Raw genomic sequence first — 55,192 nt, 5'->3', positions numbered from 1 at the left:
GTTGGCCCCACCCTAATTTAGTGATCGAAAAAGATTTGTAATTTTACCTGTTGATAACCAAGATCGCCAGTAAATGATCGACGTTCCGGTGAATAAGATCTAACTTATTCACAATTTTTTCACTATCATTAGTTAGATCAACACAAGTAATCCTATTCTTACTCACATAAAGATCCACATTTGGGCAATTTCTCACAGATCTTCAGTCTGGTGATAAGTCTGTGGAATAAGTTTTCTTAAGTTGTGACTATTCCCTCTATTTACTTACCTTATTCCTCCACCATCTAGGTTATTGCTCTTGGTTATTTTCATTAGTAACCAAACTAACAGTAGTATCTGATTTTATAAAACTATGGAGATGTACTATGAATAACTGGATTAAAGCGACAATAACGGCGTTTACACTTTCTGTCGCAGTAGCCCAAGCCGCAACCGAAGTTAAAGTTGGAATGTCTGGCCGTTACTACCCTTTTACTTTTGTTGAGCAAGATAAACTGCAAGGCTTTGAAGTTGACTTGTGGGATGAAATAGGCAAACGCAATGACTATAAGGTTGAATACGTTACCGCCAATTTCTCTGGATTGTTTGGCCTGCTTGAAACAGGGCGTATTGATACTATTTCGAACCAAATTACCATGACAGATGCACGCAAAAACAAATACCTTTTTGCCAACCCTTATGTTGTTGATGGTGCACAAATCACAGTTAGGAAAGGCAATACAGACATTAAAAGTATAAAAGATCTAGAGGGTAAAACTGTTGCTGTTAACTTAGGATCCAACTTTGAGCAACTGCTAAAAAGCCATGACAAAGATGGTAAGATCATCATTAAAACATACGACACTGGTATTGAGCACGATGTGGCATTGGGCAGAGTCGATGCCTTTGTCATGGACCGTCTTTCTGCACTTGAACTAATCAAAAAAACAGGCCTTCCCCTAGAGCTGGCGGGTAAACCTTTTGCAACCATCGAAAATGCATGGCCATTTGTCGATAACGAAAAAGGTAACAGACTTCAAGGTGAAGTTAACCAAACTCTAGCCGCTATGCGTACTGATGGGACATTAAACACCATATCTCAAAAATGGTTTGGTGCTGATATCACTCAATAGCCAATTTTATATCCATCTAAACATCTGATGGACAGTCCAGCTACCCACAGTTTCTCTTTCTTGCTGTGGGTTTTTAAGCTTTATATAGAACTAATTTTACCGGGATGGGTTATGGGATTTGATTTCAACTACATGCTAAATCTGATGCCAATACTTCTAAAGTATCTTGGCACAACTATGGAAATGGCAACGTGGGGCTTAATATTTGCTCTAACACTGGCAGTCATATTGGCCAACATCCGAGTTTTTCGTGTACCTATACTTGACCAGTTAAGCCAAGTTTATATTAGTTTTTTTCGTGGCACGCCGCTGTTGGTTCAACTGTTTCTTCTTTATTACGGGTTACCACAGGTCTTTCCTTTATTGGTGGGGCTCAACGCCTTTAGTGCTGCCGTTATAGGTTTAACTCTCCATTTTGCCGCTTACATGGCAGAAAGTATTCGTGCAGCGATAATAGGTGTAGATCGCAGCCAAATGGAAGCCAGTATGTCAGTAGGTATGACGACCACACAAGCGATGCGCCGCATTATAATGCCTCAAGCTACTCGAATTGCCCTGCCATCACTGATGAATTATTTCATCGATATGATTAAGTCAACGTCACTCGCTTTCACGCTTGGCGTAGCAGAAATTATGGCCAAGGCACAAATGGAAGCATCATCAAGCTTCCGTTTTTTTGAAGCTTTTTTAGCTGTAGCACTAATTTACTGGGCAGTCGTCGTAGTCCTAACTCGGATACAAACTTGGGCTGAGATCCAGCTCAATAAGGCGTACGTTAGATGATAAAATTAACCAACATCCATAAACGTTTTGGCGATTCTCAAGTGCTGAATGGTATTGATCTTGAAATAAAACAAGGTGAAATCATTGTTATCATTGGCTCCAGCGGTACTGGAAAATCGACATTACTACGAACTGTCAATTTCTTAGAAAATGCCGACCAAGGTAAAATCACCATTGGCGACATCAGCGTTGATACAGAAAAGCACTCCAAATCGGAAGTGCTCGCCCTACGCAGGAAAACAGGCTTTGTCTTTCAGAATTACGCACTCTTTGCTCATATGACAGCTAAACAAAATATAGCCGAAGGATTAATTACAGTACATAGCTGGAAGAAAGACCAAGCTCTCAAACACGCCCAGAAAATTCTTGATGATATTGGGCTGGGAGATAAAGGAGACAGTTACCCAGCAGCTCTTTCCGGTGGCCAGCAGCAACGTGTAGGGATCGGCCGAGCTATGGCACTACAACCCGAACTGTTGTTATTTGATGAACCTACTTCTGCTCTTGATCCAGAGTGGGTTGGTGAAGTACTTCAACTTATGAAAGAACTCGCCAACAAGGCTCAGACAATGCTAGTGGTTACTCATGAAATGCAATTTGCTCGAGAGGTCGCAGATAGAGTGATCTTCATGGCAGAAGGTCATATTGTAGAACAAGGTAATCCACAGGATATTTTTAATCATCCACAGGATCCTAGGTTAAAGAAATTTCTAAGGCAAGTTGGTGGGAAATAAAGATCACCAAAGAACATCGCTTGATCCTTGAGATTTCGTTCACACTCCGTATAATCGCTCGACCGGAATTTATCAGTTGCTCAATGATTGACACTTTGTGTGACTGTGATTACAATTCCGCCTCTTTGTTTAAAGGTGTTAGTCTGTCTTCTTGCAATAGCAAAAGATAAAAATGACCAACACAAGGATAACATTGACCTAAAACTACTGATCAGTAAAGGTAATTATCATGAAACGCACTTTTCAACCTTCAGTTCTAAAGCGCAAGCGTACTCACGGTTTCCGTGCTCGCATGGCAACTAAGAACGGTCGCAAAGTAATTAATGCACGTCGTGCAAAAGGCCGTGCGCGCCTATCAAAGTAATCATTAGTTTATTTTGAATACGTACGCGTTCGATCGGGAGTTACGTTTGTTAACTCCCGAGCATTATAAAAATGTCTTCCAGCAAGCTCACAGAGCTGGCTCACCTCATTTCACCATCATTGCTCGCAATAATTCTCTTTCTCACCCAAGATTAGGATTAGCAGTTCCTAAAAAGCAGATTAAGACAGCCGTTGCACGTAATCGTTTTAAACGCCTAGCACGTGAAAGCTTTCGTAATCAGCAGCATCAACTTCCACATAAGGATTTTGTTGTTATAGCTAAAAAAAGCGCACAAGATCTCAGCAATGATGAAGTTTTTAAAATATTTGATAAGTTATGGCAGCGCCTGTCTCGCCCTTCACGCGGGTAGCGATCGGCTTGGTCCGTCTATATCAAGGCTTAATAAGTCCTCTGATCGGACCACGTTGTCGTTTTACTCCAACCTGCTCAACTTATACTGTTGAAGCACTAAAATCTCATGGATTTGTAAAAGGTTGTTGGTTATCGAGCAAACGTCTATTAAAATGCCACCCTTTGAATGCGGGTGGTTTTGACCCAGTACCACCACTCCAGAAACAAGACAGAGATAAATAACGATGGATTCTCAACGTAATATCCTGTTGATCGCGCTAGCACTGGTTTCTTTCTTGTTATTTCAACAATGGCAAGTTGCAAAGAACCCAGCTCCACAGCCGGTTGAACAGGCACAATCTAGCAGTACCGCACCTGCACCATCTCTTGCGGATGATTTAGATCCCGCTCCAACACAGAAAGCGTCAGCTAAAACGATTACCGTGGCAACTGACGTCTTGACTCTGTCGATTGATACGGTGGGTGGTGACGTGATCACCGCAGACCTTAACCAATACTCCGCTGAACTCAATTCGGCAGACTCATTCGTTTTACTGAAAAATGAGCCCGGTCATCAGTTCATCGCCCAAAGTGGTTTAGTCGGGCCTCAAGGTATTGACTTAAGCGGCGGTAATCGTCCTGCATATCAAGTCAGCTCTGACCGCTATATCCTAGCGGATGGTCAAGATGAATTACGTATTCCAATGACTTATCAAGCAAACGGACTTGAATATACTAAAACGTTCGTATTAAAACGCGGCAGCTACGCTGTTGATGTCGAGTATGACGTGATAAATAACTCAGGTAACAACGCTACCTTTGGTATGTACGCTCATCTTCGCCAAAACTTGATGGATGATGGCGGTAGTATAACTATGCCAACCTATCGTGGCGGTGCATATTCAACCGAAGATACACGTTACAAGAAGTACAGCTTCGACGATATGCAAGATCGTAACTTGTCTATTAACCTGTCAAATGGTCAGGGTTGGGCAGCGATGATCCAACACTATTTTGCTTCTGCGTGGATTCCTCGTAACGAACCTGGCACTAACTTATATACACGTGTTATTGGTAATTTAGGTGATATTGGCATTCGTATGCCAAATAAAACTGTTGCAAATGGTGACTCAGCTAAATTTCAAGCCACGCTTTGGGTTGGACCAAAACTTCAAGACCAGATGGCTGAAGTTGCACCTAACTTAGAGTTAGTTGTTGACTATGGTTGGTTGTGGTTTATTGCTAAGCCTTTACATACATTCCTATCCTTTATCCAGTCAGGTGGACAGTTATTTGGATTTATTGATTTCCCATTCGGTGTTGGAAATTGGGGTCTATCAATAATGCTACTAACTTTCTGCATTCGTGGGGCTATGTACCCCTTGACTAAAGCTCAGTACACCTCAATGGCAAAAATGCGTATGCTGCAACCTAAGTTGCAAGCAATGCGTGAACGTATTGGTGATGACCGCCAGCGTATGAGCCAAGAAATGATGGAGTTGTATAAAAAAGAGAAAGTGAATCCACTTGGTGGCTGTCTACCTCTTATATTACAAATGCCTATATTCATCGCTCTTTATTGGGCGCTTATGGAGTCGGTTGAACTGCGTCACTCACCATTCTTTGGCTGGATTACCGATTTATCAGCGCAAGACCCATATTATATCTTGCCACTGCTGATGGGTGTTTCTATGTTCATGATTCAAAAAATGAGCCCAACTACAGTCACTGACCCGATGCAACAGAAGATAATGACCTTTATGCCGGTTATGTTTACTTTCTTCTTCTTATTCTTCCCATCTGGGTTGGTTCTTTACTGGCTAGTATCAAACGTTGTGACTCTTATCCAGCAAACTTTGATATACAAGTCACTGGAAAAGAAAGGCTTGCATAGCAAATAACCCTTAAGTAGAAATAACATCAAAAGGCGGCCAAAAGGTCGCCTTTTAGTTTTGAGCTGATTACAATTCAGCTAAGATATATTTGCCTTTATTTAGGCACCTAGACACAACAAAGGCACATTTATGACAACTGATACCATTGTTGCTCAAGCCACAGCTCCTGGTCGTGGGGGCGTTGGCATTATTCGAGTATCCGGCCCTCTTGCAGGTCAAGTTGCATTGGAAGTGACAGGTAAGGAACTACGCCATCGTTACGCTGAGTATCTGCCGTTTATAGACCAAAATGGTATCCAAATTGATCAAGGTATTGCTCTTTATTTCCCCAATCCAAACTCCTTCACTGGCGAAGATGTACTTGAACTACAAGGACATGGGGGGCCTGTCGTGATGGATATGTTAATCAAACGTCTCTTAAAAATTGAGGGGATAAGAACCGCACGTCCTGGTGAATTTTCTGAACGAGCATTTCTTAATGACAAGTTAGATCTTGCTCAAGCAGAAGCAATTGCCGATTTAATTGATGCCAGCTCTGAGCAAGCAGCTAAGTCAGCTTTAAAGTCTCTTCAAGGTGCTTTTTCACAACGTATTCACACATTAGTCGAGTCGCTCATTCACCTTAGGATCTATGTCGAAGCAGCGATTGATTTCCCAGAAGAAGAAATCGACTTTCTCGCCGATGGTAAAGTATCAGCGGATCTTCAGGCTATTATGGATAACCTCAATTCTGTGCGTAAAGAAGCCAATCAAGGTGCAATTATGCGTGAGGGTATGAAAGTCGTTATCGCAGGACGACCCAATGCAGGTAAATCTAGTCTTCTTAATGCTTTATCTGGCAAAGACTCAGCCATAGTAACCGATATTGCTGGTACAACTCGTGACGTTCTTCGTGAACACATACATATAGATGGAATGCCGCTCCATATCATTGATACTGCGGGACTACGTGATGCATCTGATGAAGTGGAAAAAATAGGTATAGAAAGAGCTTGGGAAGAGATTGAACAAGCAGATCGGGTGCTTTTCATGGTTGATGGAACGACAACTGATGATACAGATCCAAAAGAGATTTGGCCTGACTTTGTTGACCGCTTGCCAAGTAATATGGGAATAACCGTAATCCGTAATAAAGCTGATCAAACCAGTGAAGGTATCGGTATTTGCCACGTTAATGTACCAACCCTGATTCGCTTATCTGCAAGAACGGGCCAGGGCATTGAATCATTACGTCAACATCTAAAAGAATGCATGGGCTTTTCAGGGAACAGCGAGGGTGGTTTTATGGCTCGACGACGTCACCTTGAAGCACTTGAAATGGCCGCAGAACACCTTAACATTGGTCAGCAACAACTAGAAGGTTATATGGCAGGAGAAATTCTTGCAGAAGAACTGAGAATTGCTCAGCAGCACCTAAATGAAATTACCGGAGAATTTAGCTCTGACGATTTACTCGGCCGTATTTTCTCTTCCTTCTGTATTGGAAAATAACTCATTCGCTCGACTGTTATTTCGAGCGATCATTAGATAAAGGAAACCACATGATCCAAATCATCACAGGCAGTACTTTAGGTGGGGCTGAATATGTTGGCGATCACCTCAGCGATCTTCTGAATCAAAAAGGGATTGATACCTGCATTCACAATCAACCTGAGCTCAATGAAATCCCAACAGAAGGAACCTGGCTAATCATCACTTCTACCCACGGAGCAGGAGATTACCCAGATAATATTCAGCCTTTCATTCAAGCATTACAAACAACACCTCCAAAAATGTCAGATGTTAAATACGCAGTGATCGCCATTGGCGACTCAAGTTATGACACCTTCTGCGGCGCAGGTAAACATGCCCATACTTTGTTGGAAGATATTGGAGCCACACCAGTGACAGACTGCCTAACCATTGACGTTCTTAGTCATATAGTGGCGGAAGATATTGCAGAAGCTTGGCTAACAGAGCATATCCACCAACTATAACCTCTTTTTGGAAGTGGGTTTAGTCACCACTTCCTCCCCAAAGCTTACCTTATCCTACCAATTAGCTCCTTTTCCCCTGTGTATAAAATAGCAGTTATCCGGTGATTAACCTTTAGTTATCCAAATAATAAAGTGAGAGCAGATCGTCCCTTGTGGATAACTAGCCATTTTGATCCCAGGAAATCCTCATCTAGATCAAAGCAAGATCACAGAATAAGATCCGGGGAAAACATATGATCTTGTTGATCATTTATCGCTTATCCACAGAGATCGGCGATCCTAATAATAGATCCAATAAAAGATCATATATAAGATCATATAACATTAAGCTTTGTCAGTAACTTATATGAAAAGTATGAAAAGCGATTCTCTATCACACTGAAAGCAGGTAGAATAGCCTCCTTCAATTTGTCCATAGCTCTCTTAAATATCAGAGGTCAGTGCATGCTGTATCATGAAAAATTTGATGTCATTGTTGTTGGTGGGGGACATGCTGGAACGGAAGCAGCCCTAGCATCAGCCCGCACGGGACAAAAAACACTCTTACTTACACATAACATTGATACTCTAGGTCAAATGTCATGTAATCCAGCAATAGGCGGAATAGGCAAAGGGCATTTAGTCAAAGAAGTCGATGCTATGGGTGGTCTGATGGGTCAAGCCATTGATCATGCCGGTATTCAGTTTAGAACTTTAAATGCATCTAAAGGCCCAGCGGTCAGAGCAACACGAGCTCAGGCTGATCGTGCCTTGTATAAATCCTATGTACGAGAGGCATTAGAAAATACGCCAAACCTAACTTTGTTTCAGCAATCTGTAGATGATTTGATTGTCGAACAGCAACAAGCCACGGGTGTAATAACCCAAATGGGCTTAAAATTCCACGCTAAGGCTATTGTACTTACAGTTGGTACCTTTCTTGGTGGTAAGATCCATATTGGTATGGAGAATGCGTCTGGTGGACGAGCAGGCGATCCACCATCAATTGCTTTAGCCAATAGACTGAGAGAATTACCATTTCGTGTTGATCGTCTCAAAACAGGTACACCACCTAGAGTGGATGCCAGAAGTGTAGATTTTTCGGATCTTAGTGTTCAGCATGGTGATGATCCAACACCTGTATTTTCATTTATGGGTGATCGAATGCAACATCCGAAGCAGATCCCATGTTTTATTACTCATACTAATGATCGTACGCATGAGGTTATTAGAAATAATCTCGATCGTAGTCCTATGTATTCTGGCGTTATTGAAGGTATTGGTCCACGCTATTGCCCATCCATTGAAGACAAGGTAATGCGTTTCGCTGATAAAAATAGCCATCAAATATTTATCGAGCCGGAAGGATTAAATACACATGAGTTGTACCCTAACGGTATTTCTACTAGTTTGCCATTCGATGTGCAGGTAAAAATTGTACAGTCAATGAAAGGGTTTGAAAGAGCTCATATAGTTCGTCCTGGGTATGCAATTGAATATGATTTTTTCGATCCTAGAGATCTGAAACAAACTTACGAAACTAAGTTTATTAATGGATTATTCTTTGCAGGACAAATTAACGGCACAACAGGTTATGAAGAAGCAGCAGCGCAAGGCCTAATGGCTGGACTAAACGCAAGTCTATACAGCCAAGAAAAAGAAGGGTGGAGTCCAAGACGTGATCAAGCTTACATGGGCGTTTTGATTGATGACCTATCCACAATGGGAACTAAAGAACCATATCGTATGTTTACTTCCCGTGCTGAGTATCGCTTGCTTTTGAGAGAAGATAATGCTGACCTGCGTTTAACTGAGAAAGCACGTGAGTTAGGCTTGATAGATGACATACGCTGGGCACGTTTTAACCAAAAAATTGAGAACATCATCAAAGAAAGGCAAAGATTGCAAGATATCTGGATGAATCCTAAATCAACAGGAGTGGATCAACTTAATTCATTGCTTAAAACACCATTGATCCGTGAAGCTAGTGGTGAGGATTTATTACGTCGCCCTGAAATGACTTATCAAAAACTAACTCAGTTAGAAGAATTTGCCCCCACGCTAGATGATACTCAAGCGTCTGAACAAGTAGAAATCCAAGTTAAGTATGAAGGTTATATAAAACGTCAGCAGGATGAAATTGAGAAATCTCTACGCCATGAACATACCTTATTGCCAGCCGATTTGGATTACGCTAGCATTAAAGGTTTGTCTAATGAAGTAGCAGTTAAACTCAATGATTCAAGACCAGAGTCTATTGGTATCGCGTCGCGTATATCCGGAATTACTCCTGCTGCGATATCAATCCTGCTAGTTTATTTAAAAAAACAGGGCATGCTGAGAAAAGGTGGTGAAGCATAATGAGTCAATTACGTGTTCAGCTGGACTCTTTGATCGCTCAAACTACACTTGAAGTATCTGACAAACAACGATTGCAGTTAGTTGGATATGTAGAAATGCTGCATAAATGGAATAAAGCTTATAATCTCACTTCTGTACGCGAGCCTAGTGATATGGTGGTGAAACATATCCTCGATAGCATAATTGTTAGTGAATATTTACAAGGGGAGCGTTTTATTGATGTTGGAACTGGTCCTGGATTGCCTGGTATTCCTTTAGCAATAATGCAACCAGACAAGGAATTTTATTTATTAGATAGTTTGGGAAAAAGAATCCGTTTTATTAAGCAAGTGTTACATGAACTGCGCATTGATAATGTAGTTCCCGTTCAGAGTCGGGTTGAGCAGTTCCAGCCAGAACATAAGTTTGATGGTGTGTTGAGTCGAGCCTTCGCGTCCATGACGGATATGGTTGAATGGTGTCATCATCTTCCTAAAGAGTGTTCAGGCCGCTTTTTAGCGTTAAAAGGACAATTACCACAAGATGAGATTACACAGTTGCCAAATTGGTGTTCTGTGACGGACGTCAAAGCTTTGCATGTTCCTCAACTAGAAGGTGAGCGTCATCTAGTAATCTTATCCCGCAAGGAATAAAAGCGAGGTTAGTCGTGGGAAAAATCGTAGCAATCGCAAACCAGAAAGGTGGTGTTGGTAAAACAACCACATGTATCAACTTAGCAGCGTCTATGGCTGCTACGAAACGTAAAGTATTGGTTATCGATCTTGACCCCCAAGGCAACGCAACGATGGCAAGCGGTGTGGATAAATACCAAGTTGATGCCACGGCCTATGAGTTATTGGTTGAAGAAGTTGCATTTGACGATGTCGTCTGCCGTAAGACCTCTGGTAATTATGATCTTATCGCTGCAAATGGCGATGTGACAGCTGCTGAAATTAAACTAATGGAAGTATTTGCCCGTGAAGTGCGATTAAAGCAGGCTATTGCCCCAGTACGCGATAACTATGATTTCATCTTTATTGACTGCCCTCCATCGCTAAATCTTTTAACTATTAATGCAATGGCCGCTGCTGATTCAGTCTTAGTTCCTATGCAGTGTGAATACTTTGCGCTTGAAGGATTAACAGCACTGATGGATACTATTAGTAAGTTGGCTGCGGTGGTAAATGAAAAACTTAAGATCGAAGGTTTGTTACGTACTATGTACGATCCTCGCAACCGTTTATCTAATGAAGTTTCTGATCAGCTAAAGAAGCACTTTGGTAACAAAGTATACCGTACAGTTATTCCTCGTAATGTCCGTCTCGCTGAAGCGCCAAGTCATGGAAAGCCAGCAATGTACTACGATAAATACTCCGCAGGAGCAAAAGCCTATCTAGCACTGGCTGGAGAGATGCTTCGTCGCGATGAAATCCTAGCATAAATCAATCAAAGGAATTTTGTTTCATGTCTAAACGTGGTTTAGGTAAAGGGTTAGATGCTCTGCTTTCTACGAGCTCAATTGCACGTAATAAGCAGCAAAGTGCGATGCACAGTCAGGAACTTTCTTCTGAAGGAGAGTTGACAGATATCAATATAAACTCTCTTAAACCAGGTATGTATCAACCACGTACAGACATGGAACCTGAAGCACTTGAAGAGTTGGCTGCGTCGATTGAATCCCAGGGAATTATCCAACCTATAGTCGTACGTCAAGTCGATAATGATAAATTTGAGATTATTGCCGGTGAAAGACGTTGGCGTGCTGCACGTAAGGCGGGTCTAAAAGAAGTACCTTGCGTGATCAAAAATGTTGATGATCGTGCAGCAATAGCGATGGCGTTGATCGAAAATATTCAGCGTGAAGATCTTAATGTGATCGAAGAGGCCGTGGCGCTGGATCGTCTCCAAGAGGAATTCTCACTGACACATCAACAAGTTGCTGAGGTTATAGGTAAATCTAGAACCACTGTGACTAACTTGCTTAGACTAAATCAGCTTGAGATGGACGTTAAGTATCTTTTGTCAGAAAAGCTACTTGAAATGGGACATGCGCGTGCATTATTAGCTCTTGATGGTGAGCAGCAAGTGGATGTGGCTGAATTGGTCGCTAAGAAGCGCATGACAGTACGTCAGACTGAGCAGTTAGTGAAAAAGTGTCTTCATCCGCAGTCTGAGGATAAAAACCAGTCACAAGATACTGAGGCGCAGAAAATATCACAGAAATTAAGTGAAATGTTGGACGCTAAGGTAGCAATAGTAAAAGCCAAAAATGGAACCTCTAAAGTAACAATTAGTCTAGATGAGCCTCATAAATTAGAGCATCTTATTGCCAAGCTGGCAGGCTAGATGAGATAATCACTTCCAGTCAATTATGTAAAAAGCGATTTTTTGTGCGAAAGTTGTCGGTTTGTAAACAAAATTGTAACTTTTTGCGGTGTTTTAATTGCATTCAATAAGACTCACCGTATAATTTTCGCCAATTTCCCAGCATCGAGGTACTAACGCTGTGGATTTTACTCGAGGTACGAATACATGGTAGCGGCGTTAGCTAGGCCTGGGCGAGAGCTTGCAAAGCGATTGTTAATGATCCAGTTTAGCGCGGTTACATTAATGGCAGTGGTAATGGCACTAGCTGTAAATGCTAAATGGGGACTTTCTGCACTGATTGGCGGCGGCATTTTTGTTGTTGCTAATGCGGTGTTTGCTTGGTTTGCGTTTATGTACGGAGGAGCTCGTGCTGCAAAGCGCATTGCGAATTCCTTCTACGCAGGCGAAGCATTGAAGATCTTCATTACGGTTGCGCTTTTCTCCGTTGCCTACATGTATATACAGGTGGAACTTGTTCCCCTTAAGCTAACCTATTTGCTGGCTCTAGGTATTAATATCTGTGCGCCAGTGCTATTCATTAACAACAAAAAAATAGGATGAGTTATGGCTGCGCCAGGTGAAGCGCTAACTTCGTCCGGATACATTTCCCACCACCTTACAAACCTTTCTACTTATAAGTTAGGTCTTGTAGCGGAGGAGGCAAGTTTCTGGAACGTACATATCGATAGCCTGTTTTTTTCTTGGTTTACTGGTTTAATTTTCCTTGGAATCTTTTACAAAGTAGCAAAGAGAACAACAGCGGGTGTGCCAGGTAAGCTTCAGTGTGCTGTAGAAATGATCGTTGAATTTGTCGCAGAAAACGTCAAAGACACGTTCCATGGACGCAACCCACTGATCGCACCTTTAGCACTGACTATCTTTTGTTGGGTATTTATAATGAACTTGATGGACTTGGTTCCTATCGATTTCCTACCTTACCCAGCAGAGCATTGGCTTGGTATTCCTTATCTTAAGGTTGTACCGTCTGCTGATGTAAATATCACCATGGCTATGGCTCTAGGCGTGTTCGCTCTGATGATTTATTACAGCATCAAAGTGAAAGGTCTAGGTGGATTCGCTAAAGAATTAGCATTACATCCATTTAATCACCCACTGATGATTCCGTTTAACCTACTTATTGAAGTGGTTTCGCTATTAGCAAAACCTCTATCACTTGGTATGCGTTTATTCGGTAATATGTTCGCGGGTGAGGTTGTATTCATTCTTTGTGCGGCTATGCTGCCATGGTATTTACAATGGATGGGTTCACTTCCGTGGGCAATATTCCATGTATTGGTTATTACGATTCAAGCCTTCGTATTTATGATGTTGACAGTTGTTTACCTGTCAATGGCACACGAAGACAGTGATCATTAATTTTTTTAAAGCTTTTATTTGGGCAACTAGCCAACAACTATAAATTGGAGATAGTAATGGAAACTTTACTGAGCTTTTCTGCAATCGCCGTAGGTCTTATCGTCGGTCTTGCTTCTCTTGGTACAGCGATTGGTTTCGCACTTTTAGGTGGTAAATTCCTTGAAGGTGCAGCGCGTCAACCAGAAATGGCTCCTATGTTACAAGTTAAGATGTTCATCATCGCGGGTCTACTTGATGCGGTTCCAATGATTGGTATCGTAATCGCACTTCTATTCACGTTCGCGAACCCGTTCGTTGGTCAACTAGGTTAATCACAGTTAAGCGTCGACAAGCTTAGCTTGTTATTGATTAACTCTTAGTCCGAATAGAAGGGGTAGCTGTTGTGAACATAAATGCAACTCTGCTAGGTCAAGCAATCTCGTTTGCACTATTTGTCTGGTTCTGCATGAAGTATGTATGGCCACCATTAATGCAAGCGATCGAAGAGCGTCAGAAGAAAATCGCTGACGGCCTGCAAGCAGCCGAACGTGCTGCTAAGGACTTGGATCTAGCACAAGCAAACGCTTCTGATCAGTTGAAAGAAGCGAAGCGCACAGCAACTGAGGTCATCGAGCAAGCGAATAAACGCAAAGCTCAAATTCTAGATGAAGCGCGTGAAGAAGCTCAGACTGAACGTCAGAAAATTCTATCACAAGCGGAAGCTGAACTTGAAGCTGAACGTAATCGTGCACGCGATGAGCTGCGCAAACAAGTTGCAACTCTGGCTGTAGCTGGTGCTGAGAAAATCATTGAGCGTTCTATTGATAAAGAAGCGCACAGAGATATTCTTGACAACATTACTGCAAAACTTTAGATGGAGGAGTGCAGATGTCTGATATGACTACTATCGCACGCCCCTATGCTAAAGCAGCATTTGACTTTGCTGTGGAAAAGGATGCGTTGGACCAATGGGGTCAGATGCTATCTTTTGCTGCAGAAGTTGCTAAAAACGAGCAAATACACGAACTCCTAACAGGGTATATGTCAGCAGATAAACTGGCAGAAGTATTTGTAGCTGTTTGTGGTGACCAGGTTGATGTTCATGGCCAAAACCTTTTAAAGGTAATGGCAGAGAATGGTCGTTTGTCGACCCTTCCTGATGTTTGTAAGCAGTTCCTAGCGCTTAAAAAAGAGCGTGAGAAAGAGGTTGATGTTGAAGTTATTTCGGCTTCAGAACTTTCACAAGAACAAGCTACAAATATCAGCAGCAAACTTGAGCAGCGTTTAGAGCGCAAAGTTAAGCTGAATTGCAGTATAGATGAGGCCCTACTTGGTGGGGTGATTATTCGAGCCGGAGACTTAGTCATCGATGATTCAGCGCGTGGTCGCCTGAATCGCTTAAGCGATGCATTGCAGTCTTAATGGGGATTGGAGCATGCAACTTAATTCCACTGAAATTAGCGATCTAATTAAACAACGTATCGAATCTTTCGATGTTGTTAGTGAAGCTCGCAACGAAGGTACTATCGTATCGGTAAGTGATGGTATCATTCGCATTCACGGTCTAGCAGACGTGATGCAAGGTGAAATGATTGAATTACCGGGTAGCCGTTATGCGCTAGCACTTAACCTTGAGCGTGACTCGGTTGGTGCGGTGGTAATGGGTCCATATGCTGACCTAAAGGAAGGCATGAAAGTTACAGGTACAGGTCGAATTCTCGAAGTACCAGTTGGTCCTGAGCTGCTAGGGCGCGTAGTGAATACACTAGGTGAACCTATTGATGGTAAAGGTCCAATTGAAGCGAAATTGTCTTCGCCTGTAGAAGTGATTGCACCAGGTGTAATCGACCGTCAATCGGTTGATCAACCTGTTCAAACTGGTTACAAGTCGGTTGACTCAATGATCCCAATTGGTCGTGGTCAGCGTGAACTTGTGATTGGTGACCGTCAAACGGGTAAAACTGCTTTAGCGATTGATGCAATCATTAACCAGAAAAATTCTGGTATTTACTCAATCTACGTGGCAATTGGTCAGAAAGCTTCGACTATCGCTAACGTTGTTCGTAAACTAGAAGAACATGGTGCTCTAGCAAACACAATTGTGGTTGTTGCGTCAGCTTCTGAATCTGCAGCGCTGCAATATCTTGCGCCTTACGCAGGTTGTACGATGGGAGAGTATTTCCGTGATCGCGGTGAAGATGCATTGATTGTTTATGATGATCTATCTAAACAAGCTGTTGCTTATCGTCAGATTTCCCTACTACTTAAGCGTCCACCAGGCCGTGAAGCATTCCCAGGTGATGTATTCTACCTTCACTCTCGTCTACTAGAGCGTGCTGCTCGTGTTAACGCGGATTATGTAGAAAAGTTCACTAATGGTGAAGTGAAAGGTAAGACGGGTTCTTTGACTGCTCTACCTATCATTGAAACTCAAGCTGGTGACGTTTCAGCATTCGTACCTACTAACGTAATCTCGATTACAGATGGTCAGATCTTCCTGCAAACTGAGCTATTCAATTCGGGTGTTCGCCCTGCTGTTGACCCTGGTATATCAGTATCTCGTGTAGGTGGTTCAGCTCAAACTAAAATCATCAAGAAACTATCAGGTGGTATACGTACAGCACTTGCTGCATACCGTGAACTTGCAGCTTTTGCTCAGTTTTCTTCTGATCTTGATGATGCTACGAAGAAACAGTTGGATCATGGTCAGAAAGTAACAGAGCTAATGAAGCAAAAGCAGTACGCTCCTATGTCTGTTTTTGACCAAGCTTTAACTATCTTTGCAGCAGAGCGTGGCTACCTTGATGATGTAGAACTGAATAAAGTTCTAGATTTCGAGGCGGCTTTACTATCGTATGCTCGCGGTCAATACGCAGAACTTGCGTCTGAGATCGACAAGACGGGTGCTTACAACAAGGATATCGAAGCTCAGCTTAAGAAGCTGGTCGACGATTTCAAAGCAACCCAAACTTGGTAATAGGTCGGTGGCATTAATTGCCACCAACTAATGGAGAGTAACGATGGCCGGCGCAAAAGAGATACGTAATAAAATCGGTAGTGTTAAAAGCACGCAGAAAATTACGAAAGCGATGGAAATGGTAGCAGCTTCAAAAATGCGTCGCTCTCAAGACGCTATGGAAGCTTCTCGTCCATATGCTGAAACAATGCGTAAAGTGATCGGTCATGTGGCAAACGCGAATCTAGAGTACCGTCATCCGTACCTAGAAGAGCGTGAGGCGAAACGAGTTGGTTACATCATAGTTTCTACAGACCGAGGCTTGTGTGGTGGTTTGAACATTAACGTGTTCAAGAAAGCCATTACAGATATGAAAGCTTGGAAAGACAAAGGTGCTGAAGTTGAACTGGCTGTCGTTGGTTCAAAAGCAACTGCGTTTTTTAATAACAGTGGCGCTAAAGTTGCTGCACAGGTATCAGGCCTGGGTGATAGCCCAAGTTTGGAAGACCTGATTGGTTCTGTGAGCGTAATGCTGAAGAGATATGATGAAGGTGAACTGGACCGTCTGTATGTAGTGTTCAATAAGTTTGTCAACACTATGGTTCAGCAACCAACGATCGATCAATTGCTACCTTTGCCTAAATCAGATAGCGAAGAGATGCAGCGTGATCATTCATGGGACTACATTTATGAGCCTGAGCCACAGCCTTTACTAGACGCACTATTAGTTCGTTACGTAGAGTCACAGGTGTATCAGGGAGTAATTGAGAACCTTGCTTGTGAGCAAGCGGCTCGAATGGTTGCGATGAAAGCTGCAACTGATAACGCGTCCAATTTGATTGATGATCTAGAACTTGTGTATAACAAAGCCCGTCAGGCTGCGATTACACAAGAACTGTCGGAAATTGTTAGTGGTGCGGCTGCGGTTTAAGCGTAGGTAAAACTAAATAGTTTAGAGGATTAACGATGGCTACAGGTAAGATCGTACAGATCATCGGTGCGGTAGTCGACGTAGAGTTCCCACAGAGTGACGTACCTAGTGTATATGACGCTCTAAACGTAACGGACTCAAAAGAGCGTTTAGTTCTTGAAGTTCAGCAACAGCTAGGCGGTGGCGTAGTTCGTTGTATCGTAATGGGTAGCTCTGATGGTTTACGTCGTGGAGTGGAAGTTGTAAATACTGGCGCTCCAATTTCAGTACCCGTTGGTACTAAGACCCTAGGTCGTATCATGAACGTTCTAGGTGACGCAATTGACGAGCGTGGTGACATCGGTGCAGAAGAGAAATACTCTATTCACCGTGAAGCGCCAAGCTACGAAGAGCAGTCAAACGAAACATCCCTGCTAGAGACGGGTGTTAAAGTAATCGACTTGATTTGTCCATTCGCTAAGGGTGGTAAAATTGGTCTATTTGGTGGTGCAGGTGTAGGTAAGACCGTTAACATGATGGAGCTTATCAACAACATTGCATTACAGCACTCAGGTCTATCAGTGTTTGCTGGTGTTGGTGAGCGAACTCGTGAAGGTAACGATTTCTACTTTGAGATGCAGGAAGCTGGCGTTGTAAACGTTGAAAATCCTGAAGAGTCAAAAGTTGCGATGGTTTACGGTCAGATGAACGAGCCACCAGGTAACCGTTTACGTGTTGCTTTGACTGGTTTGACAATGGCTGAGCGTTTCCGTGATGAAGGACGTGATGTTCTTCTGTTTGTTGATAACATTTACCGTTATACATTGGCAGGTACTGAAGTGTCAGCACTTCTTGGTCGTATGCCTTCAGCGGTAGGTTATCAGCCTACTCTAGCGGAAGAAATGGGTGTGCTTCAAGAGCGTATCACTTCAACTAAAGCAGGTTCTATCACGTCTGTACAGGCGGTATATGTTCCTGCGGATGACTTGACTGACCCATCTCCAGCAACAACGTTCGCGCACTTAGATGCAACGGTTGTACTTAACCGTAACATCGCAGCTATGGGCTTATATCCAGCGATCGATCCACTAGATTCGACTTCTCGTCAGCTAGATCCTCTAGTAGTAGGTCAAGAGCATTACGATATTGCGCGTGGTGTTCAATCTACTCTGCAGCGTTATAAAGAGCTGAAAGATATCATTGCGATTCTTGGTATGGATGAGCTATCTGAAGGTGATAAGCAAATTGTATCTCGTGCACGTAAGATAGAGCGTTTCCTTACTCAGCCTTACCATGTAGCGGAAGTATTTACTGGTGACCCAGGTGTTTACGTGTCTCTTAAAGAGACTTTACGTGGCTTCAAAGGTCTTCTAGCTGGTGATTACGATGACGTTCCAGAGCAAGCGTTTATGTACTGTGGTGCAATTGACGATGCTATCGAGAATGCGAAGAAGCTATAAGGCTAACTAGGAGGCGATATGGCACCAATAACCTTTCACCTAGACGTAGTAAGCGCTGAAAAGAAAATCTTTTCTGGTCGTGTTGAAACGTTTCAGGTGACCGGTAGCGAGGGTGAGCTAGGTATTTTTCATGGCCACACTCCGCTACTGACCGCTATCAAGCCTGGTATGGTGCGTATTGTGAAACAGCACGGCCACGAGGAAATTATTTATGTTTCCGGTGGTATGATAGAAGTGCAGCCTGGTACAGCGACTGTATTGGCAGACACAGCTATCCGTGGTGAAGAGCTAGACGCAGCGAAGGCAGAAGAAGCCAAGCGCCGCGCTGAGGAGAATATTCAGAATCAGCATGGCGATATGGACTTTGCTCAAGCGGCCAGTGAGCTGGCAAAAGCCATTGCTCAGCTACGTGTTATCGAGCTGACAAAAAAACGCCGTTAAAGCAACTTTCGGTGTTTTAAAGTGATAAAGGCGGTCATTTGACCGCCTTTTTTCTATTTTTTAAGGGAAATACTTCCAGAATAGTTAACTAATTTTTAGTTAAAGTCTAAAATACTTCTCAGCTTAACAACTTCATCTAAAGGTTTTGAATGAAATTTAGTGCGGTGATTCTCGCAGCGGGTAAAGGGACTCGCATGTACTCTAGTAAGCCTAAGGTGTTACATACCTTGGCTGGAAAGCCTATGGTTCAACATGTTGTTGATACATGTAAAAATTTGGGAGCACAAAATGTGCACCTAGTATTTGGTCATGGCGGTGATCAGATGCAGAGAGAACTTTGTGGCGAGCCTGTTAACTGGGTCCTTCAGGCCGAACAATTGGGTACAGGGCATGCGGTTGACCAAGCATCTGCTCAATTTGAAAATGATGAAAAGATTTTAGTTCTCTACGGTGACGTGCCTTTAATATCTGAGGAAACATTAGAGAGTTTACTTGATGCTCAACCTAATGGTGGTATCGCGTTACTAACTGTCGTATTGGATAATCCAACGGGTTACGGTCGTATTGTTCGTAATAATGGGCCAGTTGTAGCTATTGCTGAGCAAAAAGACGCGACAGAAGAGCAAAAACTGATTAAAGAGATCAACACTGGTGTTATGGTTACCACTGGTGGTGATTTGAAACGCTGGCTTTCTGGCCTTAGCAATAACAATGTTCAAGGTGAATATTACCTTACTGATATTATTGCTGCAGCTTATAATGAAGGGCGTGCTGTGGAAGCCGTTCACCCTGTAAATGCTATAGAAGTAGAGGGAGTGAATGATAGAGCACAGCTTGCTCGTTTAGAGCGTGCTTTTCAAAAAATGCAGGCACAAAAGTTACTCGAACAGGGGGTAATGTTACGCGATCCGGCGCGCTTTGATCTTCGTGGGGAATTACAGTGTGGGCTGGATTGTGAAATCGACACCAATGTCATTATTGAAGGTAAAGTAACACTAGGTGATAAGGTGACAATTGGCACTGGTTGCGTACTTAAGGATTGCGAAATTGATGATAACACAGTTATTCGTCCATATAGTGTAATTGAAGGTGCCACGGTGGGAGAGGATTGTACCGTTGGACCATTTACACGCCTTCGTCCTGGTGCTGAGATGCGCAATGACTCTCACGTAGGCAACTTCGTTGAAGTAAAAAACACTCTCCTGGGAGAGGGTTCTAAAGCTAACCATCTAACATACCTGGGTGATGCTCAGATTGGTGAGCGAACCAATATTGGTGCTGGGACTATTACTTGTAATTATGATGGTGTTAATAAATTTAAGACCATCATAGGTAATGATGTCTTCATTGGTTCGGATAGCCAATTAGTTGCACCAGTAGTAGTGGCTGATGGTGTGACTCTTGGCGCAGGTACTACATTAACTAAAGATGTTGGGGAAGATGAGTTAGTCATCACACGCGTTAAAGAGCGTATGATCAAGAACTGGCAAAGGCCGACTAAAAAATAATCTTCCTCAGACGCCGCAAAATTGAAGTGACCCCCAGTAATTGGAATGTTCAACTATTGGGAGTCACTTCAAATTGTGGCGTTTCATTTTACAGTTTATTTATCAGTTATAATTGTTTGTTGTCCAACCACCTCGGTTTCTGGTTGGTGGCGTCTTGATACCCAATAGCCAATCCATAGCCCCATCGTACAGATAATGATTGCTATTCCTGTCACAGCTTGTGCTTGGCTTGCCATCGCCGCCACTAATGCGCTAGCTAAACCACTAAAACATATTTGTAAGCTGTTTTGTAAACCAGCTGCCGTTGCTGGGCTTTGTTTGGCGCTTGCTAGCGCTCGATTGACAACAATAGGGTAAAGGGCACCATTTGCGACAGCTATTAGGCAGAATGGAGCCAAAATGGGCCAGATAGAAGAAAGCTGAAATTGCGATACTATAAAAATAATAATCGCAGCAAGGCTGAATAACCCAATAAGCTGGCGAAGGATTTGTTCATCACCATGTTTAGAAACGCACTTTTTACCTAGGTATCCACCAGCCATAAAAGCAATGGTTTGAGGTATAAAGCTTAGACCGATATCCTTAGCATCATATCCTAGTTGAGCCATTATTTCTGGCATGCCAGTTAGGTAGGCAAAGAATGCTGCAGATGCTGTGGCAAACATAGCCACATTACCCAAGTAGGTTTTAGAGGTGATCAAGGTTTTGATATCAGAACCAATAGTGGACTTTTTGGTTTGCTGTTTGGGGTTTTCCTGCGCCATAGTTGCAGCAATCAATACCAATCCAACAATAGTTAAAGTAATAAATATACTACGCCATCCCCAGAGATCAGAGAGTACTACGCCCAGTTGAGGTGCTAATGCAGGGGAGAGTGCCACTAGAGGCATAATGGTAGCAAAAATCTGTTGGCTTTGATTTGCATGGTGCTTAATGACCATAGCTTGCCAGATAACTGCTGGGGCACAAACACCAATAGCTTGAATGAAGCGCAGAGTTAGAAGTTGCCATACTTGATCGCTAAATGTTAAACCAAAAGAGGCAAATGTAAACAGGCTCAAGCCAGCAGCTAGCGTGTTTCGGTAACCAAATTTATCGGATGCGAGTCCCCAGGAAAGTTGCCCAACGGCCATTCCGATAAGAAAAACGGTGAGAGATAGTGCTATTTGTTCTGGACCAGTGGCAAAGTCATTTTGTATCGCTTTAAAAGCCGGGAGGTACATGTCGGTGGCGACAAATCCTAGCATAGATAGACAGGCTAAATAGAAAAATTGCAGTTTAGATATATTCATTTTAATTCCATTCAAAATAATTCACTGATTATTTTCTTTCTTTATCAATGTTAATATTGGTTTTTATATTTTATTCATGATGTTTTTAGCTTTTAAGCGCTATTTTTTATGGTTATCAATCAAAAAAGTTGAAGGGTAATAATGGGTATATTTTCTCAGGCGTCTTTAGAGCTGGTGGATACGGTTGCTCGGCTTGGAAGTTTTACTTCTGCTGCGCAAGTTCTGCATAAAGTACCGTCTGCAATTAGTTATGGTGTTCGTCAGATTGAGCAGGATCTGGATGTTGTTTTGTTTCGGCGTCTACCCAGAAAGGTGGAGTTGACTGTCGCTGGAGAGGTGTTTATCGAGCAAGCAAGAGTTATGTTGCGACAGATGGAAGAAGTTAAGTATCAGACTAAGCGTGCGGCGCATGGTTGGCAAAAAACACTGAAGTTGACTCTCGATAATGTTGTAAAGCTGGAATGCTTAAAACCCTTGGTTGAAGATTTTTATCAAACATTTCCTTATGCAGAACTACAAATCAACATGGAAGTATTTAATGGTTCCTGGGAAGCAATATCACAAGAGAGAGCGGATATTGTTGTTGGTGCGACCTCAGCTATTCCAGTTGGGGGTGAGTTTGAAGTGAAAGATATGGGGGGGCTGGATTGGACATTTGTAGTTGCTCCAAATCATCCATGTGCAAAGCATCAGGTTCTGACAGAAGAACTTGTCAGCCAGTTTCCAGCAATTTGTTTGGATGATACATCTAATGTATTACCTAAACGTCATTCTGGTCATTATCCACATCAACGCCGGTTACTTTTACCAAATTGGCATACTGCAATCGAGTGTTTAAAAAATGGTGTGGGGGTTGGCTACATGCCAAGTCATATTGCCGTGCCTTTAGTTGATCAAGGTGTTTTGTTAGAAAAATCATTGCCAGATGAAAAGCCAGTTAGTCGATGCTGCTTGGTATGGCGTAAAGATGCCAATCATAAATTGATTCAATGGATGGTGGATTATTTAGGTGATGGTGAGAAACTACACAAGGATTGGCTTAAATATGATGAATAATATGTGGATATAAATAAGGCCAGCTTAAGCTGGCCTTATTTGGTAAAGTTACGGGCGCTCGAACACGGTAGCAATACCTTGACCTAAACCAATACACATAGTAGCTAGGCCATATTTAGCGTTTTTATCTTCCATGAGATTGATCAGAGTGGTTGAAATGCGAGAACCTGAGCAGCCTAATGGATGGCCAAGAGCGATTGCACCACCATTGAGGTTTACCTTCTCTTCCATTACCTCGAGTAGGCCCAAGTCTTTTGCGCAGGGTAGAGATTGTGCTGCAAATGCTTCATTTAGCTCCACTATGTCTATATCTTTGATGGATAAACCTGCACGTTTTAATGCTTTTTGAGTAGCGGGTACTGGGCCGTAACCCATAATCGATGGATCACAACCAGCAATAGCCATGCCCTTAATGCGTGCACGTATGGTTAGACCTAGTTGGTTTGCTTTCTCTTCACTCATAATTAGCATGGCTGATGCGCCATCAGATAGAGCTGATGAGCTACCGGCGGTGACAGTACCATTCGCTGGATCAAAGGCTGGGCGAAGTTGAGAAAGCCCTTCAATTGATGTTTCAGGTCGAATTACCTCATCATGCTCAAGTGTGAAGAGCGTACCATCTTTTGAGTGTCCCTCTGTAGGTAATATTTCGTTTTTAAATCGTCCCTCAACCGTTGCCGCATGGGCACGTGCATGAGAGCGGGCTGCAAACTCATCTTGTTGTTCACGAGTAATACCATGGATTTTACCTAACATTTCAGCTGTTAGGCCCATCATACCCGCTGCTTTGGCAACGTTTTTTGACATGCCAGGGTGGAAATCTACACCATGATTCATGGGAACGTGTCCCATATGCTCAACTCCGCCTATCAAGCAAATGTCAGCATCTCCTGTCATTATGGCTCGTGTTGCATCGTGTAATGCTTGCATCGATGAGCCACATAAGCGGTTTACCGTGACGGCACCAATTTCAATTGGCAGTCCGGCCAGTAGTGCAGCATTACGTGCTACATTGAAGCCCTGCTCAAGAGTTTGCTGAACACAACCCCAATAGATATCTTCAATTTCTTTTGGGTTGACCTGTGGATTACGTGCCAATATACCTTTCATTAAATGAGCGGAAAGGTCTTCTGCGCGAGTATGACGGAAAGCTCCACCTTTAGAGCGACCCATTGGTGTACGTAGACAATCTACGACAACAACGCTTTTAGTTTGATTTGTCATTTGGGTATCTCCTTAGATAGAACCTTGTTGCTGATTGCCATAGAAGGTTTCACCATTTGCGGCCATGTCAATAAGCATTTGTGGTACTTGGTACATGGCCCCTAAATCTGAGTGTTGTTTTGCCATAGCTACGAACTCTGCGATACCAAAACTATCAAGGTAGCGGAATATACCACCACGAAATGGAGGAAAACCTAGCCCATATACTAGAGCCATATCACCCTCTTGAGGAGACGCTATAATTTTTTCTTGTAGACATAATACTACTTCATTGATCATAGGAATCATCATACGTTGGATGATAGCTTGGTCATCAAAATCTTGTTTTTTAGAGCAAACATTAGAGAGAATAGGCAATACATCTTCGTTAAAGGCTTTTTTCGGTTTGCCACGCTTGTCGATATTGTAGCTGTAAAAGCCATGACCATTTTTCTGACCATATTTCTTAGCGTCAAATAGTGCATCAATCGCGTCACGAGCAGATTTGCCCATTCGTTCAGGAAAGCCCTGGGCCATAACGGCCTGTGCGTGGTGAGCGGTATCAATACCAACCACATCTAACAGATAAGCAGGTCCCATTGGCCAGCCAAATTTACTTTCCATGACTTGATCAACTTTAGAAAAATCTGCGCCATCGCGTAGTAGCATGCTAAAACCACCAAAATAGGGAAATAACACACGGTTGACGAAAAATCCTGGGCAGTCATTGACTACAATCGGTGATTTTCCCATTTTGGCTGCGTATGCCACAACACGATTGATGGTTTCATCTGATGTCTTTTCACCACGGATTATTTCAACCAATGGCATTCTGTGTACTGGATTGAAGAAGTGCATACCACAGAAATTTTCAGGTCTTTGAAGTGACTTTGCTAACTGATTAATTGGTATCGTTGAGGTATTAGAAGCAATGACGGTATCTGCACTAACTTGTTGCTCTACTTCGCTAAGAACCGCTGCTTTGATTTTTGGGTTTTCGACAACCGCTTCGACAATTACATCTGAATTGTCGATACCAGCGTAATGTAAGCTAGGAGTTATGGATGCCAGAATGCCAGCCATCTTAAATCCATCAATACGGCCGTGAGATAGTCGTTTGTTGAGTAACTTAGATGCCTCTGCCATACCGAGATCAAGTGATGCTTGTTCAATGTCTTTCATTAAAACAGGCACGCCTTTCAAGGCCGATTGGTAGGCGATACCACCGCCCATTATGCCAGCGCCTAAAACAGTAGCGCGCTGAGTATCTTTGTTTGCTGCTTTGGCGGCGTTTTTGGCTACTCCCTTAATGTACTGATCGTTGAGAAACAGTCCAACGAGAGATTTGGCTTCTTCTGATTTAGCGAGTTGTACAAAATACTTACGTTCAATATCTAGCGCTTCATTTCTAGCGCTCTGTACACCTTCTTCGATCGTTATAACTGCTTTCATAGGTGCCGGATAGTGCGGACCTGCTTTTTGAGCGACTAAACCTTTAGCCATTGTAAAGCTCATCATGGCTTCTAGTTTACTTAAAGTGAGTGCCGATATTTTTTGGCTGCGTCGTTGTTGCCAATCTACTTTTTCGTTTATCGCCTGTGATAGTGTTACCAGCGCGGACTCGCGTAAAGACTCGCTCTCTACAATAGCATCTAGTAACCCGATTTTAAGCGCTTCATCAGCACGGCATGCCTTGCCTTGAGTGATAATTTCCATTGCACTATCAGCCCCAACAAGGCGCGGGAGGCGAACGCAACCTCCAAAACCAGGCATTATGCCTAGTTTAGTTTCAGGTAAACCAATGCTAGTTGTTTTGTCACCAATTCTTATATCAGTAGCAAGTACACACTCACAGCCACCGCCAAGAGTATGGCCTTTCAAAACTGATAGTGTTGGGACCGGTAGATCTTCTAATTTGTTAAAAACACTGTTGGCAAACTGAAGCCATTTATCTAACTCTGCCTCTGGTTTAGAAAATAGCCCGAGAAACTCAGTGATATCAGCACCGACAATGAAGGTATCTTTATCTGATGTGAGTAGTAATCCTTTGAGTCCATTATGGTTTTTTAAAGCATCAAGAGCTTTATCTAGCGATTCGAGTGTCGCAAGGTCGAGTTTGTTAACGGATTTCGGAGAGCAAAAGCTGAGCTCAGCGATACCGTCATGCAATTCCTTTACCTGTAGGGTTTCGGCTTGGTAAATCATTATCTATCTCCATGACATACAATCTTGGGATTGCGCGTATGCCGGTCTTAAGCCGACATTTAGAAATGTCGTCATATCCCACTCTGGTTTGACCAGTTATTTTAGTTTGGCCTCAGAAGAAATGAAATACAATACATTTTTTAAACAACTGTTTAACATTGTGCGCTGCGACTGATCTTTTAGGCGCTCTTGTTTGTCTCACGTGGTAGACTCAACAAATAGAAAAATATGATTATAGCGCAATGAATGACAAGCCATTTCTTATTCCTAAAGAGCTAATCCTCTATCAAGAGGAAATAAAAAAAAGCTTATTCATCACTCAATTGGAACATACTCCGTCCATTGCTGAGGCTAAGGCATTCATCGCTCAGGTTAAAAACCAGCATGCTGCGGCTAGACATAATTGTTGGGGGTTTGTCGCTGGTCGGTCTGAAGATTCAATGAAGTGGGGCTTTAGTGATGACGGAGAGCCCTCAGGGACGGCAGGTAAGCCTATTTTGGCTCAGCTTACTGGATCTGGAGTTGGTGAGATAACCGCTGTGGTGACAAGGTATTCCGGGGGGATAAAACTGGGTACAGGAGGTCTTGTTAGGGCCTATGGTGGTGGAGTGCAAAAGGTGCTCAAGTTGCTTCAAACAATTGAGAAAAAAATAACCACAAAACTATTACTAGAGTTAGACTATGGTTTTGTCGCTATTGTGCAAGGCTTACTCAGCCAATTTGATGCAAAAGAAGTTGAAGCTGACTATAGTCAACAAGTTAAAATGGTTGTGAACATCGAGCTGCGCTATGCCAATGATTTCACCCAAAGTGTAATAAATAAGAGTGGTGCCAGAATTTTGGTAACCCCATTAGATGGCAAACAATGATAATCAGGAAGTCTGAAGCTTTGCTTCGGTAATCATCAATTCATGCAATTTCGTTCAATTATCCGAATTGTCGGGCTTTTGCTCGCTCTTTTTAGTGTATCCATGTTGGCCCCAGCTCTTGTTGCTTTGATTTATCGTGACGGTGCCGGTGTTTCCTTTGTGACGACTTTCTTTTTCCTGTTTATTTGCGGGGCAATATGCTGGTGGCCAAATCGGCGACATAAACATGAACTTAAAGCGCGAGATGGTTTTTTAATCGTAGTGCTATTTTGGACTGTTATCGGTAGTGCTGGTTCGATTCCTTTTTTGTTGTCCGATAACCCAAGCGTGTCTGTAACGGATGCTTTTTTTGAGTCTTTTTCTGCTTTAACAACTACTGGAGCGACAGTTATTGTTGGCCTTGATGATTTACCAAAAGCTATTTTGTTTTATCGCCAGTTTTTGCAATGGTTTGGTGGAATGGGGATCATTGTTTTGGCTGTTGCGATTCTGCCTGTGCTGGGAATTGGTGGTATGCAGCTTTATCGTGCTGAGATACCAGGGCCAGTGAAAGATAGTAAAATGACTCCACGGATAGCAGAGACGGCTAAAGCGTTATGGTATATATACCTAAGTCTGACAATTGCTTGTGCATTAGCTTTTTGGTTGGCAGGTATGACACCCTTTGATGCTATTGGGCATAGTTTTTCCACCATAGCAATTGGAGGTTTTTCAACTCATGATACGAGTATTGGCTATTTTGATAGTTATGCCATTAATATAATCACAGTAGTATTTTTGCTTATTTCTGCTTGTAATTACTCGCTGCATTTTGCAGCATTTGCCTCTGGCGGTGTACACCCCAAATACTATTGGAAAGATCCAGAGTTTAGAGCCTTTATCTTAATTCAAATACTCCTTTTTACCGTTTGTTTCCTGATTTTATTAAATCATCACTCCTATAGCTCTTTCTACGATGCGTTTGATCAAGCTTTATTTCAAACCGTTTCTATCTCCACAACAGCAGGTTTTACAACAACGGGTTTTGCTGACTGGCCGCTGTTTTTACCAGTGTTACTTCTATTCTCTTCATTTATAGGCGGTTGTGCGGGTTCTACTGGTGGAGGAATGAAGGTCATTCGTGTACTACTACTGACACTACAGGGAGCGCGTGAATTAAAACGTCTTGTTCACCCGAGGGCTGTCTATACCATCAAGGTGGGTGGTTCAGCTCTTTCTCAGCGGGTTGTTGATGCGGTGTGGGGTTTTTTCTCAGCTTACGCTCTTGTATTTGTGGTTTGTATGTTGGGTTTAATTGCGGCAGGGATGGATGAACTCAGTGCTTTTTCTGCTGTTGCGGCGACCTTGAATAACCTTGGGCCTGGTCTGGGAGAGGTCGCTTTGCACTTTGGTGATATCAATGAAAAGGCTAAGTGGGTGTTGATTGTCTCAATGCTGTTTGGGCGATTAGAGATCTTCACTTTATTGATTTTACTTACGCCTACTTTTTGGCGTAGTTAAGGAGGCTTTGTGCTTAAAGCTCTGTTTCTATATTCGTCCCGTGAAGGTCAGACGAAAAAAATTCTCACATATATCGAAAACAACCTATCGCATATGGAAGTTGAAACCTTAGACTTACACGTTGCCAAAAACATCGACTTTGCACTTTACGACAAAGTATTGATTGGTGCTTCCATCCGCTATGGTCACTTGAATAAGAAGTTGTACCAATTTATTAAGCAGAATAAAGCTCAACTAGATAGTTTAAAAGTAGGTTTTTTTTGCGTAAATTTAACCGCGAGAAAAGAAAGTCAAGGTAAAGATACAGTCGAAGGTAGTGTCTATATACAAAAGTTCCTGGCAAAGTCTCCTTGGCAGCCTAAATTGATCGGAGTATTTGCAGGTGCACTTTATTACCCTCGCTATAATTGGTTCGATAAGGTAATGATTAAGCTGATTATGAGCATGACCGGAGGCGAGACCAATACTGATAAAGAGGTTGAGTACACCAATTGGGGAAAAGTCTCTTTATTTGCTAAAAAGTTTAGTGATTTATAGAGAATAGATGCAAATTTGGTCGTTTGGGCTTAAATTTTAATCGAAAAGCAAAAAAATAAAAAAAACGTTCAAAATCGCTTGTCATTGTAAATGTTATCTCTATAATGCCCCTCGCTGTCTAGGAAAGGCTTCGGAAAGATACATCGAAGTGAAAAGTTACTTAGATAGCGAGACTTAATGGTCAAGCAGAAATGCTGAAAAATAAGTTGAAAAAGTGTTTGACACTCAGCTTTTTATGACTAAAATGGTCGTCTGTTCTGAGTTAAGTCCAGAACAATGCTCTTTAACAATATAAACCTATCAATCTGTGTGGGCACTCGTTGATGATAATCCAAAAATGATTCTATTGAATCACTTTAGGTATCAATGAACTGAGTGACCAATACAAATAACGACTTTCTCTTGTAGAAAGGCATTATTTGGCACAGTCAATTCATTATCGTTCTGTTCCTATTTATTTAAGAAGAGAACGATAATAGCTTTAGAATTACATGTTTCTGTTTATTTTCGAATAAGCGGTAAATATTAGTTTTGAAGTCAGTATTCATTGAGCCCAATCCTATTTAGTTAGGAAATCAAAACTTTAAATTGAAGAGTTTGATCATGGCTCAGATTGAACGCTGGCGGCAGGCCTAACACATGCAAGTCGAGCGGAAACGAGAAGTAGCTTGCTACTTCGGCGTCGAGCGGCGGACGGGTGAGTAATGCCTGGGAAATTGCCTTGATGTGGGGGATAACCATTGGAAACGATGGCTAATACCGCATAATGCTTTTGTTTGTAATGAACGGAAGCCAAAGAGGGGGACCTTCGGGCCTCTCGCGTCAAGATATGCCCAGGTGGGATTAGCTAGTTGGTGAGGTAATGGCTCACCAAGGCGACGATCCCTAGCTGGTCTGAGAGGATGATCAGCCACACTGGAACTGAGACACGGTCCAGACTCCTACGGGAGGCAGCAGTGGGGAATATTGCACAATGGGCGCAAGCCTGATGCAGCCATGCCGCGTGTATGAAGAAGGCCTTCGGGTTGTAAAGTACTTTCAGCAGTGAGGAAGGTGGATGTGTTAATAGCGCATTCATTTGACGTTAGCTGCAGAAGAAGCACCGGCTAACTCCGTGCCAGCAGCCGCGGTAATACGGAGGGTGCGAGCGTTAATCGGAATTACTGGGCGTAAAGCGCATGCAGGTGGATGATTAAGTCAGATGTGAAAGCCCGGGGCTCAACCTCGGAATAGCATTTGAAACTGGTCATCTAGAGTACTGTAGAGGGGGGTAGAATTTCAGGTGTAGCGGTGAAATGCGTAGAGATCTGAAGGAATACCAGTGGCGAAGGCGGCCCCCTGGACAGATACTGACACTCAGATGCGAAAGCGTGGGGAGCAAACAGGATTAGATACCCTGGTAGTCCACGCCGTAAACGATGTCTACTTGGAGGTTGTGGCCTTGAGCCGTGGCTTTCGGAGCTAACGCGTTAAGTAGACCGCCTGGGGAGTACGGTCGCAAGATTAAAACTCAAATGAATTGACGGGGGCCCGCACAAGCGGTGGAGCATGTGGTTTAATTCGATGCAACGCGAAGAACCTTACCTACTCTTGACATCCAGAGAAGCCAGCGGAGACGCAGGTGTGCCTTCGGGAGCTCTGAGACAGGTGCTGCATGGCTGTCGTCAGCTCGTGTTGTGAAATGTTGGGTTAAGTCCCGCAACGAGCGCAACCCTTATCCTTGTTTGCCAGCGAGTAATGTCGGGAACTCCAGGGAGACTGCCGGTGATAAACCGGAGGAAGGTGGGGACGACGTCAAGTCATCATGGCCCTTACGAGTAGGGCTACACACGTGCTACAATGGCGCATACAGAGGGCGGCCAACTTGCAAAAGTGAGCGAATCCCAAAAAGTGCGTCGTAGTCCGGATTGGAGTCTGCAACTCGACTCCATGAAGTCGGAATCGCTAGTAATCGTGGATCAGAATGCCACGGTGAATACGTTCCCGGGCCTTGTACACACCGCCCGTCACACCATGGGAGTGGGCTGCAAAAGAAGTAGGTAGTTTAACCTTCGGGAGAACGCTTACCACTTTGTGGTTCATGACTGGGGTGAAGTCGTAACAAGGTAGCGCTAGGGGAACCTGGCGCTGGATCACCTCCTTATACGATGATTATTTTTGATGAGTACCCACACAGATTGATGGTTTTGAAGCGCAAGCTTCGAGCTATTTTGCTCTTTAACAATTTGGAAAGCTGACGAACAATAACCGTGATTGGTTGTTGTTCAAATAAAAGTTCTCAAATCCTAATGATTCTTTTTAACGAAAGAATGATTGGGTACCAACACACATTCAAGTGTTCTTGGAAACACCACAATTCGTTGTGGCGTTTATATTTGAGTCCGGCAAAATCGAACGCTGTCTCGCTCATTCAAATAATGAGACAGCAACTTTGGTTGTTTAATTAACAACACCAACTGAGCAAGACTCTTTGGGGTTGTATGGTTAAGTGACTAAGCGTACACGGTGGATGCCTTGGCAGTCAGAGGCGATGAAAGACGTAGTAACTTGCGATAAGCCCAGATTAGGTAGTAACAACCGTTTGAGTCTGGGATGTCTGAATGGGGAAACCCACGTGCATAAGCACGTATCATTAACTGAATACATAGGTTAATGAGGCAAACCGGGGGAACTGAAACATCTAAGTACCCCGAGGAAAAGAAATCAACCGAGATTCCGAAAGTAGCGGCGAGCGAAATTGGATTAGCCCTTAAGCTTTACACGCGTTAGACGAACAGCCTGGAAAGGCCGACAATAAAGGGTGATAGTCCCGTAGTCGACGACGTGTGTTCAGTGAAATCGAGTAGGACGGGACACGTGATATCCTGTCTGAATATGGGGGGACCATCCTCCAAGGCTAAATACTACTGACTGACCGATAGTGAACCAGTACCGTGAGGGAAAGGCGAAAAGAACCCCTGTGAGGGGAGTGAAATAGAACCTGAAACCGTGTACGTACAAGCAGTAGGAGCACCTTCGTGGTGTGACTGCGTACCTTTTGTATAATGGGTCAGCGACTTATATTCAGTAGCAAGGTTAACCATCTAGGGGAGCCGTAGAGAAATCGAGTCTTAACTGGGCGTCGAGTTGCTGGATATAGACCCGAAACCAGGTGATCTAGCCATGGGCAGGTTGAAGGTTGAGTAACATCAACTGGAGGACCGAACCGACTAATGTTGAAAAATTAGCGGATGACTTGTGGCTAGGGGTGAAAGGCCAATCAAACCTGGAGATAGCTGGTTCTCCCCGAAATCTATTTAGGTAGAGCCTCGGACGAATACTACTGGGGGTAGAGCACTGTTAAGGCTAGGGGGTCATCCCGACTTACCAACCCTTTGCAAACTCCGAATACCAGTAAGTACTATCCGGGAGACACACGGCGGGTGCTAACGTCCGTCGTGGAGAGGGAAACAACCCAGACCGCCAGCTAAGGTCCCAAAGTATAGCTAAGTGGGAAACGATGTGGGAAGGCTTAGACAGCTAGGATGTTGGCTTAGAAGCAGCCATCATTTAAAGAAAGCGTAATAGCTCACTAGTCGAGTCGGCCTGCGCGGAAGATGTAACGGGGCTAAGCTATACACCGAAGCTGCGGCAATACAGTTTACTGTATTGGGTAGGGGAGCGTTCTGTAAGCCGTTGAAGGTGTGCTGTAAGGCATGCTGGAGGTATCAGAAGTGCGAATGCTGACATGAGTAACGATAAAGGGGGTGAAAAACCCCCTCGCCGGAAGACCAAGGGTTCCTGTCCAACGTTAATCGGGGCAGGGTAAGTCGACCCCTAAGGCGAGGCCGAAAGGCGTAGTCGATGGGAAACGGGTTAATATTCCCGTACTTCTTACAATTGCGATGGGGGGACGGAGAAGGCTAGGTGAGCCTGGCGACGGTTGTCCAGGTTCAAGTGCGTAGGCTTGAGAGTTAGGTAAATCCGGCTCTCTCCAAAGCTGAGACACGACGTCGAGCACCTACGGGTGTGAAGTCATTGATGCCATGCTTCCAGGAAAAGCCTCTAAGCTTCAGATTGTAAGAAATCGTACCCCAAACCGACACAGGTGGTCGGGTAGAGAATACCAAGGCGCTTGAGAGAACTCGGGTGAAGGAACTAGGCAAAATGGTACCGTAACTTCGGGAGAAGGTACGCTCTTGTCGGTGAAGTCCCTTGCGGATGGAGCTAACGGGAGTCGCAGATACCAGGTGGCTGCAACTGTTTATTAAAAACACAGCACTGTGCAAAATCGTAAGATGACGTATACGGTGTGACGCCTGCCCGGTGCCGGAAGGTTAATTGATGGGGTTAGACTTAGGTCGAAGCTCTTGATCGAAGCCCCGGTAAACGGCGGCCGTAACTATAACGGTCCTAAGGTAGCGAAATTCCTTGTCGGGTAAGTTCCGACCTGCACGAATGGCGTAATGATGGCCACGCTGTCTCCACCCGAGACTCAGTGAAATTGAAATCGCTGTGAAGATGCAGTGTACCCGCGGCTAGACGGAAAGACCCCGTGAACCTTTACTACAGCTTGGCACTGAACATTGAGCCTACATGTGTAGGATAGGTGGGAGGCTTTGATATGTGCACGCCAGTGTGCATGGAGCCATCCTTGAAATACCACCCTTGTATGTTTGATGTTCTAACTTAGACCCATTATCTGGGTCAAGGACAGTGCCTGGTGGGTAGTTTGACTGGGGCGGTCTCCTCCCAAAGAGTAACGGAGGAGCACGAAGGTGGGCTAAACACGGTTGGACATCGTGTGGTTAGTGCAATGGCATAAGCCCGCTTGACTGCGAGAATGACAATTCGAGCAGGTGCGAAAGCAGGTCATAGTGATCCGGTGGTTCTGTATGGAAGGGCCATCGCTCAACGGATAAAAGGTACTCCGGGGATAACAGGCTGATACCGCCCAAGAGTTCATATCGACGGCGGTGTTTGGCACCTCGATGTCGGCTCATCACATCCTGGGGCTGAAGTCGGTCCCAAGGGTATGGCTGTTCGCCATTTAAAGTGGTACGCGAGCTGGGTTTAGAACGTCGTGAGACAGTTCGGTCCCTATCTGCCGTGGGCGTTGGAAGATTGAAGGGGGCTGCTCCTAGTACGAGAGGACCGGAGTGGACGAACCTCTGGTGTTCGGGTTGTCATGCCAATGGCATTGCCCGGTAGCTAAGTTCGGAATCGATAACCGCTGAAAGCATCTAAGCGGGAAGCGAGCCCTAAGATGAGTCTTCCCTGACCCCTTGAGGGTCCTAAAGGGTTGTTCAAGACTAGAACGTTGATAGGCAGGGTGTGTAAGCGTTGTGAGGCGTTGAGCTAACCTGTACTAATTGCCCGTGAGGCTTAACCATACAACACCCAAAGGGTTTTGTTGTGGACTCAAAGTAGAACATTGAATGTGTAGAGAACGCTCTTTAAAGAGTAAGCAGCTTTCCAGATTTTGACCGGTTGCGAGTGTGCAGCGGGTCACCTAATTTGCTTGGCGACCATAGCGTTGTGGACCCACCTGAACCCATGCCGAACTCAGAAGTGAAACACAATAGCGCCGATGGTAGTGTGGGGTCTCCCCATGCGAGAGTAGGACATCGCCAGGCTTCAAATTTAGACATACAGTCTAACCAGTGCGGAGCGGTAGTTCAGTTGGTTAGAATACCGGCCTGTCACGCCGGGGGTCGCGGGTTCGAGTCCCGTCCGCTCCGCCAATTATTTAGAAGCCTCGCCTTAGCGGGGTTTTTTAATATTAAAATGTTCTACAGGGGTGTAGCTCCAATTGGCAGAGCAGCGGATTCCAAATCCGCGTGTTGGGAGTTCGAATCTCTCCACCCCTGCCATATTTGAGGCTCTAGTTGAAAGACTGGAGCCTTTTTATTTGAGAACAATAAGCAGCGGATTCAGCTGATATCCAAAGAATGCGCGTGTTGGGAGTTCGAATCTCTCCACCCCTGCCATAGTTGAGGCTCTAGTTGAAAGACTGGAGCCTTTTTATTTGAGAACAATAAGCAGCGGATTCAGCTGATATCCAAAGAATGCGCGTGTTAGGAGTTCGAATCTTTCCACCCCTGCCATATTTGAGGCTCTAGTCGAAATACTGGAGCCTTTTTCATTTGAAAGCAGCAGCGGATTCAGCTGATATCCAAAGAATGCGCGTGTTAGGAGTTCGAATCTTTCCACCCCTGCCATATTTGAGGCTCTAGTCGAAATACTGGAGCCTTTTTCATTTGAAAGCAGCAGCGGATTCAGTTGATACTCAAAGAATGCGCGTGTTAGGAGTTCGAATCTCTCCACCCCTGCCATATTTGAGGCTCTAGTCGAAATACTGGAGCCTTTTTTATTTGAGAACAATAAGCAGCGGACTCAGCTGATACTCAAAGAATACGTGTGTTGGGAGTTCGAAGATCTCTACCTTGTAGTAGGATAATAGGAAGTTGATTCTTTCAGGTAGTGTCCCAGTATGAGCTATACAGTTATATATCGTACTGATCAATTTTTCATATCTTATAGATGGTTTTCTTTCTTATAACTAAGAACTATTCTTGTTAATCTGTTACCTTTAGCTGCCTGTCAAACCAAAGATCTATTTATATGGATATATCTCGTCGCCAATTTGTTAAATCTGGCTTAGTATTTTCAGCACTTAGTGTATTACCATCTTGTACTTTGACTCGTTCACTTCGCAATGAGAATAAGTGGATTTATGATCTTACAGCAGAGCCTGCTTCGGCAGAACTTGTTCCTGGCTATACAACTAATGTGCTTGGTTTTAATGGTCAGATTCCTGCGCCCACTATTCGTTGCCGTCAGGGGCAGGAAGTCACGATAAGATTCACCAATAAGTTGAGCGAACCTACAACTATCCACTGGCATGGTTTAAGAATCCCTATTGCTATGGATGGAGTGCCATTTTTAAGCCAAGCCCCTATCATGCCAGGTGAGACTTTTATCTATAGGTTTACTCCACCTGATGCTGGCACCTTTTGGTATCATCCACATATGAATAGTGTCAAACAGTTGGGTATGGGACTGGTTGGCTTGATTATTGTTGAGGAAGAAATCCCTGTCCAGTTTGATGAAGAGCACGATCTTATGCTTAAACATTGGCATATTGATAAACAAGGGCAATGGAAGGATCTTATGATTCCTCGCCTAAGTGCTAGGATGGGGACTCCTGGAGAATGGAGTAGTGTTAATGGAATTCATGAGCCCATTTATCAATTGAAAGAAAATGCGACAACTCGGATACGTATTGCGAATGTCGATAATAGCATTACCTACTCTATTGCTATTGAGGGAGCGCAAGCCTGGATTGTTGCAATAGATGGAAATCCAGTTAGAACACCTTATGAAATTTCGCAGCATAAAATTGGCCCGGGTATGAGAGTTGATGTTGCGTTAATTGCTCCAAAACAAGGGCAAAAAGTTTATGTTCGTCAAATGAAAGGGCGATTCCCATTCCCTTTGTGTGAGTTTAATGTGATCAGTTCAGATCTTTCGGATCATAGACCTATCCCTAGGCTACCGCTCAATCCTGTCCCAGCTCTGGATTTGGATAATGCTGAAAGGCTAGATTTTGTATTTGAGTGGGAGGGGGCGGTATCACCAGTAGGAAAAAATGGAAAATCGATGCCAAAATTTTGGCTGACAAATAAACGAGCATGGGAGGGGATGTCTAAAGATAATATTCCTGCCCCACTTGCCTCACTTGAGCTTGGTAAGACATATATCTTTTATTTGAAAAATGTTACTCAGTACCATCATCCTATTCACATTCATGGCCATACTTTTACCTTGTTGGAATTAAATGGAAAAAAAGTAGCAGAACCCTTCCATACTGATACAGTGTTACTGGGTAAAAACGGTACGGCAAAAGCGGCGCTTGTTGCTGATAACCCTGGGCGTTGGATGTATCATTGTCATGTTATCGAGCACATGAAAACTGGCCTGATGGGTTATATTGAAATAAAGTGACTCCTGTAACTTTTAAAATTTATAAAATAATTGGTACTGTTTTGGCCACTTTTTTGATTGAAAAATTGTTTAATCGCTGAAATATTGGTAGGTAAAGTTTGGAGGGAATCTATGGGGCAATTATCTATTCTTGGTTTTATTGCACTAGGAGGAGCATTTGGAGCTTGTGCTCGTTACCTTGTTTCAGAGCTTTGCATTACTTTACTTGGACGTGGCTTTCCATATGGTACCTTAACAGTTAATTTTGTTGGCTCTTTTATCATGGGTCTTCTTGTTGCCGCATTTGAAAGTGAGATGTTGGCCACTGAACCTTGGCGTCAACTTATTGGCCTAGGTTTTCTTGGCGCTTTGACCACCTTTTCTACATTTTCTATGGATAACGTTCTGCTTATCCAACAAGGTGCCTTTTTTAAAATGGGGCTCAATATAATACTTAATGTTGTTTTGAGTATTTCTGCTGCTTGGTTAGGCTTTCAATTACTGTCTAAGAACTAGTGTAAGTTAAGATTTAGCTAATTACTTCTCAACATGCCTTGGTTTACTCAAGGCAATTTTATATACTTTACCTACTTGTCGGAGTGCCATAAGGCTGAGACCGTTTATTCGGGATCCGTTGAACCTGATCAGATTAATATCTGCGAAGGGAACAAGAGAAGATACCTACACCAGTATTCTATCTGGTTTATCTATCAACTCATCGAAGATTGTTACCTCGCTACTAGTAGTAGGCTGATTTAACATCTTTTGATTCCTCTTGTTGCATCTTTCCGCCAAGCATTTTTATGACTTTTTATTTAAGAATAACAAAGCAAGGAAAAATGCTATGTCGAATCGTAAGCAAGCTAGACTGGAAGCAAAACACTTTATAGATACGCTCTCAGTTCAGCCATATCCAAACTCAAGTAAAATTTATGTTGAAGGATCTCGGCCAGATATTCGTGTTGCTATGCGCGAGATTTCTTTATCAGATAGCTTGATTAGTGGTAGCAAAGAAACACCTATTTTCGAATCTAATGAACCAGTTAGAGTGTACGATACTTCAGGAGTTTATACCGATCCTAAGCATGAAATCGATCTATATCGTGGTTTGCCCAAGTTGAGAGAGCAGTGGATTAAAGAGCGTCTAGATACTGAATTATTAGATGATGTAAGCTCCGTGTATTCTAAGCAGCGTCTAGAAGATCAAACTCTCGACGATCTTCGTTATGGCAATCTACCTCTTGTTCGTCGAGCACAAAAAGATAAATGTGTTACTCAACTGCATTATGCTCGCCAAGGAATTATTACTCCTGAAATGGAATATATTGCTCTGCGGGAAAATATGGGCCGAGCTGTATACCGAGATGAAGTGTTAAATCAACAACACACAGGTGAGAGCTTTGGTGCTAACTTGCCAAAAGATATTAGCGCTGAGTTTGTACGCCAGGAGGTAGCTGAAGGTCGTGCAATCATACCTTCTAATATTAATCATCCAGAATCTGAGCCGATGGTTATTGGCCGTAACTTTCTAGTGAAGGTAAACGCTAACATTGGTAATTCATCGGTAACTTCATCAATTGAAGAGGAAGTAGAGAAGCTTGTTTGGGCGACGCGCTGGGGAGGAGACACGGTCATGGATCTCTCCACTGGTCGTAATATTCATGAGACGAGGGAATGGATATTACGTAATAGTCCAGTACCAATTGGTACTGTTCCTATGTATCAGGCTCTGGAAAAAGTGAATGGGGTTGCCGAAAACCTTAACTGGGAAGTGATGCGTGACACTCTTATTGAACAGGCTGAGCAAGGTGTTGATTATTTTACTATTCATGCAGGTTTACTCCTTCGCTATGTGCCGATGACAGCTAAACGAGTGACAGGAATAGTTTCTCGTGGTGGGTCTATTATTGCTAAATGGTGTTTAGCTCATCATGAAGAGAGTTTCCTCTATACACATTTTAGAGAAATCTGCCAGATTTGTGCTCAATATGATGTTGCGCTGTCTCTTGGTGATGGACTTCGCCCAGGCTCTATTGCTGATGCTAATGATGAGGCTCAATTTGCCGAGCTGCGCACGCTTGGTGAATTAACCAAGGTCGCTTGGGAGTATGATGTACAAGTAATCATCGAAGGGCCAGGCCATGTTCCAATGCATATGATTAAGGAGAACATGGAAGAGCAATTACTGCATTGCCATGAAGCACCTTTTTATACTCTTGGGCCATTGACAACAGATATTGCTCCAGGGTATGACCATATTACTTCAGGTATCGGTGCTGCGATGATTGGTTGGTATGGCTGCGCTATGCTTTGCTATGTTACGCCTAAAGAACACCTCGGATTACCTAATAAAGATGATGTCAAGACAGGGTTGATTACCTATAAGCTAGCGGCGCATGCAGCGGATCTAGCGAAAGGGCACCCTGGTGCACAGGTTCGTGACAATGCGTTATCTAAAGCGCGTTTTGAGTTTCGTTGGCAAGACCAATTCAATTTATCCTTAGATCCTGATACAGCGCGATCTTTTCATGATGAAACACTACCTCAGGAATCAGGTAAAGTTGCTCACTTCTGCTCTATGTGTGGCCCTAAGTTTTGTTCGATGAAGATATCTCAAGAAGTACGAGAGTATGCTAAAGATACGGAGCAGGTTGCTGCTGACCGAGCTATCTCAATAAAACTACTTGACGATCCACTTGAAGGGATGCGTAAAAAGTCGCAACAGTTTCGAGCTGCTGGCTCAGAGCTTTATCATCCAGCAGCTCATGTAGAGGCCGGTGATTAATGACCAAAATCCTCATTCCTTCGTCAATGATTGGACTAACGTCTTTAGTTCAGGAATATTTGTTGCTGGCGCAAGAACAGGGTTTTAACATTGATGAGATTGAGCTGGGCGTTAGTCCAACTCAATTTTTTCAACTTGTTCAACACCAGCAATCCACAATTTTGAGCACGGATCTGATGGCTGAAGTTAGTGGCGATCTGACTCATTCTTTTGTTCTTTATTATTATTCAAAGTTAGTTATTACTGAATGTATTCATCATCCCATAAATTCTATTTTTATTGCTATCGATGATTTTGTGGAGTCGAATAATAAAGTCATTTTAAATCATATTGATATATGGAGTTGCCCGGTTGGAAATGAAATCCGCGCCTTATCTATTAAAGATCACTCAGCAGAAAATTTTGTTCCCGAGGAGCATTTTTCTTGGGTTGTTACTTTGCTCGCGCTTGATTTTCCAATCGAAGACTGTTTGATATTAGCTCGTGCTATGAGTAACAGAGCAGAAAATGTTTCACGTGAAACATTCGATGATGGTTCTATATTTGTAGAGTCCAGTAAATGGGTGTGTGAGTTTACTCAATTTCCAGTTCCTATCGTAGAGGATATTCGCTTAGGTATTAAAGCTAGCTGGTTATCTAAAGGGAGTTTGAATGGATTTCCTATGGTCACAAAGCAGGGTTTAGGTCTATATCCTGTTGTAGATAGTTCTGAGCTTATTGAAAAGCTTATTTCTCTGGGTATTACGACAATTCAATTACGAATTAAGAATCCAAACCAACCTGATTTAGAGCAAGAGATAATAAAGTCGATTGAGCTGGGCCATAGATACAATGTAAAAATATTTATCAACGACTACTGGCAGTTGGCAATTAAGCATGGTGCTTATGGTGTTCACCTAGGCCAAGAAGATATACACGCAGCTAATCTTATAGATATAAATAAAGCAGGGTTACGCTTAGGTCTTTCAACTCACAGCTATTATGAGTTACTGCGTGTCGCTCCGCTTTCTCCCAGCTACATTGCAATTGGGCATGTGTTCCCAACAAACACAAAACAGTTGGTTTCTAAACCACAGGGTTTAGTGCGTTTGGCACTATACCAAAAACTTATCAATAGTATTATCCAGCCTCGTTCGCCTGACGAGCCTGGAAGTGACCATGGCATTGATTATCCAATTCCAACAGTGGCAATTGGCGGGATCAACCAGTCAAATGCTGATCAGGTTTGGCAATGTGGCGTGTCGAGTTTGGCTGTAATCGGAGCGATTACTTCGGCGCTATGCCTTGAATCTACAATTCGCTTCTTTAGCGACTTAATGCAGGATAAATATCCCCAAGCAATTAAAGGGCGGGCTGTTACACCTAATGATTTAAGGAAGACATATGATCAATGATAGAGAGTTTATTCGCTATCAGCGCCAGATTGCGCTACCTGATATAGGTGAAATTGGACAAGTTCAGTTGGGTAAGTCGCATATTTTGATGATCGGATGTGGCGGGTTAGGAAGTGCTGCTGGTTTGTATTTAGCGGCTGCGGGTGTTGGAAGTCTTGTCATTGTTGATGATGATGAAGTCGATATGAGTAATCTGCATAGGCAGGTTGTTTATCGTGAGCAAAATATAAAAGTGGCGAAGACTGAAGCTATGGCTAGTCAACTTTTAGCATTAAATTCTATGGTGAAAGTACGCACGTTGAATAAGAGGCTGGAGAAAGCTCAACTTGAGCTTGAAGTCATGATGGCAGATATCGTTTTGGATTGCTCTGATAATATGCCGACTAGACAGCTTATTAATCAAGTCTGTTTAGAGCAAGCGACGGACTTAGTGTCTGCTTCCGCTGTGGGTTGGCAAGGGCAATTCTGTGTCTTTGATTATCTGTCGGCGACCGAAAATCAAGCTTGTTACCATTGTTTGTATCCTTTCAATGAACTTGATCAAGCGCAAAAATGCGCCGATAAAGGTGTACTTGGTCCAGTCGTTGGTATCTTAGGAAACTACCAAGCGTTGGCTGCAATTCAAAAAGTTACAACAGGAAAATTTCAGGTGGAAACAGCGAGACTGCACCTATTTGATGGTTTACGAATGGACTGGAAAGTGATGAAAATTATTAAGGATAAACAGTGCAAAGTGTGTTCTCGCAGCATGGGTGTACATGTTTCTCTTACAAAGTGAAGCAAGCAAATAAATTTTTTTTCATCAAAGGAGTCGTAAATAATGATCTCTTCGCAACAATCAGTAACTCAGGCAGCTGCCCTAAATAGTGATGTGATAACCATAACTATAAACGAACAGTCACAACAAGCAGTCAATCAGTCTAACCTGCAACAGATTATTGATCAGTTAGGGCTATCGGATGTAGGCCATGTTTTTTCAATTAATAACCAAGTTATACCGCGTAGTGAGTGGTCAAATACGGTCTTGTCTGAAGGCGATCACATCTGTTTATTTCAAGCAATCGCAGGAGGATGATAGCTATGCTAACAATCGGAGGTAAACAATTTGCGTCAAGGCTTATTGCAGGGACAGGTAAATTTTCAAATAGCAAACTAATGGTAGAGTCAATTGGAGCTGCTGGGTCTGAGTTAGCCACCATTGCTCTCAAGCGTGTTAATCTAAATGATCAACAAGATAATATATTGCAGCCTTTACTATGTGCAGGTGTCAACTTATTACCCAATACTTCGGGTGCAAAAAATGCGAATGATGCTATTTTTGCAGCTAACCTAGCTCGTGAGGCATTAGAAACTAACTGGATAAAACTAGAAATTCATCCTGATCCCAAATACTTACTTCCAGATCCAATAGAGACACTTAAGGCTGCTGACGAGCTAGTCCTTCAAGGTTTTATTGTTCTACCTTATTGTCATGCTGATCCTGTGTTATGCAAGCGATTAGAGGAAGTGGGTTGTTCTGCAGTAATGCCTTTGGGTTCTCCTATAGGTTCAAACAGAGGTATGGTAACCAAAGAATTTTTAGAAATCATCATCGAACAAGCAAATGTTCCTGTTGTAGTAGATGCCGGAATAGGTACTCCCTCTCATGCAGCTCAAGCTATGGAGATGGGAGCAGATGCTGTGATCGTAAACACCGCTATTGCCTCGTCGAGAAATCCTATAGCGATGGCTAAAGCATTTAAGATGGCTGTAGAGGCAGGTCGTATTGGCTACAAAGCTGGTTTAGCGAGTAAAGCCTATCGCGCTGTATCTTCTAGTCCGTTAACTTCATTTCTAGATGAGCTTTAGAGCTATAGCGAGGGCTGAATGAGTTTCGTTAAACAGTTTAACCAGCTTAATTGGAATGAAATATCTATGTCGATTTATTCTAAAACGGTACAAGATGTTGAAATGGCCTTGTGTAAACAAAAGCGCGATCTGGAGGATTTTAAAGCACTTATTTCTCCTGCGGCGGATGATTATTTAGAGCAAATGGCACAGCTATCTTATTCTTCAACCCGTAAGCGCTTTGGCAACACCATGTCGCTTTATATACCACTATACCTTTCAAATCTATGTGCAAATGCTTGTACTTATTGCGGCTTTTCTATGGAAAATCGTATCAAGCGTCGCACTCTTACTAAAGGTGAGATTGGAGATGAAGTTTCAGCAATTAAGCAGATGAAGTTCGATAGTGTTTTACTGGTGACAGGAGAACATGAGACGAAAGTGGGGATGCATTATTTCCGCGAAATGTTGCCAATGATTAAACGTAGCTTTAATTATGTGGCGATGGAAGTACAGCCTCTTGAACAAGATAATTACGTTGAGCTAAAAACTTTAGGTTTAGATGCCGTCATGGTTTATCAGGAAACGTATCACCCATCGACATATGCCCAGCATCATCTGCGTGGCAATAAGACGGATTTTGAGTTTCGGTTGGATACGCCTGATCGTTTAGCCAAAGCAGGTATCGATAAGATTGGGATCGGAGCACTGATTGGTTTAGAAGAGTGGCGAACAGACTGTTTTTTTGTTGCGGCGCATCTAGATTACTTAGAGCGTACTTATTGGCAAACCCGCTATTCAATATCATTTCCGCGCTTACGTCCTTGTGAAGGTTCTAATTCTTCTGCTGGTACTATTCCCAAGTCACTAATGTCAGATAGACAATTGGTACAACTTATCTGTGCGTATAGGTTACTGAATTCTGAAGTTGAGCTTTCATTATCAACACGTGAATCAGCCTTATTTAGGGATAACGTTCTTCCTCTTGGTATCACCTCTATGTCTGCTGCTTCCAAGACCCAACCAGGAGGGTACTCAATGAGCGATGTTGAACTTGAACAATTTGAGATTAGTGATGATAGAAGTGCATCGGCTGTAGAAAAAATGATACGCGCCAAGGGGTTTGATCCGGTATGGCGTGATTGGAATTCTGCTTATTCGGGTATTTATGGATAGACTTAAATGTTTCACGTGAAACATTGGAAGTTGTCCATTTTCCAATAAACCTAATTTTATCAAGTATATAGAACAAAAAGCTCTCCGGTGGAGAGCTTTTCATCTTTTAACTAGCAATGATTATTGATGATAAACACTATCTAATTACTGCAAGTGTTGCTTGGCGAAGCCAGTCTTTAACATCACTTTCAACATATGGACTGATGTCATCCCAGACTTTCTGGTGGTAATTATTTAACCATGTCAACTCTGGTTCCGTTAGTATATCAAGGTTTATATTTCGTTTATCGATTGGACAGCGCGTAAGTGATTCAAATGAAAGAACTTTAAAATCACCATTAGTAGGTGTTTCGACAACGAGTTCTAGATTCTCAATCCGGATACCGAAGGAGTCGGCACGGTAATAGCCAGGCTCATTGGAAAGCACCATACCAGCGGTAAGTGGAATATCAATTTGGCGTTTTGAAATGCTAGCTGGTCCCTCATGAACATTGAGGAAGTGACCAACACCATGGCCAGTACCATGGTCATAGTCATAACCTTCTGCCCAGAGATGTTGACGTGCAAGGGTATCGATTTGATAACCACGAGTTCCCATAGGGAAGCGAGCACGAGCAACACCAATATGACCTTTTAGTGTCAGTGTAAATTGTTTGATCATTTCTTCACTAGGCTGGCCGATTGCAACCGTTCTAGTTATATCTGTTGTACCATCTAGGTATTGACCACCAGAATCAACTAGATACAGGGTGTTCATCTTAAGTTGGCCTGGTTGTGGCTGATTTTCATGGTTGTAATGACACATCGCAGCATTGCTGCCAGCGGCTGATATTGTGTCGAAGCTAAGATCTTGTAATGTTGGATCTTGGTAGCGAAATGCTTCCAACTTATCAGATAGGGTTGCTTCATCATGTAAGTTACCAGTGCTAACCTCACCATCTAACCAAGATAGAAATCTTGTCATCGCCACACCATCACGAATGTGACAAGCTTTCATACCTGCTATTTCTACACTATTTTTTGACGCTTTAGGCATCAAGCATGGATCTGCACAATCAATGATGGACGCTCCCGCATTTTGTAAAATAAGCTTGAACCAAGCATTACTAGTTGCTGGATCTAGGATAACTTGCTTACCGGTTAGATTTTCTAGCCTTGACTGAAGCGACTCGGGATGGTGGATAGTGACATCAGGACCAACATGGGCGTTGAATTCATCTGGTAGACGAGCGCTATCGAGGAAATATTCCACACTTGAATCTGAATGTAATATGGCATGTGAAAGCAAAACAGGTAAACGAGAGACGTCAAGTCCGCGGATATTGAGCAGCCAACAAATAGAGTCTAGTGCTGTGATGACAACACTATCTGCACTTTCTTTTTTGATAAGTTCCGCTATCTGCTTGCGTTTACTTTCGCTGGTTTGACCGACTGCATCGGTTGGCATTAGTCGAACATCTGAAATTGTGGGAGATGGCCGATCTAGCCACAATTGGTCAATTGGGTTAGTGTCTAGAATTTTAAGTTCAAGAGTGTTGGTTAGCTGCGTCTGAGCCTTATCCAGCCACGATGAGTTATGCATCCGTGGGTCGATAGCCACACTGGCACCGCAAGGCAAATGGTTTTTAACCCAATCAAGAGCGGGTTCTTCTATAAGATGCCGGTATTCAAAGTGATCGGCTGACACTTGTTTGGTGACTTGTACCGTATAGCGACCATCGACAAAAATAGCAGCCTTATCTTGTGTAATGACAGCGACTCCGGCTGAACCAGTAAAACCACTCAGCCACTGAAGGCGTTCATTGTGTGCTGGTACGTATTCACCCAAGTATTCATCTTCATGTGGGACAAGTAGTGCATCAATATTTTTTTGTATTAGCCACTGACGAATTGCAGTTAGGCGTTGCGCTGTAGTTTTAAGCATCGATATTAATCCTTTATTTTAATATGCGTCCATGTCGGCAAAATGACTTAAAACGGACGATGTGAATAAGCTACTCTTTTTGCTGCTGGCCTGCAAATCATCTAAGAGAAGTGGTTTTATCTTGAATAATATGTCGTAGCCAAGAGATGGCTGGATCATTTTCCCTATCTCTATGCCAAAACAGGGTATAGGCCATTGGGGGGAAATCGAGTGGCAAAGGCAGCGTTGTTAAGCCAAGTTGTCGTGAGGATAATTGCACAAAGTGACTCGGTGCAGTAAAAATAAAATCCGTATAGGAACAGAGGCTTGCTGCGCTATTAAAGTCAGGAACGATAATGGCGATATCACGCTCCTTACCAATATCTGCGATTCGATAGTCAAGTAACCAGCGATCGTTGCCATCACACCTTACTTGAACATGTCTTTGTGATAAGTAACTGTCGAGATTCCAGGGGTTGGAGAGAGCTGGATGATTTTGGCGTAATAGACACATTTGATTGTCGCGATAGATTTCCTTTTCACTGATATCACTGGGCGGAAGCATAGTTAGCTTAGCGTCGTTGATATCAATATCTTTGCCTGTGATGCCAAGATCTATATCACCACGAAGAATTTGATTGAATGTGTTCTCTGCCCACGAATGAGTATTGATGGTGACACTAGGTGCACGTTTGAATATTTCTGGCAAAAAGTGCGGAAGGATAAGTGGATAAACACTTTCAACAGCAGCTATTTGGAAACGATAGTCACTTGAATCAGGCGAAAATTTCTCTGGTTGAGTAATTTGTTCTAAGTGATTAATTAAGTTGTCGAGTTTAGGCTTAAGAGACAATATTTTTGGTGTAGGTTTTAGTCCATGAGCATGACGGACGAATAAAGGGTCATCAAATTGTTCACGTAGCTTAGCGAGATTTTTGCTAACCGCAGATTGGCTTAAGCACAGGCGGTGAGCCGCTCGGGTAACATTTAACTCTTCTGCTAGAACATTGAGGCATACAAGAAGGTTGAGATCAATGCGTGACAGTTTTTCTATATTCATTGGAAATTCCCATTTGGAATATCATTGATGACTAAGTGTCATTAGATGTCATAACTTGAATCCCATACACTGTCAATAATTTCATCAATTCTTGTCAGGAGCTGAGTCTGTGCCAAACCTTGTCCAACATAACCATGGTCAAATGCAAATAGTATTATTGGTTTTACTGGTTCTATTTAGTCCACTGGGTATCGATATCTATTTGCCAGCGTTACCACAGATCGCACAGTCATTTAACGTTAAGCATGCGCTTGCGCAAGATACTATCACATGGTTTTTGTTTGCTATGGGTGTAGGTCAATTATTTGTTGGCCCCTTAGCTGACAAACTAGGGCGTCGAACTGTTGCATTGGGGGGAGTTAGCATTTACGCAATGAGCGCTTTATTGGCGTGGGGTGCTCAGACGATTGAATGGATGCTATTAGCTCGACTGCTACAAGGCTTAGGAGCATGTGCTACATCGGTAGCGGCTTTTGCAACAGTTCGCGATATTTTTGGGCCCAATAAAAGTGGCAAAATAATTAGCTACCTCAATGGTGCAATTTGTTTTATCCCTGCTTTAGCGCCAGTTATCGGTAGTTTGCTTACGCAAGAATTTGGATGGCGTGCAAATTTTTCATTTATGGCTGTTTTTGGTATGTGCGTATACCTAGCTTTATTTTTTGCGATGAAAGAGACCAATTCTGAACCAGCTAATGGACCGGTTTTTCGCGCTAGTCGTTATATGGCGGTGTTGAAAAATCCATCTTTCCTATTTCATGCTTCGCTGTGCATGTTAGCAATGGCCGTTATTTTAGCCTATGTAACATCCGCCCCTGTTGTTTTGATAGAAAATTTAGGACTGAGCATGAATGAGTTTACCCTTTGGTTTGGTATTAATGCGGTGGTAAGTATTATTGCTTGTATGGGTGCACCTAAGTTTATGGATAAGTGCGGCACTCATAGCACCTTAATTATAGGGGTAGGAGTGTTGGGGCTTGGCGGAGTATTGATGCTATTTTTGACTCAGTATCAAAGCCCATTAGCTTTTATGTTGCCAATTTTTATATCCTCAGTAGGTTTTGCATTTATTCTTGGTGTTGCTGCAGGTAAAGCTTTGGCACCATTTGGTGACAAGGCAGGTACTGCCGCTGCTTTATTGGGGCTGTTTCAGATGAGTGGTTCAGGCTTGATTGTGGCAATAGTTCAGCGGTTCGATATGCAACCACAGGTGATGATTGCTGTGCAAATGTTTCTTATTGTACCAAGTGTTTTGATTTTGATGAGTAAACAGGGTAAAAAATGGCACTTATCCTTGGTTTGACTTTAATTGCTTTGAACAACAAACAAAACATTGTATATTTAAACCTCACTTCTAATAACAATGTGGACGCTTAACTTCGATGTCGATGACAACTTATGAAATGGCCCGTGTACTGGAGCAACTTGATGAAGCCCCAGAAAAGGTAATGTTTGGCAAATTGCTCAATGAGTTAGGTAATCAAAGTGGCGAGCGTATTCGCAGCGCTGCTAAACAAGTTCCTCTTAATATGCTACGTGATATTATCTTCCAATTTCAGCAAGTGATTGAAGATCGTAAAGGGGAAGAGGTTGCCTCCATCGCCAAGTCTATCGCTGAGCAAGGTATTTCAGTCGATGAACTAAAGCAATATTTGGAATCGAATTAGCAATAATGCCCAGCAATGTGGGCATTATTACGGGTTTACATTCCGGTTGATTGGATTTTGTAGAGAAATAAGAGTTTCTGTTGATTGAACTTCATCAATTGCCTGTAACTTGTCAATCAGTACAAATTGCAGTTCCTCTATTGAACGACACATTAATTTAACAAAAATATTATAGGCGCCAGTGGTGTAATAAGCCTCCACTACTTCTTCAAGAGCGTTCAATTTTTCCAGAGCTGAGTGATAGTCGCGTGCCGCATTTAGGTTGATGCCGATAAAACAGCATACATCGTAGCCGAGCTTCTTAGTGTCAACTATGACCTCCGTACCCTGTATGATGTCAGCCGCTTTCATTTTTTCGATTCGCACATGAATGGTGGCCGGACTGACTCCAAATTGTTTGGCCATCTCTGCATAAGGCGTTCGCGCATCTTCCATTAGGGTTTTTAAAATCGCCTTATCTAAATCATCCATCTTGGTGCTATGAGTTTGCATCTGATTCTCAACTTAACGTCTGTGTCTAGTTCAAAATATCACCAATAGTGGTACTATTAGATCAATTGCCACATTAATATGAGAGCTATTTTAGTGCGTTTTTGTCTCATTCTTCTAGCGGTATTTTCTGCATCACTCTCGTATGCACATAGTGCAGATAAAGATGTTTTGGTTATTCATTCCTATCATCAGGGATTCTTTTGGACTGATGCATTTCAAATGGGCATTGAAGATGTTCTGCAAGACGATCATCTTGTCTTGAGGGTTGAGTACCTTGATTCAAAGCGCATACAAAATCCCACCTATCTCGAGCAACTATATCAGTTGTACAAAACCAAACTTAGCCAAGAAGTCTTTTCTGCGATTGTTGTTAGTGACAATAATGCACTCAATCTGGTGCAGCGTTTAGCGCCTGAGGTCGGTAATACACCAGTAATATTTGGTGGTATTAACCATTATACCCCTAGTATGCACTCTCGGTTAAGGGCGACAGGTGTGATAGAAGATATTGATATCTATAGTAATATCGCCTTAATTGAGCGTATTCAACCTGAAGTAAAGAAAATCTATGTGGTGAGCGACTTTTCTGTATCAGGAGAGCTCGTCCGTCTGCAAGTTGAAGAGTTTCTCACTATCAACCCAGAATATAGGAATATAGTCGAACAAATTACCCCAGAGAGCTATCAGCAATTAATTGAGTTTTCACAAACTTTGGACAAGTCGAGCAGCATATTATTTAGTATGTATTACAGAGATAAAAATGGCTGGATAACGGAAGGGGAAGAGTGGCAGGCTTTGAATCGTAATTCTGCGGCACCCATCTATCTTGTGCATGATTTAGGGCTGGGTAAGGGCGCGGTAGGTGGCTTTATTCAAAGTGGCAGAACTCACGGCCAGCAAAGTGCTAATCAGTTACTTAAAATATTGCACTTTGGCTCAGAGCAAATACCCAATGTGGAAATGGGGACGCCCGAAATAAAGCTGGACTATCAGGCTGTGAAAAAATGGGGTTTAGGAATTGATGGTGAAATATCGACAATTTTATTTAATAAGCCCGTACCTTTCACTGTGCGCTATCAACACGAGCTGAAGGTGTTTATCAGCGTAGTGGTATTTTTGACCTTGGTTATTATGGCGTTGGTCTATTACTTAAGCCGCTTGAAAAAAAGTGAATTGCTAGCAAAAGAAAGCCAGATGTTGATAGAGATGGTGTTCGATCAAAGTTATCACTTTATTGGTCTATTAGATAGCTATGGCCGAGCTGTTTCCAGTAATAGCAAGCTTCAGGAACTGCTGTATCACCAAGATTTCAGAGTAGATAGACCCATTTGGCAGCATCAGCATTGGGAAACTAGTTCAGCTAAATTATTAAAAAAATACTTTGAAAATGAACATACGAAGCAAAGTACGCAGTTTGAAGCGGAGATTTGGCATCCAGAGCAAGGTGCCATGGTTTTGGAAATGGCGTTAAAGCCTTTACCAGGCAATGGGCAAGGGGCAAATTACCTGTTTGAAGCTCGTGATATAACATCAAGAAAGATTACTGAAACTAAACTGTTTCAGCGTGAATCTAATCTGAGTCATTACTATGATCAGCAGCCAGTAATGATGATTACTTTAGATGAACATAACTGTGTTCAGCAGGTTAATCACTTCGCAGAGTTGTTACTTGGCTACGCTTCTGAACGGGTACTTGGGCATCGATTGGTGGAATTTTACTGGCATCAAGATTCAGCAACACCCAGGCAAATTTTACTTCAGCCTAAACAGGCTATGTGTGGTGTTTGGCGACGGGAAATTGAATATCGCCATGCCGATGGTCATTCAATATGGGTACGTGAAAATATCCGGCCTTTGATTGAAACAGGGCACTTATTGATTGTTGGAGAAGACATTACAGAAACCAAGCAATTAGCTGAGCAGTTGGAGTATCAAGCTCGATATGACTTACTGACCGGCACTTATAATCGCAACCAGTTTGAGAAAGAGTTAGAAAAAGCCCTGCTCGAAGTTGAAAGTTATACGCGGACTCACGCTATGCTCTACCTCGATCTTGATCAGCTAAAGGTACTTAATGATACCGCAGGACATGAAGCTGGGGATATGGCTATCCAGTTTTGTGCCAGCATGTTAGAAGAAGTGCTGCCATATAATGCGATCTTAGCGCGCATGGGAGGGGACGAGTTTGCTGTTCTGCTTAAAGACTGCACAGAGCTAGATACTCAAAGTGTTGCTAATTCAATTATCTGGGCGCTAAACGACCAGCACTTTGTTTGGGATGATATTAGACTCAATTTAACTTGTTCTATTGGTATTCGTTTAATTGATCATACGGCGGACACCCCACAAATGGTGCATGCACAAGCCGATACTGCATGTCATGCTGCTAAAGAAGAAGGTCGAAACCGATTTAACTTATATTGCCAGGATGATGAAGATCTTCGTCGCAGAGAGCAGGAAATGGAATGCGTGAGCTTTGTTCACGATGCTCTTGCTAACGATCGAATAGAGTTGTTCGCGCAGCAAATCTTAGATCTCAGAGTAGAAAATTCATTGATGCATTTTGAAATACTTATCCGGATTCGTGATGCACAAGGAGAATATATTGCTCCAGGCATATTCATGCCAGCATCCGAGCGTTATAACATTGCCCAGTTGCTTGATAAGCAGGTAGTCACAAAAGCTCTTGATTGGTTAGAAGAAAATCCGTTTGCTTTGGATAATCTTGGTATGTGTTCGATCAATCTCTCTGGCCACTCGATGGGAAATAAAGAATTTATCAATTTCCTCTTAAATAAGCTGCAATTTAGCCGAGTTCCATGTAGTAAAATTTGCCTAGAAATCACTGAAACCGCCGCAATGAGTAATATGAAGCAGGCTATCGAGCTCTTTACACAGTTCAAAGAACTTGGCTGTAAGATAGCGCTTGATGATTTTGGCTCTGGTCTGTGTTCGTTTGGTTACCTGAAAAAGCTCCCAGTTGATATTGTTAAAATAGATGGCCTGTTTGTGCGGGATATTGATGTTAATAATATTGACCACCTCATGGTTCGCTCAATCAATGAACTTGCTAAACAGATGGGTAAGAAGACAGTCGCTGAGTTTGTTGAGAATAATAAAATACTCGATATGCTCGTAGAGTTAGATGTTGATTACGCTCAAGGTTATGTTATTGGGACGCCTAAACCACTGCCTAAATTAGTCGAAGAGCTTCTTTCATCCCCTGATCAGGCATAGTGCTGATAAAGAAAATCTATTACACTTACCCGCCTATTATGCTGGCCCTCACAGCGGAGCTAAATTTGCAATTACAACTTGTCAGTGAAGACCCAAGTCTAAATGATCAATTGGATAATTTATCACTTCGGTGGGGGCTAACACACGATGAGACTAGCTCTTTTGCCTTGGTCTTAACTCATGAGAGGTTGGAGTTAAGGAAAATCGATGAACCTAAGCTAGGAGCAATATATGTCGATCTCGCTGGTGGAGCTGTGGCTCATAGGCGAAAGTTTGGTGGTGGTAAGGGGCAAGCTATAGCCAAAGCAGTAGGCTTGAAAAAGGGAGTTACACCAAGTGTCTTGGATGCCACGGCTGGGCTTGGACGAGATGCGTTTGTTCTTGCTTCACTTGGCTGTAGAGTTCAGATGTTAGAGCGCCATCCGGTTGTGGCTGCTTTATTAGATGATGGGCTGATGCGCGCTAAGCAGGATCTTGAAATTGGTGATTGGGTCAGTGAACGCTTGTTCTTAAGCCACGCTTCGAGTCATAACGCACTTGAGATATTAACCGTCGAACCTGGATTTGTTAGGCCAGATGTAGTCTACCTTGATCCTATGTATCCCCACCCACAAGGGAAAAAGAAATCGGCTCTGGTAAAAAAAGAAATGCGAGTCTTTCAGTCTCTTGTTGGTCCCGATCTAGATGCTGATGCTTTGTTTACCCCAGCTTTAGCAATGGCGCAAAAAAGAGTGGTGGTAAAGCGTCCTGATTATGCGCAGTGGCTCAATGGGCAAAAGCCCACAATGGCGATCGAAACCAAAAAGAATCGTTTTGACGTTTATGTCAACGCGTCGATGATTTAGTTAAAGTTTGGTGTCTAACGTTTAATTTATCCTTGCCAAAATACCATTATATAGGTATATCATAGTAAGAATTATTCGTATTCTTGTCTGGAGTGCCAGCATGACCAAAAGCTTGTGTAAGATGACCCGCAAGCAAATTGCCGATGGACTCGGTGATATTCATCGCTTGGTTGCCGAGCCAAAATTTGTTTGTCGATCGTGTGCACGTTCTTCGCTAGAGAAAGAATATCTTTGTAAACCTACGGCAATTCGACCTCTAGTGTGCCAAAAGCAATCTCTAGTAAAGCAAAGCAAGTGTGTTCTACTGAATGAAGCTCTGCCTTTGGCTAAAAGCCCTGATCCCGAACTTGTAGATAAATCCTTTATAGTGCGAAAAGTTGTAGAACAAGTGAAGCAAAAGGCTCAGCACAAAACGAGCACGGCCCCTAATGACTTATTGGAAAGCTTTGCTAGTAACAAAGAGATTAAGAATGCCAAGAAGGCGCTAAAAAAGCAGTATAAGCAGCAAAAGAAATTACTTAAATTAGCCAAGAAGACGTTCAAATTACAAAAACGTGAGGCTAAGTTAAGAGCCGGTCTTGATCTTGGGAAGCTTATCAGCACTGGAAAGGCATCTGTTGAGGTGAGTAAAGTTCATTGAAAATAACGCTCCATAAGGAGCGTTATTTTATTGATTTTGGGTTTGGTAGCTGAGGGCAACTTTGCGTTTGACCCAAGTCTCATTAAACCAAAGTGATAGCATGATAATAGCGCCACCAATTGCTAAGCGAGTTAAATCAACATCCCTATTCCAAATCACAATATTGACGATTAATCCGGCTGGAACTAACACATTGTTCATTGCTGCTAGTGCTCCTGCATTGACTATTGTGGCTCCCTTGTTCCAAGCAAAATAACCGAATCCAGAAGCTATGATACCGAGGTAAATAAGCACGCCCCATTGTGTGCTGGTGGTTGGCAGTCGTTCAATGTTTCCTAGTAAGGAAAATGCGATCAAAGCCACGCACAAAGCGCCGAGGTAAAAATAACCAAACACAGTATGCTGGGAAAGACTTACTGGCTGATCTTCAATAATATACTTATAGCCAACTTGGCCAATGGCAAAGCAAAGATTGGCACCCTGAACGACCAAAAATCCAATCAGAAAGTTTTCATTAATACCAGAAAACTTGATTAAGGCTGCCCCTGCTACGGCGATAATGGCTGTCACTAGATACCAAGGAGAAAACCGACCCTTGAGAAGATCGTAGATTAATGTGACATAAATAGGTGTAAAAACGGTAAATAGCAGTACTTCTGGAACAGAAAGCAAAAGAAAAGATTGGTAGTAGAAGCAATACATTAACCCGAGTTGAGTCCCACCTACAGCCATGAGCTTGGCGATAAGTTTCTTATTCACCCCTTTAAACTTTAAAAATGGAATAAACATTAAGCTGGCTAAGGCAACACGCATCAGCACAGAGAACCAAGAGTCAACTTGGCCGGCGAGATAGACACCGATCAAGCTAAACGAGAAAGCCCATAATAGGGTGGCTGCAGATAGATATGCCATTATTCATACTCATTATTAACATATGGACTGCAGTCTATACCAAAAGCTAGTTGTGATCAGTCGCTAAGTGGCACAACCAACATATCTACAGGTGA

General features: G+C 42.9%; 49 protein-coding genes, 2 tRNA genes, 3 rRNA genes and 1 riboswitch (1 of these 55 cut by a window edge). Of the genes, 45 read left to right on the top strand and 9 right to left on the bottom strand.

From position 1 onward, the window contains the following. The first annotated feature begins 365 nt into the window (after positions 1-365). The 23 genes from OCV27_RS14895 (at position 366) to glmU (ending at position 20,532) form a co-directional block, all read left to right on the top strand. A complete protein-coding gene (locus OCV27_RS14895; protein ID WP_125319571.1) occupies positions 366-1,112 on the top strand; it encodes an amino acid ABC transporter substrate-binding protein in 747 nt (248 codons plus the stop codon). 111 nt (positions 1,113-1,223) lie between these two features. Further along, a complete protein-coding gene (locus tag OCV27_RS14890) occupies positions 1,224-1,895 on the top strand; it encodes an amino acid ABC transporter permease (RefSeq protein ID WP_125319570.1) in 672 nt (223 codons plus the stop codon). Further along, positions 1,892-2,629 (top strand): amino acid ABC transporter ATP-binding protein, encoded by a 738-nt coding sequence (locus OCV27_RS14885; protein ID WP_125319569.1) that lies wholly within the window; start codon positions 1,892-1,894, stop codon positions 2,627-2,629. Before OCV27_RS14890 ends, OCV27_RS14885 begins: the two co-directional genes overlap by 4 nt. A 229-nt stretch (positions 2,630-2,858) precedes the next feature. Then, positions 2,859-2,993, top strand: coding sequence for a 50S ribosomal protein L34 (rpmH, locus tag OCV27_RS14880; RefSeq protein WP_006880025.1), 135 nt, complete (start codon positions 2,859-2,861; stop codon positions 2,991-2,993). 46 nt (positions 2,994-3,039) lie between these two features. Next, positions 3,040-3,363, top strand: coding sequence for a ribonuclease P protein component (rnpA, locus tag OCV27_RS14875; protein ID WP_245986629.1), 324 nt, complete (start codon positions 3,040-3,042; stop codon positions 3,361-3,363). Continuing rightward, the gene (gene yidD, locus OCV27_RS14870; protein ID WP_125319567.1) at positions 3,330-3,587 is read left to right on the top strand and encodes a membrane protein insertion efficiency factor YidD; all 258 of its coding nucleotides are present in this window, start codon (positions 3,330-3,332) and stop codon (positions 3,585-3,587) included. Before rnpA ends, yidD begins: the two co-directional genes overlap by 34 nt. Positions 3,588-3,589: 2 nt before the next feature. Further along, on the top strand, positions 3,590-5,245 hold the full coding sequence (yidC, locus tag OCV27_RS14865) for a membrane protein insertase YidC (RefSeq protein ID WP_125319566.1): 1,656 nt from the start codon (positions 3,590-3,592) through the stop codon (positions 5,243-5,245). Between the two features lie 123 nt (positions 5,246-5,368). Continuing rightward, positions 5,369-6,730, top strand: coding sequence for a tRNA uridine-5-carboxymethylaminomethyl(34) synthesis GTPase MnmE (gene mnmE, locus OCV27_RS14860; protein ID WP_125319565.1), 1,362 nt, complete (start codon positions 5,369-5,371; stop codon positions 6,728-6,730). Positions 6,731-6,780: 50 nt separating this feature from the next. Further along, positions 6,781-7,215, top strand: coding sequence for an FMN-binding protein MioC (mioC, locus tag OCV27_RS14855; RefSeq protein ID WP_125319564.1), 435 nt, complete (start codon positions 6,781-6,783; stop codon positions 7,213-7,215). A gap of 444 nt (positions 7,216-7,659) precedes the next feature. Continuing rightward, positions 7,660-9,555, top strand: a complete 1,896-nt coding sequence (gene mnmG, locus OCV27_RS14850; protein ID WP_125319563.1) for a tRNA uridine-5-carboxymethylaminomethyl(34) synthesis enzyme MnmG — start codon at positions 7,660-7,662, stop codon at positions 9,553-9,555. After that, on the top strand, positions 9,555-10,187 hold the full coding sequence (gene rsmG, locus OCV27_RS14845) for a 16S rRNA (guanine(527)-N(7))-methyltransferase RsmG (RefSeq protein ID WP_125319562.1): 633 nt from the start codon (positions 9,555-9,557) through the stop codon (positions 10,185-10,187). Before mnmG ends, rsmG begins: the two co-directional genes overlap by 1 nt. 14 nt (positions 10,188-10,201) lie before the next feature. After that, positions 10,202-10,975 carry a ParA family protein gene (locus OCV27_RS14840; RefSeq protein ID WP_125319561.1) on the top strand — a complete coding sequence of 258 codons (774 nt, stop codon included), beginning with the start codon at positions 10,202-10,204 and terminating at the stop codon, positions 10,973-10,975. Positions 10,976-10,998: 23 nt separating this feature from the next. Then, positions 10,999-11,880: a ParB/RepB/Spo0J family partition protein gene (locus OCV27_RS14835; protein ID WP_125319560.1), complete on the top strand. Its 882-nt coding sequence runs from the start codon at positions 10,999-11,001 to the stop codon at positions 11,878-11,880. Between the two features lie 186 nt (positions 11,881-12,066). Further along, complete coding sequence (locus OCV27_RS14830; RefSeq protein WP_125319559.1) at positions 12,067-12,462, top strand: F0F1 ATP synthase subunit I; 396 nt, start codon at positions 12,067-12,069, stop codon at positions 12,460-12,462. A 3-nt stretch (positions 12,463-12,465) separates the two neighbouring features. Next, positions 12,466-13,278, top strand: coding sequence for a F0F1 ATP synthase subunit A (gene atpB, locus OCV27_RS14825; protein WP_125319558.1), 813 nt, complete (start codon positions 12,466-12,468; stop codon positions 13,276-13,278). 56 nt (positions 13,279-13,334) lie between these two features. Next, positions 13,335-13,589, top strand: a complete 255-nt coding sequence (gene atpE / locus OCV27_RS14820) for a F0F1 ATP synthase subunit C (protein ID WP_006957448.1) — start codon at positions 13,335-13,337, stop codon at positions 13,587-13,589. A 71-nt stretch (positions 13,590-13,660) separates the two neighbouring features. Beyond that, the gene (gene atpF / locus OCV27_RS14815; RefSeq protein ID WP_125319557.1) at positions 13,661-14,131 is read left to right on the top strand and encodes a F0F1 ATP synthase subunit B; all 471 of its coding nucleotides are present in this window, start codon (positions 13,661-13,663) and stop codon (positions 14,129-14,131) included. Between the two features lie 14 nt (positions 14,132-14,145). After that, positions 14,146-14,679, top strand: a complete 534-nt coding sequence (gene atpH, locus OCV27_RS14810; RefSeq protein ID WP_125319556.1) for a F0F1 ATP synthase subunit delta — start codon at positions 14,146-14,148, stop codon at positions 14,677-14,679. Positions 14,680-14,692: 13 nt separating this feature from the next. Continuing rightward, complete coding sequence (gene atpA / locus OCV27_RS14805; protein WP_125319555.1) at positions 14,693-16,234, top strand: F0F1 ATP synthase subunit alpha; 1,542 nt, start codon at positions 14,693-14,695, stop codon at positions 16,232-16,234. Between the two features lie 43 nt (positions 16,235-16,277). After that, positions 16,278-17,144 carry a F0F1 ATP synthase subunit gamma gene (atpG, locus tag OCV27_RS14800; protein ID WP_125319554.1) on the top strand — a complete coding sequence of 289 codons (867 nt, stop codon included), beginning with the start codon at positions 16,278-16,280 and terminating at the stop codon, positions 17,142-17,144. A gap of 35 nt (positions 17,145-17,179) precedes the next feature. Then, positions 17,180-18,583 (top strand): F0F1 ATP synthase subunit beta, encoded by a 1,404-nt coding sequence (gene atpD, locus OCV27_RS14795; protein WP_125319553.1) that lies wholly within the window; start codon positions 17,180-17,182, stop codon positions 18,581-18,583. Positions 18,584-18,601: 18 nt separating this feature from the next. After that, a complete protein-coding gene (locus OCV27_RS14790; RefSeq protein WP_125319552.1) occupies positions 18,602-19,024 on the top strand; it encodes a F0F1 ATP synthase subunit epsilon in 423 nt (140 codons plus the stop codon). 149 nt (positions 19,025-19,173) lie between these two features. After that, the gene (gene glmU / locus OCV27_RS14785; RefSeq protein ID WP_125319551.1) at positions 19,174-20,532 is read left to right on the top strand and encodes a bifunctional UDP-N-acetylglucosamine diphosphorylase/glucosamine-1-phosphate N-acetyltransferase GlmU; all 1,359 of its coding nucleotides are present in this window, start codon (positions 19,174-19,176) and stop codon (positions 20,530-20,532) included. A gap of 95 nt (positions 20,533-20,627) precedes the next feature. Here the strand turns inward: glmU and punC are convergent, their stop codons facing one another. Further along, positions 20,628-21,824: a purine nucleoside transporter PunC gene (gene punC / locus OCV27_RS14780; protein ID WP_125319550.1), complete on the bottom strand. Its 1,197-nt coding sequence runs from the start codon at positions 21,822-21,824 to the stop codon at positions 20,628-20,630. Positions 21,825-21,971: 147 nt separating this feature from the next. Between punC and punR the strand changes: the two genes are divergently transcribed. Next, positions 21,972-22,880, top strand: a complete 909-nt coding sequence (punR, locus tag OCV27_RS14775) for a DNA-binding transcriptional activator PunR (protein ID WP_125319610.1) — start codon at positions 21,972-21,974, stop codon at positions 22,878-22,880. 48 nt (positions 22,881-22,928) lie between these two features. Here punR and fadA read toward each other — a convergent pair whose 3' ends face one another. Both fadA and fadB read right to left on the bottom strand, forming a co-directional pair. Further along, positions 22,929-24,104 (bottom strand): acetyl-CoA C-acyltransferase FadA, encoded by a 1,176-nt coding sequence (gene fadA, locus OCV27_RS14770; RefSeq protein WP_125319549.1) that lies wholly within the window; start codon positions 24,102-24,104, stop codon positions 22,929-22,931. A gap of 12 nt (positions 24,105-24,116) precedes the next feature. Continuing rightward, the gene (fadB, locus tag OCV27_RS14765) at positions 24,117-26,288 is read right to left on the bottom strand and encodes a fatty acid oxidation complex subunit alpha FadB (RefSeq protein ID WP_125319548.1); all 2,172 of its coding nucleotides are present in this window, start codon (positions 26,286-26,288) and stop codon (positions 24,117-24,119) included. Positions 26,289-26,530: 242 nt separating this feature from the next. Here fadB and OCV27_RS14760 point away from each other — a divergent pair, with 242 nt between their 5' ends. The 8 genes from OCV27_RS14760 to OCV27_RS14725 all read left to right on the top strand — a co-directional run bounded on the left by OCV27_RS14760 (position 26,531) and on the right by OCV27_RS14725 (position 35,046). Continuing rightward, the gene (locus tag OCV27_RS14760; RefSeq protein ID WP_125319547.1) at positions 26,531-27,157 is read left to right on the top strand and encodes a YigZ family protein; all 627 of its coding nucleotides are present in this window, start codon (positions 26,531-26,533) and stop codon (positions 27,155-27,157) included. Between the two features lie 42 nt (positions 27,158-27,199). Then, positions 27,200-28,657, top strand: coding sequence for a TrkH family potassium uptake protein (locus tag OCV27_RS14755; protein WP_125319546.1), 1,458 nt, complete (start codon positions 27,200-27,202; stop codon positions 28,655-28,657). 9 nt (positions 28,658-28,666) lie between these two features. Next, a complete protein-coding gene (gene hemG, locus OCV27_RS14750) occupies positions 28,667-29,194 on the top strand; it encodes a menaquinone-dependent protoporphyrinogen IX dehydrogenase (RefSeq protein WP_125319545.1) in 528 nt (175 codons plus the stop codon). 585 nt (positions 29,195-29,779) lie between these two features. Then, a 16S ribosomal RNA gene (locus OCV27_RS14745) occupies positions 29,780-31,337 on the top strand. Between the two features lie 339 nt (positions 31,338-31,676). After that, positions 31,677-34,566, top strand: a 23S ribosomal RNA gene (locus tag OCV27_RS14740). Positions 34,567-34,693: 127 nt separating this feature from the next. Then, positions 34,694-34,809, top strand: a 5S ribosomal RNA gene (gene rrf / locus OCV27_RS14735). The 16S, 23S and 5S rRNA genes sit together here with 2 tRNA genes alongside, the layout of an rRNA operon. Before the next feature lie 31 nt (positions 34,810-34,840). Then, a tRNA-Asp gene (locus tag OCV27_RS14730) sits at positions 34,841-34,917 on the top strand. 52 nt (positions 34,918-34,969) lie between these two features. Beyond that, positions 34,970-35,046, top strand: a tRNA-Trp gene (locus OCV27_RS14725). A gap of 151 nt (positions 35,047-35,197) precedes the next feature. Here OCV27_RS14725 and OCV27_RS14720 read toward each other — a convergent pair. Continuing rightward, entirely contained in the window at positions 35,198-35,509 is a 312-nt protein-coding gene (locus tag OCV27_RS14720) for a hypothetical protein (RefSeq protein WP_337969182.1), read from the bottom strand. 288 nt (positions 35,510-35,797) lie between these two features. Between OCV27_RS14720 and OCV27_RS14715 the strand changes: the two genes are divergently transcribed. The 8 genes from OCV27_RS14715 (at position 35,798) to thiH (ending at position 44,341) form a co-directional block, all read left to right on the top strand. Continuing rightward, positions 35,798-37,180: a multicopper oxidase family protein gene (locus OCV27_RS14715; protein WP_125322226.1), complete on the top strand. Its 1,383-nt coding sequence runs from the start codon at positions 35,798-35,800 to the stop codon at positions 37,178-37,180. A gap of 111 nt (positions 37,181-37,291) precedes the next feature. Beyond that, positions 37,292-37,675 carry a fluoride efflux transporter CrcB gene (gene crcB, locus OCV27_RS14710; protein WP_125322227.1) on the top strand — a complete coding sequence of 128 codons (384 nt, stop codon included), beginning with the start codon at positions 37,292-37,294 and terminating at the stop codon, positions 37,673-37,675. A 69-nt stretch (positions 37,676-37,744) separates the two neighbouring features. Beyond that, positions 37,745-37,843: riboswitch (TPP riboswitch) on the top strand. Between the two features lie 160 nt (positions 37,844-38,003). Further along, positions 38,004-39,944 carry a phosphomethylpyrimidine synthase ThiC gene (thiC, locus tag OCV27_RS14705; RefSeq protein ID WP_125322228.1) on the top strand — a complete coding sequence of 647 codons (1,941 nt, stop codon included), beginning with the start codon at positions 38,004-38,006 and terminating at the stop codon, positions 39,942-39,944. Further along, on the top strand, positions 39,944-41,338 hold the full coding sequence (locus OCV27_RS14700) for a thiamine phosphate synthase (RefSeq protein WP_125322229.1): 1,395 nt from the start codon (positions 39,944-39,946) through the stop codon (positions 41,336-41,338). The genes thiC and OCV27_RS14700 overlap by 1 nt, the downstream gene beginning before the upstream one ends. After that, entirely contained in the window at positions 41,328-42,116 is a 789-nt protein-coding gene (locus tag OCV27_RS14695; protein WP_125322230.1) for a HesA/MoeB/ThiF family protein, read from the top strand. The genes OCV27_RS14700 and OCV27_RS14695 overlap by 11 nt, the downstream gene beginning before the upstream one ends. Before the next feature lie 42 nt (positions 42,117-42,158). Continuing rightward, positions 42,159-42,413, top strand: a complete 255-nt coding sequence (thiS, locus tag OCV27_RS14690) for a sulfur carrier protein ThiS (RefSeq protein ID WP_125322231.1) — start codon at positions 42,159-42,161, stop codon at positions 42,411-42,413. Positions 42,414-42,418: 5 nt separating this feature from the next. Continuing rightward, positions 42,419-43,186, top strand: coding sequence for a thiazole synthase (locus OCV27_RS14685; RefSeq protein WP_125322232.1), 768 nt, complete (start codon positions 42,419-42,421; stop codon positions 43,184-43,186). An 18-nt stretch (positions 43,187-43,204) separates the two neighbouring features. Continuing rightward, positions 43,205-44,341: a 2-iminoacetate synthase ThiH gene (thiH, locus tag OCV27_RS14680; RefSeq protein WP_125322233.1), complete on the top strand. Its 1,137-nt coding sequence runs from the start codon at positions 43,205-43,207 to the stop codon at positions 44,339-44,341. A gap of 136 nt (positions 44,342-44,477) precedes the next feature. On the opposite strand, the gene OCV27_RS14675 is transcribed toward thiH, so the two are convergent. Further along, positions 44,478-46,265, bottom strand: coding sequence for an aminopeptidase P family protein (locus tag OCV27_RS14675; RefSeq protein WP_125322234.1), 1,788 nt, complete (start codon positions 46,263-46,265; stop codon positions 44,478-44,480). A gap of 97 nt (positions 46,266-46,362) precedes the next feature. Further along, on the bottom strand, positions 46,363-47,304 hold the full coding sequence (locus OCV27_RS14670) for a LysR family transcriptional regulator (RefSeq protein WP_125322235.1): 942 nt from the start codon (positions 47,302-47,304) through the stop codon (positions 46,363-46,365). A 142-nt stretch (positions 47,305-47,446) separates the two neighbouring features. Here OCV27_RS14670 and OCV27_RS14665 point away from each other — a divergent pair, with 142 nt between their 5' ends. Both OCV27_RS14665 and tsrA read left to right on the top strand, forming a co-directional pair. Beyond that, positions 47,447-48,607: a multidrug effflux MFS transporter gene (locus OCV27_RS14665; protein WP_125322250.1), complete on the top strand. Its 1,161-nt coding sequence runs from the start codon at positions 47,447-47,449 to the stop codon at positions 48,605-48,607. 79 nt (positions 48,608-48,686) lie between these two features. After that, positions 48,687-48,971, top strand: coding sequence for an H-NS-like global regulator TsrA (gene tsrA / locus OCV27_RS14660; RefSeq protein ID WP_125322236.1), 285 nt, complete (start codon positions 48,687-48,689; stop codon positions 48,969-48,971). 27 nt (positions 48,972-48,998) lie between these two features. Here the strand turns inward: tsrA and asnC are convergent, their stop codons facing one another. Next, positions 48,999-49,463: a transcriptional regulator AsnC gene (gene asnC, locus OCV27_RS14655; RefSeq protein ID WP_125322237.1), complete on the bottom strand. Its 465-nt coding sequence runs from the start codon at positions 49,461-49,463 to the stop codon at positions 48,999-49,001. 93 nt (positions 49,464-49,556) lie between these two features. Between asnC and OCV27_RS14650 the strand changes: the two genes are divergently transcribed. From OCV27_RS14650 to OCV27_RS14640, 3 genes are all read left to right on the top strand, one after another. Then, entirely contained in the window at positions 49,557-52,700 is a 3,144-nt protein-coding gene (locus tag OCV27_RS14650; protein WP_125322238.1) for an EAL domain-containing protein, read from the top strand. Between the two features lie 65 nt (positions 52,701-52,765). Further along, positions 52,766-53,545, top strand: coding sequence for a class I SAM-dependent methyltransferase (locus OCV27_RS14645; RefSeq protein WP_125322239.1), 780 nt, complete (start codon positions 52,766-52,768; stop codon positions 53,543-53,545). 100 nt (positions 53,546-53,645) lie between these two features. Beyond that, complete coding sequence (locus OCV27_RS14640) at positions 53,646-54,185, top strand: hypothetical protein (RefSeq protein ID WP_125322240.1); 540 nt, start codon at positions 53,646-53,648, stop codon at positions 54,183-54,185. Between the two features lie 27 nt (positions 54,186-54,212). On the opposite strand, the gene OCV27_RS14635 is transcribed toward OCV27_RS14640, so the two are convergent. After that, the gene (locus OCV27_RS14635) at positions 54,213-55,097 is read right to left on the bottom strand and encodes a carboxylate/amino acid/amine transporter (RefSeq protein WP_125322241.1); all 885 of its coding nucleotides are present in this window, start codon (positions 55,095-55,097) and stop codon (positions 54,213-54,215) included. Between the two features lie 56 nt (positions 55,098-55,153). Further along, on the bottom strand, positions 55,154-55,192 hold the 3' portion of the coding sequence (uspA, locus tag OCV27_RS14630; protein WP_125322242.1) for a universal stress protein UspA. The gene runs 387 nt beyond the window's last position; 39 of the gene's 426 nt are visible here — the last part of the coding sequence; the start codon falls outside the window, past its right edge; its stop codon occupies positions 55,154-55,156.

The organism is Vibrio pectenicida (assembly GCA_024347015.1).
In the GTDB taxonomy this organism is placed as follows: Bacteria; Pseudomonadota; Gammaproteobacteria; order Enterobacterales; family Vibrionaceae; genus Vibrio; species Vibrio pectenicida.
The sequence above is the reverse complement of the archived record's forward strand: the minus strand, read 5'-3'. Positions and strand labels throughout refer to the sequence as shown.

Coding starts and splice junctions, on each gene's coding strand:
- yidC (WP_125319566.1), top strand. CDS start 3,590: ATGGATTCTCAACGTAATATCCTGTTGATCGCGCTAGCACTGGTTTCT.
- OCV27_RS14755 (WP_125319546.1), top strand. CDS start 27,200: ATGCAATTTCGTTCAATTATCCGAATTGTCGGGCTTTTGCTCGCTCTT.
- thiH (WP_125322233.1), top strand. CDS start 43,205: ATGAGTTTCGTTAAACAGTTTAACCAGCTTAATTGGAATGAAATATCT.
- OCV27_RS14830 (WP_125319559.1), top strand. CDS start 12,067: ATGGTAGCGGCGTTAGCTAGGCCTGGGCGAGAGCTTGCAAAGCGATTG.
- atpH (WP_125319556.1), top strand. CDS start 14,146: ATGTCTGATATGACTACTATCGCACGCCCCTATGCTAAAGCAGCATTT.
- rpmH (WP_006880025.1), top strand. CDS start 2,859: ATGAAACGCACTTTTCAACCTTCAGTTCTAAAGCGCAAGCGTACTCAC.
- atpA (WP_125319555.1), top strand. CDS start 14,693: ATGCAACTTAATTCCACTGAAATTAGCGATCTAATTAAACAACGTATC.
- OCV27_RS14675 (WP_125322234.1), bottom strand. CDS start 46,265: ATGCTTAAAACTACAGCGCAACGCCTAACTGCAATTCGTCAGTGGCTA.
- mioC (WP_125319564.1), top strand. CDS start 6,781: ATGATCCAAATCATCACAGGCAGTACTTTAGGTGGGGCTGAATATGTT.
- OCV27_RS14700 (WP_125322229.1), top strand. CDS start 39,944: ATGACCAAAATCCTCATTCCTTCGTCAATGATTGGACTAACGTCTTTA.
- OCV27_RS14635 (WP_125322241.1), bottom strand. CDS start 55,097: ATGGCATATCTATCTGCAGCCACCCTATTATGGGCTTTCTCGTTTAGC.
- OCV27_RS14895 (WP_125319571.1), top strand. CDS start 366: ATGAATAACTGGATTAAAGCGACAATAACGGCGTTTACACTTTCTGTC.
- OCV27_RS14790 (WP_125319552.1), top strand. CDS start 18,602: ATGGCACCAATAACCTTTCACCTAGACGTAGTAAGCGCTGAAAAGAAA.
- atpG (WP_125319554.1), top strand. CDS start 16,278: ATGGCCGGCGCAAAAGAGATACGTAATAAAATCGGTAGTGTTAAAAGC.
- atpD (WP_125319553.1), top strand. CDS start 17,180: ATGGCTACAGGTAAGATCGTACAGATCATCGGTGCGGTAGTCGACGTA.
- OCV27_RS14640 (WP_125322240.1), top strand. CDS start 53,646: ATGACCAAAAGCTTGTGTAAGATGACCCGCAAGCAAATTGCCGATGGA.
- atpB (WP_125319558.1), top strand. CDS start 12,466: ATGGCTGCGCCAGGTGAAGCGCTAACTTCGTCCGGATACATTTCCCAC.
- OCV27_RS14670 (WP_125322235.1), bottom strand. CDS start 47,304: ATGAATATAGAAAAACTGTCACGCATTGATCTCAACCTTCTTGTATGC.
- OCV27_RS14695 (WP_125322230.1), top strand. CDS start 41,328: ATGATCAATGATAGAGAGTTTATTCGCTATCAGCGCCAGATTGCGCTA.
- OCV27_RS14760 (WP_125319547.1), top strand. CDS start 26,531: ATGAATGACAAGCCATTTCTTATTCCTAAAGAGCTAATCCTCTATCAA.
- OCV27_RS14665 (WP_125322250.1), top strand. CDS start 47,447: ATGCAAATAGTATTATTGGTTTTACTGGTTCTATTTAGTCCACTGGGT.
- OCV27_RS14890 (WP_125319570.1), top strand. CDS start 1,224: ATGGGATTTGATTTCAACTACATGCTAAATCTGATGCCAATACTTCTA.
- atpE (WP_006957448.1), top strand. CDS start 13,335: ATGGAAACTTTACTGAGCTTTTCTGCAATCGCCGTAGGTCTTATCGTC.
- rsmG (WP_125319562.1), top strand. CDS start 9,555: ATGAGTCAATTACGTGTTCAGCTGGACTCTTTGATCGCTCAAACTACA.
- fadA (WP_125319549.1), bottom strand. CDS start 24,104: ATGACAAATCAAACTAAAAGCGTTGTTGTCGTAGATTGTCTACGTACA.
- thiC (WP_125322228.1), top strand. CDS start 38,004: ATGTCGAATCGTAAGCAAGCTAGACTGGAAGCAAAACACTTTATAGAT.
- OCV27_RS14885 (WP_125319569.1), top strand. CDS start 1,892: ATGATAAAATTAACCAACATCCATAAACGTTTTGGCGATTCTCAAGTG.
- fadB (WP_125319548.1), bottom strand. CDS start 26,288: ATGATTTACCAAGCCGAAACCCTACAGGTAAAGGAATTGCATGACGGT.
- asnC (WP_125322237.1), bottom strand. CDS start 49,463: ATGCAAACTCATAGCACCAAGATGGATGATTTAGATAAGGCGATTTTA.
- punC (WP_125319550.1), bottom strand. CDS start 21,824: ATGAATATATCTAAACTGCAATTTTTCTATTTAGCCTGTCTATCTATG.
- mnmE (WP_125319565.1), top strand. CDS start 5,369: ATGACAACTGATACCATTGTTGCTCAAGCCACAGCTCCTGGTCGTGGG.
- thiS (WP_125322231.1), top strand. CDS start 42,159: ATGATCTCTTCGCAACAATCAGTAACTCAGGCAGCTGCCCTAAATAGT.
- OCV27_RS14835 (WP_125319560.1), top strand. CDS start 10,999: ATGTCTAAACGTGGTTTAGGTAAAGGGTTAGATGCTCTGCTTTCTACG.
- tsrA (WP_125322236.1), top strand. CDS start 48,687: ATGTCGATGACAACTTATGAAATGGCCCGTGTACTGGAGCAACTTGAT.
- glmU (WP_125319551.1), top strand. CDS start 19,174: ATGAAATTTAGTGCGGTGATTCTCGCAGCGGGTAAAGGGACTCGCATG.
- OCV27_RS14685 (WP_125322232.1), top strand. CDS start 42,419: ATGCTAACAATCGGAGGTAAACAATTTGCGTCAAGGCTTATTGCAGGG.
- OCV27_RS14715 (WP_125322226.1), top strand. CDS start 35,798: ATGGATATATCTCGTCGCCAATTTGTTAAATCTGGCTTAGTATTTTCA.
- crcB (WP_125322227.1), top strand. CDS start 37,292: ATGGGGCAATTATCTATTCTTGGTTTTATTGCACTAGGAGGAGCATTT.
- yidD (WP_125319567.1), top strand. CDS start 3,330: ATGGCAGCGCCTGTCTCGCCCTTCACGCGGGTAGCGATCGGCTTGGTC.
- mnmG (WP_125319563.1), top strand. CDS start 7,660: ATGCTGTATCATGAAAAATTTGATGTCATTGTTGTTGGTGGGGGACAT.
- OCV27_RS14720 (WP_337969182.1), bottom strand. CDS start 35,509: ATGGCAGGGGTGGAGAGATTCGAACTCCTAACACGCGCATTCTTTGAG.